Below are 57,434 nucleotides of genomic sequence, written 5' to 3'. Positions count from 1 at the left end.
GGGCGCGCTGCACCGCTTCGGCCGGGTCGATGGCCTCCAGCAGCACGTTGAACTCGTCGCCGCTCATGCGCGCCACCAGGTCCACCGTGCGCACGCAGTCCTCCAGCCGGCGCGCCACCTGCTGCAGCAGCTGGTCGCCCGCGTGGTGGCCCAGGGTGTCGTTGACCGCCTTGAAGCGATTGAGGTCCAGCAGCAGCACCGCGAATGCCGTGGTGCCCCATCGCGCCGGAATGCCGGCATCGCCGCTGGCCTCGTGGCGGTGCAGCGCGATAGCGTGGGCCAGGCGCTCGCGGAACAGCGGCCGGCCCGGCAGGTTGGTGAGCGCGTCGTAGGAGCTGCCACGCTCGGCCAGGTCGCTCAGCGAACCGGCCATGCGCACGGCCACGCCGTCCTCGAACTCGGCCACGCCGCGCCAGTTCACCCACACCAGCCGCCCCGCCCCGTGGAAGGCGCGGAAATCCACCGAGAAGTTGGGGCTGTCGCCCGCCAGGTGCCGGCAATACGCGGACTGCACGCGGGCGCGGTCGTCAGGGTCGATGTGCTGCTGCAGGAAGCGCCAACCGCCGTCGTGCACCGGCGGCTGGTCCGCCAGTCCCAGGATCTCGTGGAAGCGCTCGGACACATGCAGCACGTCCGTGCGCAGATCCCAATCCCAGATACCGTCGTTGGAGCCGCGGGTGGCCAGCGCGTAGCGGTTGTCGGAACGCAGCAGCTCCAACTCGGTGTTCTTCTGCCGGGTCACGTCGATCATCAGGCCGATCATGCGGTTGGGCCGGCCCGGCTCCACCACCGCGCGGCACAGGTCGCGCACCCAGACAACCTCGCCGGACTTGGCGATCAGCCGGTAGCTCATTTCGTACGCGTAGCTGTGCGTCGCGTTGTACGCCGCCTCGTCGATGGCCAGGGCGTCGGGCAGGTCGTCGGGGTGCACGTGCGCACGCCAGAACCCCGGGTCCGCGCGCCACTCCTCCACCGAATAGCCGAACAAACGTTCGACCTGCGGGCTGAGGAAGGTGTTGCCCACGCCCCGCTCGGCCTCCCACACCACGCCATCGATGGTTTCCAGCAGGCGCAGGAAGCGCTGGCGCACTTCCACCAGCACCTGTTCGGTGACGTCGGTGATCTCGATCAGCACGCCCTGGCGGCTGATCACCCGCCCCGCTGCGTCCGATTCCGGGTGCAGCTGCAACCGCACCCAACGGAACTCGCCGTCGGCGAAGCGCAGCCGGAAAACCGGCATGCCCGCCCGCACTGGGCCTACGTCATCCGGGTGCACGTACTCCAGCAGCGAGCGCCCCAGCGCGGCCTCGACGGGATGGCCGGTGCGCGCCAACCACGCCGGGTTCAGGTAGGTGATTCCCCAATGCGCGTCCGTCTGCACCACCGCCTCGGGCAGCAGCTGCAGCAGGTGGCCGGACGGCGTGGTCGGGGCGGACATAGATCGCCATCGTCCCTGAGCGCCCGCGCCGCGTCCAGCACCGCCATGGCAGCCGCCGCTCGCACCGTTCACGTTCGTGCGCGTGCAAGGCGCCGCTGCACCTCTCTCACCCGCCTGCTGCCCCTAGTTGTTCCCCGCCGGCTCCTAGCCGATGGTCGACGCCGGCCTCGGCTTCACCTTGAGATCGCTGGGGCTGACCCCCGTCAGGGTGGCCTTGGCGGGCGTGCCGGCCGGCGGGTTGGCCTGCACCGTCTTCGGCGCCGCAGCGCGGGAGGCGGGCTTGTTGCTGTTCATGCTCTTGTAGGCCGGCTCCTTGGCGGTGGTCTGCCCCGGCGGCGGGCACGGCTTGTTGCTGTTCATGCCGCAATCGCCGGCAGCCGCGTCGACGCCATGGAACCCGACTACGAGCAGCGCCGCCGTGGCAGCGCGGATGAGGGACGCCTTCATGCCGTATCTCCGTCGTCGTGGCCGGACGGATGCCCGGCTGCACCCTACGTCCAACGGCGGGGTTCCCGCGAAGCGGTCATCCGCCGCTGGCCACGGTTCAGGCCCACGCACCGGCGTGCGCCGGGCAACCCCGCGGGCAGCCCCACAAGGCAACGGGGCCGGCGCCCACGACAGGCGCCGACCCCGTTACGGATACCGCAGGCGCGAGGCGTCTTCCCGACCGCCAGGCCAGCGCAGGCCCTGTCAGCCCGCCCGGTACAGCGCGCAGAGCTTGTTGCCGTCCGGGTCGCGGACGTAGGCCAGGTGCATGGCGCCCAGCGCGCCTTGGCGCGGGCCCGGCTTGTCCTCGATGGACGTGCCGCCGTGGGCTACCGCCACGTCGTGGAACTGCTGCACCTGCTCCGGCGAGGCGCACTTGAAGCCCACCGTGCCGCCGTTGGCATGGCAAGCCGGCTCGCCGTTGATGGGCTGGGTGACGCAGAACATGCTGCCGTCGTGTGGGTAGAACAGCCGCACGTGCCCGCTGCCCGACACGTTGCGGAGGGGCTCGCCGGCGCCCAGCAGGCCCAGCACCGCGTCGTAGAAGCGCTTGGAGCGCTCGATATCGTTGGACCCCACCATCACGTGACTGAACATACTATTGCTCCTGAGGAAAGCCGGCAGGATGCCGGGCGCGGCTGGAAAGTGTGGCAGTAACGCGGGCGGCGGGGCGATTGGATGCAACGGGCGTGCGGCGGACCGCTTCCCCGTTCCCGCTCACCCTGTGCAGGAAAATAATGCCGGGCGCCGCGCGGCGGGGCCGGCGGATGGAACCGGCCTGCCCAGCTCCTCAATCGGGCAAGGTGGGCGCAACGCGCAGGGAGCGCCCCCAGCGGATGTAGTGGTTCCGATATTCGCTTCGCCTGCCCCGCAACGTATCCTGCCCCGCCCTCCACCACACCGCTGCCATGGCCCTCCGCACGCTCCGCCTGATCGCCACGCTGTCTATCCTGCTGCTCACCGCCTGCCGCCAAGCGCCGCCGTACACCGGGGGCGATGTCGCGGAACTGCAGCGCATCGATATCGCCACGGGCCAGGGCGCCGTCGCGCAGGCCGGCGACGAAGTCAGCGTGCACTACACCGGCTGGCTCTACGACCAGCACGCGCCCGACAAGCGCGGCCGGAAATTCGACAGCTCCCGCGACCGCGGCCAGCCGTTCGTGTTCCTGCTGGGCGCAGGGCGCGTCATCCGCGGCTGGGACGACGGCGTGGCCGGCATGCGGGTGGGCGGCAAGCGCGAACTCCGCATCCCCGCCAACCTGGGCTACGGCAAGGACGGCGCGGGCGACGTCATCCCGCCGGGCGCGTCGCTGGTGTTCGAGGTGGAGCTGCTGGGCGTGCGCAGGTGAGGTGACCTCGCCGAGGTCAGATGCACTTCCCACACAGAAGTGGCGCACCCCCTGACCCGCCACGCCTGCCTTGACCGATGGGCCACCGGCGCAACGTCTCTGCAGGGCACCTAAACTTCGTCGCGATCAACCCGATCGTTGCCCATTCTGAACCTTACTCGGCTTGGTGATCCAGCACCATCTGCACCGCCCGCTCCCGTACCGCGGGTTAGTGCCGGTTCTCTGTGTTCATACTCCAATCTTCTCAAAGTTTGGAGCCTCCGAGAAAGCCGGGGCGGTTCAGTTCACTTCCCGACTCTCAACTGGCCGAGAGATCAGCGACTCCCACCGCCCGCAAGTAGTCATACACCGGGTCGTAGAACGCCGGCGCGCGGGTGGGGTCAGTCTCGTCGCCCTGCGGCACCACAATCACCGTGCCCTGCCGGGAACGAGTTAGCAGCACGCGGTAGGCGTTGACGAGATAGGCTCGGCGGTCGTCTTTATGGATGTTGGTCCAACGGTCACCGATGAAGCTGTGGCAGGTCCACGCGTTTCCAGCATGGCGCAGGTCGCCATCCCACACCACGCAAGTCCAGTCGAGTTCCAAGCCCTGTACCTGAAACTCGGTGGCGACGTCTTCGAGGTAGTAAGAGGAACGTGTGTCCTCCTTGCCGGCCAAAAACCAGTGCACGGGATCGACCTTCACACGCACGTCGATAGCGTGAGGGCGCAGCCGCTGCGCTCCGGACGACACCACAATGCCGTAGCGCTCACTACCGCGGGCCCGTGCACGCAGCCACGCCTTGGCTGCCGCAAGGTCGCGTGTGACGCGAAGCGGGAAGCGGGCCGTGGCCTTTGGCAGCAGTGACTTGGCGCCGTCAACGTCGAGGTCGAGCAGTCGGTTCACGAACTCAGAGTAGCGTTCCGAGCGGAACGAGCGCACAGAGGCAGCCAGATGCAGGGATGACGACTCGTGCAGCTTCTTGCGGGACTGCACGTGCGTCTTGAGCACGGCTACGGTGGCGTCGTCCTGCCCCAGCTCGGGCGAGACATACACCTCCCACTCAGGGAAGCGACGCTCGACCGAGCTCAACCATTCGGCAATGCCAGCCTCGCCGGTGTTGATCTCCTGCCCATTACCGACCAAGCACACCACCACCGCCCACGTAGGGTGGCGGTCGAGGCAGGAGATCAGAAACTCCGGCTCCGAAAGGTCGAAACCCGCCTGCCCGCGCTTGCGCTGCATGAATCGGGCCGTCTGTTCGCGGTTCCACGCGCGCTGGGCCTCGTCGAAGATCGCGACATGATCGATGGGTGGCGCGGTGTCGGCTAACCCGTCGTCACGGAAATGATGGACGCTCTGGATGAAGCTCTTGACCTGCCGGCGCGCCTCGCCGATGCCAAGCGCCCGCCCCTGCTCTTTTTCGCGGCGTACGCGGTCGCGCGCCAAGGCCTCTTGCAGCACTTGCACCAAAGGCCCATTGCCCGTGAGGTAGACGGCGTGAAGCTCGGCCTCGGCATTGGTGCTCTGCGTGGCGACGTCGAGCCCCACCAGCGTCTTGCCCGCGCCGGGCACCCCGGTCACAAAGCAAATCGCCTTGCGGCCCTGCTCGCGGGCCTGCGTGATCACTTGGCTGATAAAGCCCGAAGTCTGGGCGAGGTTGGCCGCATCGCTGCGCGAGATGTCGGCCACGTCATGCCGGGCATAGAGCGCTATCGCAGCCTCGACGATGGTGGGCGTAGGCTTGTAACGACCGCGCACCCACGCATCAGCATCGATGGCCGGCCCATCGGCTAGTTCCAGTGCCAAAGCGATGCCATGCCCCAAGGTCTTGGGCGTGCAGCGCATCGGCAGAAACAAGTTCGGCGCGGCAGCGTCCATCGCCGCCTGTACGGAAACGGAGCGAGCCTCCGTGGCGACTAGGATCGGCACCACCGGCAGGTCGTGGCTGGTCTCGTGGAAGTGCTTGAGGTCGAGCGCGTAGTCGACCACCTGGTCGAGATCAGCGGCACAAAAAGCATTGGCGCCGACCTTGAACTCGATGACGAACACAGCATGGTGAAGAATCAGAACCGCGTCGATACGCCGACCAAGGCGGGGCACATCGAACTCAAGAAACAGATACCCCTCGAAATCGATTGGCGCCAAAGCTTCTCGAAGGCATTCGATGCTTCCCTCCCATGCGGAGACTTGTGTTTGATCAATGCTGAATGCCGAGCGCCGAGTCAGCTCTCCAAGCACGGTCCGCGAGTCAGCGACCAAAAATTCGGCGAGCGGCCGTCCATAACCGTAGCGGCGATAGCCGCTCGAAGAAGTCTGCGCGGGTTCCATAGCGCCTCCTGAGTCTGACGCCAGGATAGCGGAAGCGACACGACTCGGAGCCGCGTCATATCAGGCCTTGAGACGCCCCCCTGAGAGAATCCTTGCCCGCCTAGACATGGAGCAGCCAATGAGCAACTGCATTTTCGAGTACAGATACAGAGACGCCGGCAACTGGAAGACGGAAGCTGCAGTCATCCTGTTTGGCCAGATAGACACGACGATCGTTGACGGAATCCGAAAAACGCTTGAGGCGGGCGAGCTGTTTATTCCCGAGCAGGTCGGGCTAAAGCCCCTGCAAAATCAGCATTTTCTAGCACATAAAACCGACCCTGACGATGACATGGATCACGCCTTCCATGAGTTCATTGGCGTTCGTGCAATCGAAAGTAAAAACGACATGCAGCACCCAAAGCTCGCCATCACGCTCGAATATCTTGCCGCTCAATTCGAAGCCGCAGGGAAACAGGGATGGAACGTTTCAATTTCGCCATTTAGCGAATGTTAGTTCGGCAACCGCGAAGCGGAGATTCACATATTCCTCCTGTACTCCCCACCCACCTCATACAACGCATGGCTGATCTGCCCCAGCGAATGCGTCTTCACCGCTTCCATCAGCGATGCAAACACATTCCGCCGCTCCCGCGCCGTCACCTGTAGTGACTTCAACCCCTCGGCCGCATACCCGTTGCGGTTGCGCTGGTACGCCGCCACGTTGGCAATCTGCTGCCCCTTCTCCGCTTCCGTGGAGCGGATCAGCTCGATTTCGGTGACGATATCACCGCCGTGTTCCTTGGGCAGGAAGGTGTTGACGCCCACCAGCGGCAGGCTGCCGTCGTGCTTCTTGTGCTCGTAGTACAGGCTTTCTTCCTGGATCTTGCCGCGCTGGTACATGGTGTCCATGGCGCCCAGCACGCCGCCGCGCTCGCTGATGGCCTCGAACTCCTTGTAGACGGCCTCTTCCACGATGTCGGTGAGCTTGTCCACGATGAAGCTGCCCTGCCATGGGTTCTCGCAGAAGTTCAGCCCCAGCTCCTTGTTGATGATCATCTGGATGGCTACCGCGCGGCGAACGCTTTCCTCGGTGGGCGTGGTGATGGCTTCGTCGTAGGCGTTGGTGTGCAGGCTGTTGCAGTTGTCGAACAGCGCGTACAGGGCCTGCAGCGTGGTGCGGATGTCGTTGAACTGGATCTCCTGCGCGTGCAGGGAGCGGCCGCTGGTCTGGATGTGGTACTTCATCATCTGGCTGCGGCTGGACGCGCCGTAGCGCTCGCGCATGGCGCGGGCCCAGATGCGGCGGGCCACGCGGCCGATGACGGTGTACTCCGGGTCCATGCCGTTGCTGAAGAAGAAGCTCAGGTTGGGCGCGAAGTCGTCGATCTTCATCCCGCGCGCCAGGTAGTACTCCACGATGGTGAAGCCGTTGCTCAGGGTGAAGGCCAGCTGGCTGATCGGGTTCGCCCCGGCTTCGGCAATGTGGTAGCCGGAGATGGAGACCGAGTAGAAGTTGCGCACCTGGTGATCGACGAAGTACTGCTGGATGTCGCCCATCATCCGCAGCGCAAACTCGGTGCTGAAGATGCAGGTGTTCTGCGCCTGGTCTTCCTTCAGGATGTCGGCCTGTACGGTGCCGCGCACGGTTTTCAGGGTCTCGGCCTTGATCCGCGCGTAGGTCTCGGCGTCCACCAGCTGGTCGCCGGTCACGCCCAACAGGGCCAGGCCCAGGCCGTTGTTGCCCTGCGGCAGCTCGCCTTCGTAGCGCGGGCGTTGCTTGCCTTCGAAGAGAGCGTCGATTTTTTTCTGCGCCTGCGCCCAGCGATCCGGGTCAGCCTTGAGGTATTTCTCCACCTGCTGGTCAATGGCGGTGTTCATGAACATCGCCAGGATGATCGGCGCCGGGCCGTTGATGGTCATCGACACGCTGGTGGTGGGCGCGCACAGGTCAAAGCCGGAGTACAGCTTCTTCATGTCGTCCAGCGTGGGCACGTTGACGCCGGAGTTGCCGATCTTGCCGTAGATGTCCGGGCGCGGTGCCGGGTCTTCGCCGTACAGGGTCACGCTGTCGAAGGCGGTGGACAGGCGCGCGGCCGGCTGGCCCAGGCTGAGGTAGTGGAAGCGGCGGTTGGTGCGCTCCGGGGTGCCCTCGCCCGCGAACATGCGGATGGGGTCCTCGCCGGTGCGGCGGTACGGGTACACGCCGCCGGTGTAGGGGTAATAGCCCGGCAGGTTTTCCTTCTGCAGGAAGGTCAGCAGCTCGCCCCAGGCCTTGTAGGTGGGCGCGGCGATCTTGGGGATCTGCTGGTGGCTGAGCGACTCGCGGTAGTTCTCCACCCGGATGGTCTTGTCGCGCACCTGGTATTCGTTCACCGGCTCGGTGATGGATTTCAGGCGCGCCGGCCAGTCGCGCAGCAGCTTCAGCGCCTCGGCATCCAGCGACTGGATGGCATCGTTGTAGCGCTGGCGCAAGGTCTTCAGGCTGCGGTCGTCGCCTTCGGTGAGGGCTTCGGTGGGATACAGGTCCAGCGGCTTCGGCAGCGCGGCGTCGCCCAGTTCCTTCAGTGCGTCCCACAGCGACTGCGCGCGGTCGGCGATCTCCGCCTGCGATTCGATGCGGGCGTTGATCTGGCGGCCCTGCTCGGCGATCTCCGCCAGGTAGCGGACGCGGTTGCCGGGGATGAGGACGGTGGCGCGGGGTTCCTTGAGGGTGGTGTCGATGGCCGGCTGCAGGGCGTCGGCCGGCAGGGACAGCTTCTCGCGCAGCAGGCGGCACAAATTGACGAACATCCAGTTCAGGCCGGGGTCGTTGAACTGGCTGGCGATGGTGGGATAGACCGGGACATCCTCGTCCTTCAGGTCGAACTTCACGCGGTTGCGCTTCCACTGCTTGCGCACGTCGCGCAGGGCGTCTTCGGCGCCGCGCTTGTCGAACTTGTTCAGCACGACCAGTTCCGCATAGTCCAGCATGTCGATCTTCTCGAGCTGGCTGGGCGCGCCGAAGTCGCTGGTCATCACGTACATCGGAAAATCGACCAGGTCCACGATCTCCGAGTCGCTCTGGCCGATGCCGGCGGTCTCCACGATCACCAGGTCGAACGCCAGCGAGCGCAGATAGGCGATGCAGTCCTTCAGCACTGCATTGGTGGCGGCATGCTGGCGGCGGGTGGCCATGGAGCGCATGAACACGCGCGGGCTGCGCAGGCTGTTCATGCGGATGCGGTCGCCCAGCAGCGCGCCGCCGGTGCGGCGGCGGGTGGGATCGACGCTGATCACCGCGATGCGCATGTCCGGGAAGCTGGACAGGAAGCGGTTCAGCAGTTCGTCGGTCACCGACGACTTGCCGGCGCCGCCGGTGCCGGTGATACCCACCACCGGGGTCTTGCCGCCGGCCAGCTGCCACTGCTTGCGCAGGTGGGCCAGCTCGGACTCGGCCAGCGCGGACGCCTCGATGGCGGACAGCATGCGGCCCACGTGGATCTCGGAGGCGGCATCGGTCAGGGCAGCGTCGTTGGCCGGCGCGCGCAGCTGGCCGTCCTGCGCCGCCTTGGCCTTGCGGGCGGCACCCGCGCGGCGGATGACGTCCTCGATCATCGCCACCAGCCCCATGTGCATGCCGTCGTTGGGGTGGTAGATGCGCTCGACGCCGTAGGCTTCCAGCTCGCGGATTTCCTCGGGCGTGATGGTGCCGCCGCCGCCGGCAAACACGCGGATGTGCGCGGCGTTGCGCTCCTTCAGCATGTCCACCATGTACTTCAGGTATTCCACGTGGCCGCCCTGGTAGGACGACAGCGCGATGGCATCGGCGTCTTCCTGCAGGGCCGCGCGCACCACGTCCTCCACGCTGCGGTTGTGGCCCAGATGGATCACTTCCGCGCCCTGCGCCTGGATCAGCCGGCGCATGATGTTGATGGCGGCGTCGTGGCCATCGAACAGGCTGGCGGCGGTGACGAAGCGCAGCGGGGTGGCCTCGGGCAGCGGCTGGGTCGCGTGGGTGTCGGGGGACGTTGCGGCGGGGGTGCTCATGGGGCGCATCCACACAATCAAAGGACAATTCCCGATTGTAGCGCGCGGGTTAGGATGGGCTCGACGCCCAAAGGACCTGCCGCCATGCCCCGCTTCCGCCTGCTGTCGCTCTGCCTGGGACTGACCCTCGCCGCCACCACGTTCGCCGGCGCCGCGCAGGCGCCGCGCGTCCTGCTGCTGGGCGAGGTGCACGACAGCGCCGCCGGCCACGCCGCCCGCGTCGCGCTGCTGCGCAAGGAACTGGAGGCGGGCTGGCGGCCGGCGATTGCGATGGAGCAGTTCGACACCGCCCAGCAGCCCGCGCTGGACGCGGCCATGCGCGACTGCGTGGATGCCGCCTGCGTGGTGGCGCGCGTGGCACCGCCGAAGGCCGGCTGGACGTGGCCCTACTACCAGCCGGTGATCGCACTGGCGCTGGAATTCAAGCTGCCGCTGCTGACCGCCAACCTGTCGCGCGGCGACGCCTCGAAGGTGGTGCAGGACGGCTTCGCGGCCGCGCTGCCGGCTGAACTGATCGCCCGCTACCGGCTGGACGCCCTGCCCGCCGAGGTGCTGGCCGCGCAGGAAACCGAAGTCCGCGACAGCCATTGCGGCGGGCTGCCGGAGAGTCTGGTGGCGCCGATGGCGAAGGCGCAGATCGCCCGCGACGTGGTGATGGCCGACACCCTGCGCACCCACGCCGACCGCGGCGTGGTGCTGATCGCCGGCAACGGCCACGTGCGCCGCGACATCGCGGTGCCGTACTGGCTGCGCCGCGACGGGCTGGCGCCGCGCGCGGTGGGCTTCCTGGAGCCGACCTCGGACGCAGTCGCCTTCGACGCCGTGGAGCGCATCCCGGCGACCACCCGGCCCGACCCGTGCGCGGGCTTCAAGGCGCCGAAGACCTCCGGCTGAATGGGAGACGCGGGGGCCATACCCCTGCGTACGCAGGCCCCGCCCTGCGGAATGGCCTAAAATGGGTGGCTGCGGCGGGCCTGGCCGGCCGCAGTCCAATCCCGTTCCCTTCCCAATGCCACTGGTTCCGCTGCGTGCGGCGGCGCTGGCCGGAGTTTTTTCCAATGATCTTCGAAACGCTCGACATCTACGGCCACGAGCAGGTCGTGTTCTGCCACAACAAGGACGCTGGCCTGAAGGCGATCATCGCCATCCACAACACCGTGCTGGGCCCCGCGCTGGGCGGCACCCGCATGTGGCCGTACAGGAGCGAGGCCGAAGCGTTGAACGACGTGCTGCGCCTGTCGCGCGGCATGACCTACAAGAACGCCGTGGCCGGCCTGAATATCGGCGGCGGCAAGGCGGTGATCATCGGCAACCCGGCCACCGACAAGTCCGAGGCGCTGTTCCGCGCGTTCGGCCAGTTCGTGGAGTCGCTGGGCGGCCGCTACATCACCGCCGAGGACGTTGGCATCGACGTCAACGACATGGAATACGTGTACCGCGAGACCGAGTACGTGACCGGCGTGCACCAGGTGCACGGCGGCTCGGGCGACCCCTCGCCGTTCACCGCCTACGGCACCCTGCAGGGCCTGATGGCCACGCTGAACCGCAAGTTCGGCGACGAGGACGTGGGCAAGTATTCCTACGCCGTGCAGGGCCTTGGCCACGTGGGCATGGAGTACGTGAAGCTGCTGAAGGAACGCGGCGCCAAGATCTTCGTGACCGACATCAACCCGGCGCTGGTGGAGAAGGCCGTGACCGAATACGGCGCCGAAGCCGTGGGCCTGGACGAGATCTACGACGTGCCGGCCGATGTGTACTCGCCGTGCGCGCTGGGCGGCACCGTCAACGAGCAGACCCTGCCCCGCCTGAAGTGCAAGGTGATCTGCGGCGCGGCCAACAACCAGCTGGCCAACAACGAGATCGGCGAGGAAGTGGTCAAGCGCGGCATCCTGTACGCGCCGGACTATGCGGTGAACGCCGGCGGCGTGATGAACGTGGCGCTGGAGCTGGACGGCTACAACCGCGAACGCGCCATGCGGATGATGCGCACCATCTACCACAACCTCACCCGCATCTACGAGATCGCCGACCGCGAGGGCATCCCGACCTACCGCGCCGCCGACCGCCTGGCCGAAGAGCGCATCGAGAAGATCGGCAAGCTGAAGCTGCCGCTGGGCCGCGGCCGCACCCGCTTCCAGGGCCGCATCCGCGGGAACTGATTCCGACGGAGCCGGAATCAGTGCTTCCGTAGCCTCCACATCCCCCGCCGCTGTTGCGGCACCCCCCTTGACTCAAGGGGGGCTTTGCATCCGGATCGGAGGAAGAAAACGCCCGGCAATCCGGGCGTTTTCGTTGTGGGACAAGGCCGTGCGGCGACCCGATTACAATTGACCCATCAGGCCCGCCGCCAGCGGGTCCTCCAGACCTTCGAGGAATCCCATGCGTCCGTTCCCCCTTGGTGAAGACATCGATGCCCTGCGCGAGGCGGTCCGCCGGTTTGCGGACACTGAAATCGCGCCTCGCGCCGCCCAGGTGGATGCAGAGAACTGGTTCCCGCAGGACCTGTGGCCGAAGCTGGGCGAAATGGGGCTGTTGGGCCTGACGGTTCCAACCGAATATGGCGGCAGCGGCATGGGCTATCTGGCCCATCTGGTGGCCATGGAGGAAATCAGCCGCGCTTCCGGGTCGATCGGCCTGAGCTACGGCGCCCACTCCAACCTGTGCGTCAGCAACCTGTATGCCAACGGCAACGCGGCGCAGCGCGCCAAGTACTTGCCCAAGCTGTGCACCGGCGAGTGGAAGGGCGCACTGGCGATGAGCGAACCCGGCGCCGGTTCCGACGTGGTGGGCTCGATGGCCTGCCGCGCCGAGCTGCGGGACGGCGTGTGGGTGGCCAACGGCAACAAGATGTGGATCACCAACGGCCCCGAGGCCGACGTGCTGATCGTCTACATGCGCACCGCCGGCAAGGAGGCGGGCAGCAAGTGCATGACCGCCTTCCTTGTCGAAAAGGGCATGCAGGGCTTTTCCACCGCGCAGAAGTTGGACAAGCTGGGCATGCGCGGCAGCAACACCTGCGAACTGGTGTTCGAGAACTGCGAGATCCCGCAGGAAAACGTGCTGGGCGAGGTCAACAACGGCGTCAAAGTGCTGATGAGCGGCCTGAACACCGAGCGCCTGGTGCTGTCGGGCGGGCCCATCGGGCTGATGCAGGCGGCACTGGACATCGCCCTGCCCTACGTGCGCGAGCGCCGCCAGTTCGGCGAGGCCATCGGCACCTTCGGCATCATGCAGGCCAAGATCGCCGACATGTACACCGCGCTGCAGTCCAGTCGCGCCTTCGCCTACCAGGTGGCGCGCGACTACGACGCCGGCCATAAAAGCCGCGTCGATGCCGCCGCCTGCCTGCTGCATGCCAGCGAGGCGGCGGTGCAGGTGGCGCTGGAAGCCATCCAGTCGCTGGGCGGCAACGGCTACATCAACGAATACCCGACCGGGCGGATCCTGCGCGATGCCAAGCTGTACGCCATCGGCGCCGGCACCAACGAGATCCGCCGCATGCTGATCGGCCGCGAGTTGTTCGCCGGCGCCCACTGAGCCCGGCCCCGGGGCGGCCTGAGCGGCCGCCCGCTGCTGCAGGCGGCTTGCCGCTCCGGAAGGCGCCCCGCCCCGTGCGGAAACCGCCGCCCGCAGGGGCCTCAAGATTCTCCGGTCCGTGCCGATGCCGTGTGTGTCCCCTTGCACCCGGTTCCCACATGAGCACCCCTGCCGCCCCCGCCACGTCCGCCAGCCAAGCCACTTCCGGTGAGTTCCTGACCTTCACTCTGGGCCAGGAGGAATACGGGGTGGACATCCTCAAGGTGCAGGAAATCCGCGGCTACGATGCCGTCACCCGCCTGCCGGACGCACCGGACTACATCAAGGGCGTCATCAACCTGCGCGGCACCATCGTGCCGGTCATCGACATGCGGGTGAAGTTCCGGCTGGAAGCGAAGGTGGACGCGCTGACCGTGATGATCGTGCTCAACGTGGCCAACCGCGTGGTGGGCATGGTGGTGGACAGCGTGTCCGACGTGGTCCAGCTGACCGCCGAGCAGATCCGCGCGATGCCGGAAGTGGGCACCGGGATTGACCGCCGCTTCCTGACCGGCATCGGCGCGCTGGACGAGCGCATGCTCATCCTGCTGGACATCGAAGGCCTGATGACCAGCACCGAGATGGGGCTGGTAGTGGACGACGCCGCGCAGGCCGCCTGAACACGCCGCCGCAGGTCCGCCGCAACGGTCCTCGCCCCGGGCCGTTCCGGCAACTGCTGCCGGCCCCCCGCGGGACGGGCAAGCACAAAGAAACGCACGCGCCAAGCATTGGCGCGCGCGCGGTCTTCCTTGAGCGGAAAGGCTTTGAGTGGAAAGGCTGGGCGTCAAGGGTCGCCGGACGCGGGCGCCGCGCGCCCGCCCCGGCGCCAGGTCAGAGCTTGAATTCCAGCTTGACCTTGCCGTGGCTCTCACCCGGCGCGAATTCCCACTGCTTGACCGCCTTCACCGCGGCAGCAACAAAGACGCGGCCCGGCTTGGCATCCACTACCGACACCTCGGTGACCTTGCCGTCCGGGCCCACGCTGTATTCCACCTCGACATAGCCGGTGGTGCCGGCACGGGCCGCATCGGCCGGATAGACGGGATCGACACGCTTGATCGGGTTGCCGGCCAGCGCCGGCAGGGACAGGGCCATCGCGCCGGCCAGGAACGCCGCACTCAGGAAACGATGGGGGTGTCGAAACATGACGAAAAGCTCCATGGAGGGGGTACGCGCACGGATGTGCTCACCGCTCACATCGGCCGCTTGCGGCGGGACTTGAGGGCGACGCCCGCCCCCATCGCGCGGATTGCGAGCCCGGTCACGTTTACGCGATCACTTCCCCGTGTGCGTGCGCCCGGCCATTAAAGATTCCCCCCGGCCGGCCGTTGCCGGCGGTGACCCGCCATTTCTTTTCACCGCGCCGCCACAGGGGCCTTCCATGCAGCCAAACCACTCCCTTGCCGACCGACTGCTCGCACCCGCCACCCGTCTGATGGGGCGTTTGCGCTTCAGCCAGAAAGCCATGCTGATCGGCGCAGCGTTCACCCTGACCTGCGCCGTCCTGGCCGGCATGGTGGTGACCCGCTCGCTGGGCGAAATCGCGGATGCCCGCCGTGCACGCGAGGCCACCGTGGGCATCGGCGCCCTGGACGACGCCCAGATCGCCATGCAGCAGCACCGCCAGCTGCGCGCCCGCCAGCTGGCCAAGGACACCACCGCCACCGAGGCGGAAGTGGCCGACGCTGCCACCCGCGCCGACCAGGCACTGGCGGCCTTCGATACCTGGTATGCCCAGTCCGGCCTCCACGACGAAGACCTGGATACAGCGAAGCAGGCGGCACGCGCCGCCTGGAAAAAGGCCGTCGCCACCGAAGGCGAAGCCGCGCCGGAGGCCGACACGGCCGCACTCGCCGCCCTGCGCACTGCCATCAACCGCCTGACCTTCACCGCCATCACCGCGGTGGCCAGCGACACCGCCATGTTGCGCGGCGGCGAGATGGGCGGCGTTCTGCTGCCCGAGCTGGCGGCCGCCAGCGCCGCTCAATCACTGGTGGGCATCCGCGTGCTGGGCGAAGGCGCGATCTGGGTGTCCGACCGCACCGAACTGGCCGTGCGCAAGAGCATGCAGGACTATCTGGTCGGCCAGATCGCCGAGAGCCGCAAGTACATCGAGAAGGAGCTCCCCAACGGCGCCGCGCTGTTCGGCAAGCCCATGGCCGAAGCCCTGGCGGCCCTGGAAGCGCAGAACAAGCTGATCCAGGCGCGCATCCTGGACGCCGAAACCCCGGATTCGCCGGTAGCCGACCTGGCCCGCCAGGACAGCGCCACCCTGATGGCGATGCACAAGGCCATGAAGGCCGCCCAGGACGTCGTCCGCGCCGCCGGCGACCGCGCCATCGCCAGCCTGCAGCGCCGTGCGTTCGGCACGCTGGGCTTCGCCGCCCTGGCCCTGCTGCTGGCCGCCTATCTGTTCATTGGCTTCACCCGCGGCACGCGCATCGCGCTGGGCCGCATCGAATCGGGTGCCCGCGCCCTGGCCGCCGGCCAGTTCAACGACCAGATCCGGGTGGACACCCAGGACGAGCTGTACAACATCGGCCGCAGCATGGAAAGCGTGGCCGACAGCCTGCGCCGCTTCTCCGAAGCCCAGCAGACCATGTTCGACCAGCACGAAGCCGGGCAGATCGACGAGCGCATCGAAGCCGAGGCCTTCCCCGGCGCATTCGGGGTCATGGCCGACCAGGTCAATACCCTGGTGGCATCACATATCGCCCTCAAATTGGAAGCTATCGGCCTTGTTGCGGAGTATGCCCGCGGCGATCTCTCGCGCGACATCGCCCGCTACCCGGGCCAGAAAGCGCGCATCACCGAGGCGGTGGATGCGGTGAAGCGCAACATGCTGGCGGTCAATGCCGAGATCAAGGCACTGGTGGAGGCGGCAGTGGCCGGCGACTTCAGCAAGCGCGGCGACGCCCAGCGCTTCGAGTTCGTGTACCGCGAACTGCTGGACGACCTGAACCGGCTGATGGCGGTGGGCGACGAGGGCCTGCACGAGGTCGGCAACCTGCTGGCCGCGGTGGCCGAAGGCGACCTGACCCGGCACATCGAGATCCAGCTGCCGGGGCAGTTCGGCCAGCTGGCTGCCGACGCCAACCGCACGGTGGACGCGCTGACCCGGATCATCGGCGAGATCCGCGCCGCCTCCGACAGCATCGGCGCGGCGGCGGGCGAAATCGCCGCCGGCAACGCCGACCTGTCGGCGCGCACCGAACAGCAGGCGGCGGCGCTGGAAGAAACCGCCTCGTCGATGGAAGAGCTGACCTCCACCGTCAAGCAGAACGCCGACAACGCCCGCCAGGCCAACCAGCTGGCGCAGGGCGCGGCCGGCGTGGCCGCCCAGGGCGGCGACGTGGTGCAGCAGGTGGTGGCCACGATGAGCGCCATCGAGGCCTCGTCGAAGAAGATCGCCGACATCATCTCGGTGATCGACGGCATCGCCTTCCAGACCAATATCCTGGCGCTGAACGCGGCGGTGGAAGCGGCGCGCGCCGGCGAGCAGGGCCGCGGGTTTGCGGTGGTGGCCGGTGAAGTGCGCGCACTGGCGCAGCGCAGTGCCGGCGCGGCCAAGGAGATCAAGCAGCTGATCGAGGAATCGGTGGGCAAGGTCAGCGACGGCTCGACCCTGGTCCGCCAGGCCGGCAGCACCATGCACGAGATCGTGACCTCGGTGCAGCGGGTCACCGACATCATGGCCGACATCAGTGCCGCCTCGCAGGAGCAGAGCAGCGGCATCGAGCAGGTCAACCAGGCCATCACCCAGATGGACGAAGGCACCCAGCAGAACGCGGCGCTGGTGGAGCAGGCGGCCGCCTCGGCGGAGAGCATGCGCCAGCAGGCCGAGGCCCTGGCCGAGGCGGTGGCGGCGTTCCGGCTGGCCGCGCAGCAGCAGGCCAGCGCCCGCGCCGCCGCCCGTGCGCCCGCGCCCGCGCCCGCCCACACCCATGCACACAGCGGGGCGGCCGGCCACGCGCAGGATGGGGCCATTGCCTCGTTCGAGGACATGATCGAAAAGCACGCGCAGTGGAAGCTGCGGCTGAAGACCTACCTGCGTGGCGGCGGCGAGCCGCTGGATCCGGATACCGTCCAGAAAGACAGCGTCTGCGCTCTGGGCCAGTGGCTGTACGGTAAGGGGGAACAGGTACAGCACCTGCCGGAATACCAGAAACTGAAAGAGCATCACCGGCAGTTCCATACCCTCGCCGGCAAGGTGATCCAGGAACACCAGCGCGGCCGGACGGCCCAGGCCCAGGCCCTGCTGGACGGCGAGTTCACCCGCAAGACCCAGGAGACGGTGACCGCCATCCGCGCCCTGCGCGATGCGGCGGAAGGCCGGCGCAGCAAGCCGGCTGCCGCCCCCGCGCCACGCCCGGCACCGGTGGCGGCCAAACCGGCGCGTCAGAGCGTGGCTGCTGGCGGCGACCAGCACTGGCAAGAGTTCTGACCTCGGGCAAGGCGGGCCGCGCGGCAAACCGCCGTCGGCCCGCGGCCCTCAACCTTTCCCTGGTTCGCCCCCGCGCAGATGACCTTCGAGCCGCCATCCGCCCGCACCCCGCACGATGCCTCGCCCGCCGGCCCGGGATCGGCCAGTGCCGAGCTTGAGGAGCGCCTTGCCGACGTGGCCCTGCTGGCCGCAGCGGCACTGGACATGCCGATGGCGGTGGTGGCCGCCTGCGAGGACGAGCGCATCACGCTGGCAGCCAGCCACGGGCTGGCCCGCACGCACGGCCCGCTTTCCCGCGACCACCTGATCGTGCGCAGCTGGCAGCAGCACACGCCCATGCTGGTGCTGCCGGACATCCCTGCCGACCCGCGCTGCCGCGCCCGCTGTTATGCCGGCGTCGCCCTGCACTCGCGCACCGGCCAACGGCTGGGGACGCTGGCGGTGCTGGACGGCGCCCCCCGGCCAGCCCCCACCGCGGCGCAGTGCGACGCGCTCGCCCGGCTGGGGCGGCTTGCCGCGGCCCTGCTGGAGCAGCGTGACATCGAACGCCGCGCACTGATCGTGACGCTGGCCGGCGAACAGGCGCGCGAAGCGGTACTGGTGGGCGATCGCCACGGCCGCGTGCGCTGGCACAACCGCGCCGCCGAACGGCTGTTCGGCGCGCAGCTGATCGGCCAACCTCTGGCGCAGTTGTTCCCGCTGCGGCTGCAGGCCGACCAGGAAGCCACCCGGGCCTGGCTGGCCGGCCAGCTGGAGGGCAGCCGGTCGCTGCGGATCATCGCGCCCAACGGCAGCCTTCGCCTGCTGGACGCCAACCGGTCGGCCTGGCGCCACGGCCGCGATGGCGGCGTCACCCTGATCCTGCACGACGTCACCGACGCCGCCCACCAGCGCGCCCAGCTGGACCGCCTGGCCCACTTCGACTCCCTCACCGGCCTGCCCAACCGCAACGCCCTGGTGGGGGCACTGGAGGCACACCCCGACTGGGGCGTGGTGCTGATCGCCATCGACCGCTTCAAATGGATCAACGACGGCCTGGGCCACGCCGTTGGCGACCTGGTTTTGCAAGCCTTCGCCGACCGCCTGCAGGCCCGATCCGACGCCGACATGTGCCTGGCCCGGGTGGGCGGCGACGTGTTCGCGCTGGCCTGCCGCGACGATCGCTTCGATGCCATCGACGGGGATGGCCTGGACCTGGTGTCATCGCTGGTGCGCCAGCTGGAGCAGCCCATGCGCGTGCGTGGGCACGAGATCCACCCCGAGGTCAGCACCGGGCTGGCGTTGCGCCGGGATGTGCGGGGCGACGGCGACCTGCTGGCCTCCGCCGACCTGGCGCTGTACCGCGCGAAATCCACCGGCGGCCGCCAGCATTGCCGCTACCACCCCGAAATGCGTGTCGATGCGCTGGCGCGGCGCGCGCTGGATCTGGACCTGCGGCGCGCCTTCGCGCAGGGCGAATTCGAAGTGCACTACCAGCCGCAGGTGGAGCTGGCCAGCGGCCGCATCTGCGGGGCCGAAGCGCTGCTGCGCTGGCGCCACCCCACCCGTGGCATGGTGCCCGCCGGCGAGTTCATCGACCTGCTGACCCGCAGCCCGCTGGCTGCCGAGGTGGGCGCGTGGGTGCTGCGGCAGGCCTGCATGGATGCCGCGCACTGGCCGGACCCCGACACCTCGGTGAGCATCAACCTGTTCCCCGCGCAGCTCGGCAACCAGCTGATCCGCGAGGTCGAGGCGGCCCTGACCGCCGCCGCCCTGCCGGCGGAGCGGTTGGAACTGGAGATCACCGAAACCATCGCCCTCACCCAGAACAGTGCCGGTGCCGCCGCGCTGGCCGCGCTGCGTGCGCGCGGGGTCAACCTAGCCTTCGACGACTTCGGCACCGGCTATGCCTCGCTGTCCATGCTGCAGCGCTTCCGCATCGACCGGGTCAAGATCGACCGCAGCTTCGTCAACGGCCTGCTGCACAAGGGCGAGGATGCCTCGATCGTGCGCTGGATCCTGATGCTGGCGCGCGCGCTGGGCCTGCGCGTGGTGGCCGAGGGCGTGGAAGACCAGGCGCAGGCCGCCTGGCTGCACCAGCACGGCTGCGAGGAGGCGCAAGGCTATCTGTACGCACCCGCGCTGGACAACGGCACCTTGCGGGAACGGCTGCAGACACAACAGGCGGAGCCTCTGGATGGCTGACTCAGGCGAGCGCGAAGGCATCAGCTTCGAATTCAACGACCGCGACTTCCGGCGTGCCTGCCGGATGATCTACGCGCGCGCCGGCATCCATCTGGCCGACCACAAGCGCGACATGGTCTACAGCCGACTGTCGCGACGCCTGCGCGCACGCGGGATATCCTCGTTCACCGAGTATTTGGACCTGGTGGAAGCCGATCCCGCCAGCGAGGAGCAGGCGTTCATCAACGCCCTGACCACCAACCTGACCTCGTTCTTCCGGGAAGCCCACCACTTCGACGCGCTGCGCGAGCAGCTGCGCGAGCTGCCGCGCGGCGAGCCGGTGGACCTGTGGTGCTGCGCCGCCTCCACCGGCGAGGAGCCGTGGTCGCTGGCCATCACCGCCTGCGAGGCGTTCGGCTCGGACACGCCGCCGGTGCGCATCCTGGCCACTGACATCGACACCAACGCGCTGACCACGGCGGCCGCTGGCACGTACGGTATCGACCGCATTGCGGATCTGTCGCCCGAGCGCAAACGCCGCTTTTTCCTGCGCGGCACCGGCCCCAACGAGGGCCTGGTGCGCGTGAAGCCGCATCTGCGCAAGCTGGTCGAGTTCCGCCAGCTCAACCTGCTGGCACCCGACTACGGCCTGCGCCAGCGCTTTGTCGCGGTGTTCTGCCGCAACGTCATGATCTACTTCGACAAACCCACCCAGTACGACGTGCTGCGCAAGGTGGTGCCGCTGCTGGCACCGGGCGGGCGGTTCTACGCCGGCCATTCGGAGAGCTTCGCGCACGCCCTTGACCTGGTGCAGCCCTGCGGCCGCACCATCTACCGCGCCGCCCGGGACAGCCAATGACGGGACTGCCGGCCAGCGTCGCGCCCGCGCGCACTCCGCCAGCGGGCACCTATTACGACCCGGCGCTGGATGCCGACGTCATCAAGCTGTTGCCTGCCGAATGGCGGGTGTCCTCCGAGCCGGTCGCGCTGGCCACCGTGCTGGGCTCCTGCGTGGCGGCCTGCCTCTACGACCCCACCGCCTGCATCGGCGGCATGAACCATTTCATGCTGCCTGACGCAGCGCCCGGTGACGGCAGCGCGCGCTACGGTGCGCATGCGATGGAACTGCTGATCAACGCCCTGCTGAAAGCCGGCGCCCTGCGCCAGCGCCTGCAGGCCAAGGTCTTTGGCGGCGGCAACGTGCTGCCGGGCATGACCCTGGACCCGATCGGTACCCGCAACGGCAATTTCGTGCTCGATTACCTCAACGCCGAGCGCATCCCGATCGTCGCCCAGGACCTGTTCGGAGTACAGCCGCGCAAAGTGTGTTTCTTCGTGCGCACCGGCCGCACGCTGGTCAAGCGGTTGCCCGCCGCGGGCGAGATCGCCCGCGTCGAACGCGCCTACCGCAGCCAGCTGGCGCAGAAGCCGGTGGCCGGTTCCGTGGAGCTGTTCTGATGGCCAATCCCCAATTCCAGCGCCCAGGCAAGGTGCGCGTCCTGATCGTCGACGACTCGGCGCTGGTGCGCCAGGTGCTGAGCGAGATCCTGTCCGGGGACCCGGGCATCGAGGTGGTGGGCACCGCGCCGGATCCGCTGATTGCCCGCGAGAAGATCAAGCAGCTCGACCCCGACGTGCTGACCCTGGACGTCGAAATGCCGCGTATGGATGGGCTGACCTTCCTGCAGAACCTGATGCGGCTGCGCCCGATGCCGGTGGTGATGGTGTCGTCGCTGACCGAAGCCGGCGCCCAGATCACCCTGGACGCGCTGGCGCTGGGCGCGGTGGATTTCGTCACCAAGCCCAAGCTCGACGTGCAGCGCGGCCTGACCCGCTATGGCACCGACCTGTGCGAAAAGGTCAAGACTGCAGCGCGCGCACGGGTGGCGCGGCTGCAAACGGTCACGGCCCCCGTATCGACGGACACCATCAAGTACCGCACTACCGACCGCCTGATCGCCATCGGCGCCTCCACCGGCGGCACCGAGGCGATCCGCGCGATCCTGGAGCAGATGCCGGCCGATGCCCCCGCCACCGTCATCACCCAGCACATCCCGCCCGCCTTCAGCAAACCGTTTGCCGAGCGCCTGAACAAACACAGCCGGATGACCGTGGTGCATGCCGAGGACGACATGCCGCTGCTGGCAGGCCATGCCTACGTGGCGCCCGGTGGGCTGCACCTGCGGGTGCAACGCAGCGGCGCGCGCTGGCGCTGCCGGCTGGGCGAGGACGAACCGATCCGCCGCCACCGCCCCAGCGTGGACGCCCTGTTCGACTCCGTGGCCCAGGCCGCAGGCGCCAATGCCAGCGCCGCCCTGCTGACCGGCATGGGCGATGACGGCGCCCGCGGCTTGCTGGCCCTGCGCAAGGCCGGTGCCGCCACCATGGTGCAGGACGAAGCCAGCAGCGTGGTGTGGGGCATGCCCGGGGCCGCCTACACGCTGGGCGCCGCGCAGCAGGTGCTGCCGCTGGCGGAGATCGCCGGCGCCCTGCTGGCCAGCACCAACGCCGGCACCTGAGGCCGGGCGGGCGTTTCCCCCCAAGGAAGGCCTGAACAACGCCATCCTGGCGTTGTCAGCCCACGCCGGGCCCGGCACATGTCCGGGCCCGGTTCACACGCAGCCTTCGCTTGCGCGATCGCTGCGGGGTCGGCCATCCATGCCGACGGGAATTTCCGAAGCTGTTCGAAGACTCCCTAAAGACAGCCCCCCGTCCGGCCGTTATTCCAAGCGAGTCCCCGACGAGATTGACGATGGAACCCCGCGCCCTGCTCCGCATCGCTGCCCCGATGGTGCTGATGCTGCTGTTGCTCATTGCCGAGACTCTCGCCTGGCCGCTGGCCGTCCGCCTGGCCCTGGTGGTCACCGCCACCTTGGCCTGGGGCGTGGTTGTCTGGCGTGCGCTGCCCAACAAGGCGGAAGCCAAGGTCCTGCAGGACCATGCGCGCCTGCTGGGGGAGCTGCGTGGTTTCGTAGGCAATGAAATCAACGGATCGCACTCGGAGATCGAGCGCACCCGCAGCCTGATCCGCGAGTCGGTCGCCAAGCTGGGCGCCAGTTTCGACGCGGTCAACCGCAAGTCGCGCGAGCAGAGCAACGTGGTCGCCCGCCTGGTGGAACGCACCGGCGATGAAAGCGGCTCCATCGACATCTCCCGCTTCGCCCAGCAGGCCACCCAGCAGATGGAACAGCTGGTGGAGGCGCTGGAGCAGGCCAGCGGCCAGAGCAGCGTCACCGTTAACCACATCGACGCCATGGCCGGCCATCTGGACGGCATCTTCGCCCTGCTGGAGGACGTGAAGTCGATCGCCGACCAGACCAACCTGCTTGCGCTGAACGCCGCGATCGAAGCCGCCCGTGCCGGCGAGGCGGGCCGCGGTTTCGCGGTGGTGGCCGACGAAGTGCGCAACCTGTCCGAGCGCAGCACCGCGTTCAACGAACAGATCCGCAAGCTGGCGCACAACGCCAAGGAGTCGATCGCCAAGGTCCGCGAGACGGTCTCGCACATGGCGTCCCGCGACCTCGACCGCGCCCGCGTCGCGCGCAACGAATCGGCCTCGATGATGGACCGTGTGGAGAGCATCCACCGCACCCTGGGCAACGGCATGCGCGACATCGCCGACTGCGGCCGGGCGATCGACGCCTCGGTGGCCGAGGCGGTGCGCTCGCTGCAGTTCGAAGACATCGCCACCCAGGCCCTGACCGCAGCGGCGGTGCACCTGCAGCGCCTGGAACAGATCAATAACGAAGCCACCACCCTGCACGACCTGCTGCGCGGCAGCCACAACTTCCAGGACCCGGAAATGCGCAGGGCGCTGGCCAATATCGGCAACCGCATCGCCCAGATGCGCGGCGAATGGGAGCGCCCGCCGCACAAGCCGGTGCTCCAGCAGAGCATGGATGCCGGCAGCGTGGAACTGTTCTGACCGGTAGCGCCGGGCCTTCACGCCCGACCGATGCGCCCTCCCCCAATCCCGGCCCCGGCCGGGATTTTTTTCGCTCGCATGCCTGCGGCAACCGCAGGCCTGTGCGCTGCCACCGCCAAGCCGCGCAGGTTCAGGGGCCGGGAAACGGCACGCGCAGCGTGGCGGCAGCGCGCGTACCCAGCCACACCAGCAGCAACCCGGTGACCAGGGTGCTGGCCAGGTAGGCCAAGGCCATCGCGCTGCGCGGCGAGCGCGCCATGAGCAGGCATTCAAGCATCAGTGAGGAATAGGTGGTCAGCCCGCCCAGCAGACCCACGATGAGGAAGGCCCGCCAGTACAGGGCATGCGGGCCACGGCCCTCCAGCCAGACGGCAAGGAAGCCGATCGCGAACGACCCGATCAGGTTGGCCGCCAGCGTGCCCCAGGGAAACCCCTCGCCCAGGATGCGCGGCAATGCGCCGCCCAGCCAGAACCGTCCGGCCGCGCCCAGCGCGCCGCCGCACATCACCAGGACCAGTTGCTGCCACCAGATCATCGCCATCGCTTGCTCCTTCGTGCAACCGGAGCGCGCGCCTGCCGCCCGGTCATGGGGTTGGCAGGCATCATCAGCCGTAACGGCGGTCTGGGGAGGATGCCATCTCCCATCGCAGCAGTATGCCTAGCTGCCGGCCTCGCCGCGAGCCCGGGCACGCGCCTCGCGCAGGGCATCAAGCTTTTCCTTGAGCCTGATCTCCAGGCCACGGGCGACGGGCTGGTAATAGACGCGCTCGCCCATGGCGTCCGGGAAAGCGGTCTGGTCGAGGGCGATGCCACCCTCGACGTCGTGGTCGTACTGGTAGCCGGTGCCGTGGCCCAGCGATTTCATCAGCCGGGTCGGCGCATTGCGCAGGTGCATCGGCACCGGCTGCGAGCCCAGCGCGGCGATGTCCGCGCGTGCGGCCTTCAGCGCCATGTAACTGGCGTTGGACTTGGCGGTGCTGGCCAGGTAGATGGCGAGATTGGACAGCGCGATGTCGCCCTCCGGTGGGCCGATGCGGTCGTAGGCGTTCCACACGTTCAGCGCCATCTCCAGCGCACGCGGATCGGCCAGGCCGATGTCCTCCACCGCCATGATGGTCAGCCGGCGCAGCAGATAGGCCGGGTCGCAGCCGCCGTCCAGCATGCGCGCCAGCCAGTAGATCGCGCCGTCCGGGTTGGAGCTGCGCACCGATTTGTGCAGCGCCGAGATCTGGTCATAGAACTGGTCGCCGCCCTTGTCGAAACGGCGGGTGCGGTCGGCCAGGACCTGGTGCAGCGTGGCCTCGTTGATTGCGCCACCCTCGCCCTCCGCGATGTCCGCGGCGATTTCCAGCAAGGTCAGCGCGCGGCGCACGTCGCCGTCGGCGGCCTGGGCAATGGCCTCCAGCGCGGCGTCCTCGATGCGCAGGCCGCGCCCGCCCAGGCCGCGCACACCGTCTTCCAGCGCCTGCCGCAGCGCGGCGGCGATGTCGGCCGGGGCCACGGCCTCCAGCACATGCACGCGGCACCGCGAGAGCAGCGCGGAGTTGAGTTCGAACGAGGGGTTCTCGGTGGTCGCGCCGACGAACAGGATGGTGCCGCGCTCGATGTGCGGCAGGAACGCGTCCTGCTGCACCTTGTTGAAGCGGTGCACCTCATCGACAAACAGCAGCGTGCGACGGCCGGCATCGAAGCGGGCCTGCGCCTGCGCCAGCACCTCGCGGACCTGCGGCAGGCCGGACAGCACCGCCGAGATCGCGGCGAACTCGGCATCCGCGTGCTGGGCCAGCAGCAACGCCAGCGTGGTCTTGCCGCAGCCGGGCGGCCCCCACAGGATCATCGAATGCAGCCGGCCCGCCTGGATCGCGCGGCGCAGCGCCGAGCCCGGCGCCAGCAGGCGACGCTGGCCCACCATCTCGTCCAGCGTGCGCGGCCGCATGCGCTCGGCCAGCGGGCGCAGCGCCTCGTGCTGGGTGGCCAGCAGGTCGTGCGGGGATGCAGGTGGGCGCAAGCGCGACATCACGCGATTCTACCCGCCGCGGCCACGCCTCAATTGCCGATCACATCCACGCCCTTGGCCGGGACGTAGGTGAAGGTGCCGGCGGCGAACGCGGGGTTGCGCTTCCAGCCGGAAAAGGCGATGACGGTGCGCTGGCCCAGCGCGTCAACGTACTCCAGCCGTGCCAGCTGGCCCGCGGCAAAGCCCAACCGCGCCGTCTTGAAGCCGGCGTCGGCGCTGCGCGGGGCGATCTCCAGCCAGTTCAGACCGTCGCGGGCGCCGCCGTCCTTCACCACGAAATCGCGGTCCAGCCGCGCCGGCTCCAACAGGATCGCCAGCGGGCTGTTCGCCTCCTCGGGGCCCTGTGGCCGGCGGGTAGCCTGCGCCAGGTCCGGATCGACCACCCATACCGTCTTGCCGTCGGCAACGACCAGCTGGACGTAGGGCCGGGTGTATTCCCAGCGGAACAGGCGCGGCGCCGATACCGCCACACGCCCGCTTGACGCCTCCTTCTGCTTGCCGCGTCCGTCGAATACCTGCTGGCTGAACTGCCCGTCCAGGCCCTGCAGGCCCCGGGTGAACGTGGCAAGGTCCTCGCGCGCGCCGGCGGTAGCAATATGGCTGGCCAGCAGCAGCGTGGCAGCAAGGGCAGCGGGAACGAAGCGCATCGGGAAGTCTCCGGACGGGGATGCCGCGCAGTGTCGCGCGGGCTGGCTGAATGGGGTGCGAGGATGCGCCGGTTGCCCGGCGGATCAACAGCGCCGGGTTGGCGCGGGTTCAGGGCCGGGGCGGCGGCGGCGCCAGCACCGTGCGGTCGCCGTTGTGCTCGGGCGTGCTGACGATGCCGGCCGCTTCCATCGCCTCGATCAGACGCGCGGCGCGGTTGTAGCCGATCTTCAGCCGGCGCTGCACGCCGGAGATCGAGGCGCGGCGGGTCTCCGTGACGATCTGCACCGCCTGGTCGTACAGCGGGTCGGCCTCGGGGTCATCACTGCCGGCCGCCTCGGGCAGGCCGTTGGCACCGACGCTGCTGCCGTCGTACAGGGTCTGCACCTCCTCCAGCACGCCGTCGATGTAGTCCGGCCCGCTGCCCTGCTTGAGGAACTCCACCACCCGGTGCACTTCCTCGTCCGAGACGAACGCACCGTGCACGCGCTCCGGCATCGCCGTGCCCGGCGGCAGGTACAGCATGTCGCCGTGGCCCAGCAGGGTTTCCGCGCCGCTCTGGTCGAGGATGGTGCGGGAGTCGATCTTGCTGGACACTTGGAAGGCGATGCGGGTGGGGATGTTGGCCTTGATCAGGCCGGTGATCACATCGACGGACGGCCGCTGGGTGGCCAGGATCAGGTGGATGCCGGCGGCGCGCGCCTTCTGCGCCAGGCGGGCGATGAGTTCTTCCACCTTCTTGCCGACGATCATCATCATGTCGGCGAATTCGTCGATGAACACGACGATGAAGGGCAGCGGCTCCAGCGTCGGCGGCGCCTCGTCCATGCCCGGCGTGGGCTTGAACAGCGGGTCCAGCAGCGGCTGGCCGGCGTCGGCGGCGTCCTTCACCTTCTTGTTGAAACCGGCCAGGTTGCGCACGCCCACCGCGCTCATCAGCTTGTAGCGGCGCTCCATCTCCGCCACGCACCAGCGCAGGCCGTTGGCGGCCTCCTTCATGTCGGTGACCACCGGCGCCAGCAGGTGCGGGATGCCCTGGTAGACCGACAGCTCCAGCATCTTCGGGTCGATCATCAGCATCCGCACGTCCTTGGCGGAGGCCTTGTAGAGCAGCGACAGCACCATCGCGTTGACCGCCACCGACTTGCCGGAGCCGGTGGTGCCGGCCACCAGCAGGTGCGGCATGCGCGCCAGGTCGGCCACGATGGGCTTGCCCGCGATGTCCTTGCCCAGCGCCAGGGTCAGCGGGCTGCCGGCCTTGTCGTATTCCTTCGACCGCAGCAGCTCGCTGAGGTAGATCATCTCGCGGTGGGTGTTCGGCGTTTCCAGGCCAATGACCGACTTGCCCGGGATCACGTCCACCACGCGCACCGACTTCACCGACAGGCCGCGGGCGATGTCCTTGTCCAGCGAGGAAATCTGGCTGACCTTCACGCCCGGCGCCGGCTGCACCTCGAAGCGGGTGATCACTGGGCCCGGATAGGCGCCGACGACTTCGGCATCGATGCGGAAGTCCTTGAGCTTGAATTCGATCTGCCGCGACAGCGTTTCCAGCGTCTGCGCGTCGTAGCCCTTGGGCTGCGGCTTGGGGTCGTCCAGCAGGGCCAGCGGCGGGATACCGGACCCGTCATCGGCATGGAACAGCGGGATCTGCTGCTCGCGCTTGGCGCGCTCGCTCTTCTCCACCGTCGGCGCGGCGGGCGGCTCGATCTTGACCTTCTCCCGGCGCAGGCGGATCTCGCTGTCGGCTTTGCGGGCGACCTCGCGCTCCTCGCGCAGCGCGCGCGCCTCGCTCCATTCGCTGGCCTGCTTCACGCCCTGGCGGGCGCCGCGGTCCAGCAGGCCCGGCAAAGCCAGCACCCAGGCGCCGATGCGGTCCATCACCGCCAGCCACGACAGCCCGGTGGCCAGCGTGACCGAGACCAGCAGCAGCGTGATCAGGAACAGGTTGCCGCCGAGCGGGCCGAAGCCGCGCAGCAAGGAGCGGCCGGTGAGCTGGCCGAGGATGCCGCCGCTGCCGGCGGAGAAATCGTTGCCGCCGCCCACCCGCAGGTACAGCAGGCCGCAGGCGGCGACCAGGAAGCCGACGATGCCGACCAGCCGCAGCGCTGGCCCCAGGTCGGCCTCGCCATCGCCATCGCTGTCCATGCCGAACAGCGCGATCCACGCGATCGCGCCCAGCACCAGCGGCAGCAGGAAGGCCACATAGCCGCACAGGAACAGCAGGAAGCTGGCGATCCATGCGCCGACCGCGCCGCCCACGTTGTGCAGCGGCGCCAGCAGGCTGGAATCGCGGTCGAAGCCGGGGTCGGCTGGCGAATAGGTGACCAGGCAGGCCAACAGGTACAGCAGCAGCGGCGCGATCACGATCAGGGCGAGATCGCGCCACAGGCGTTGCCGGCGCGGGTTGGCGTCCGTGCGGCCGCCACCCGTCTTCGCTGCCGCTTTGCGGCCGGCTTTGCCGACCTCGGACCCCGCTCTCGCCACCTGCGATCAGACCTCAGGAAATCCCCATAGGCCTTTGATAATACGTCAAAGATCCATGTCCCGCAGCGCCGGGTGCACGATCTTCCCGCCGTCCACGTTGATGCCCTTCGCCAGCGCCGCGTCGTTGCGCCAGCCGGCGTCCGAGGCCAGCCGGTTCACCCACGGCAGGATCGCCGCGCAGATCGCCTGCGAGCTGGTCTGCGGGACCGCGCCCGGCATGTTGGTGACGCAGAAGTGGGTCACGCCCTCTTCGACGTAGGTCGGCTCCTTCCAGGTAGTCGGGCGCGAGGTCTCGAAGCAGCCGCCCTGGTCGATGGCGATGTCCACCACCACGCTGCCCGGCTCCATGCCCTTCAGCATGTCGCGGGTCATCACGTGCGGGGCCTTGGCACCGGTGACCAGCACCGCGCCGATCACCAGGTCGGCCGAGGCCACCTCGCGCGCCACCACGTCGTGGTACGGGTACAGCGCGGTGACGTTGTTGCCCAGGCGCATCATCTCGTCCTGGCGGTCGGCGCGCATCTCGAACACGGTGACGTTGGCACCCGAGGCCGCGGCCAGCGCAGCGGACGCACCGCCGGCCTTGCCCGCGCCGAACACCACCACCTTGCCGCGCTCGGTCGCCGCCAGCCCGCCCAGCAGCTTGCCCTTGCCGCCCATCGGCTGGTGCAGCAGGTGGGTGCCCACCTGCACGCCGATCTTGCCGGCGATCACCGACATCGGCGCCAGCAGCGGCAGTTCGCCGTTGGCCAGCTCCACCGTCTCGAACGCCACGCCGGTCAGGCCGATGTCCAGCAGGCGACGGGTCAGCGCCGGCTCGGCGGCCAGATGCAGGTAGCAGAACAGCAGGTGATCCTTGCGCAGGTGCTGCAGGTCACCCTCGATCGGCTCCTTGACCTTCACGATCAGCTCGCCCTTTTCATAGAGGGCAGCCGCATCGGGGGCGATCTTCACGCCCAGGCGGGTGTACTGCTCATCGGAAAAGCCGCTCTTGACGCCGGCGTCCTTCTCCAGCCAGACCTCGTGGCCACGCTTGACCAGGTCGCCCGCGGCGGCGGGGACGAGCGCAACGCGCCCTTCCAGGGTCTTGGTTTCCTTGGGTACACCGATGCGCATTGCGTCGCTCCTGGCGATGTTGTCGTGATGGGCGACAGCGTTCCGACTGTCGCGGCTTGTATCGAAGCGCTGCCGCCGCCAAGCTAGCGACCAACGGCACCCAGCGCGGGCATCCGCCAATTATAGGGAAATTGCTCTAAACCATGACCATGACCAACCACACGCGCCACCAGAAACTCGTCATCCTCGGCTCCGGTCCCGCCGGCTGGACCGCCGCGGTCTATGCCGCCCGCGCCAACCTCAAGCCGGTCGTCATCACCGGGTTGCAGATGGGCGGCCAGCTGATGACCACCACCGAGGTGGACAACTGGCCGGGCGATGCCCACGGCCTGATGGGCCCGGATCTGATGGCGCGCCTGCAGGCGCATGCCGAGCGCTTCGACACCGAAGTGATTTTCGACCATATCCACACCGCCGACCTGTCCAAGCGGCCGTTCCGGCTGGTGGGCGACTCCGGCGAGTACACCTGCGATGCGCTGATCATCGCGACCGGCGCCACCGCCAAGTACCTGGGCCTGCCGTCGGAAGAGGCCTACAAGGGCCGTGGCGTCTCCGCCTGCGCCACTTGCGACGGGTTCTTCTACAAGGACCAGGACGTGGCGGTGATCGGCGGTGGCAATACCGCCGTGGAAGAGGCGCTGTACCTGTCCAACATCGCCCGCAAGGTCTACCTGGTGCACCGTCGCGACACCCTGCGCGCCGAGAAGATCATGCAGGACAAGCTGTTCGCCAAGGTGGCCGCCGGCAAGATCGAAACCGTGTGGCACCACACCGTGGACGAAGTGCTGGGCAACGACGCCGGCGTGACCGGCCTGCGCCTGAAGTCCGTGCAGGACGGCAGCACCCGCGAGATCGCCGTCCAAGGCGTGTTCATCGCCATCGGCCACAGCCCCAACACCGCGCTGTTTGAAGGCCAGCTGGAGATGAAGAACGGCTATCTGAAGATCCAGACCGGCCTGGACGGCAACGCCACCCAGACCAGCATTCCCGGCGTGTTCGCGGCTGGCGACGTGGCCGACCAGGTCTATCGCCAGGCCATCACCTCGGCCGGCTTCGGCTGCATGGCCGCGCTGGACGCCGAGCGTTTCCTCGACAGCGAGTAAGCCTGCCAGCGGGTCGCCCGGATGGGCGATCCGCGTCCGCGCGGGCCGCGCCCCGCCACCGCCGATGCCCGAGATCCGCCTCCACCGCCAGTTGTCCGAGATCCCCGCAGCGGCCTGGGACGCCCTGCACGACGGCACCCATCCGTTCATCGCGCATGCGTTCCTGCACGGCCTGGAAGCCACCGGCTGCCTGCGGCCCGACTGGGGCTGGACACCCTGCCATCTGGGGCTTTGGGAAGGCGACCGCCTGATCGCGGCGGCGCCCGGCTACCTGAAGGACAACACCCACGGCGAGTTCGTGTTCGACCACGCCTGGGCCCAGGCCTACGCCCGCCACGGCCTGGACTATTACCCCAAATGGCTGTGCGCGGTGCCCTACTCGCCGGTGACCGGCCCGCGCCTGCTGGCGCGCGACGCCGCAGCGCGCACGGCCCTGCTGGAGGCGATGCAGGCGCTGGTGGTGCAGGCCGGCCTGTCTTCGGCCCACGTCAATTTCCATGCCGCCACCGACGACGCAGCGTTCGGCGACGCCTGGCTGCTGCGCGAGGACACCCAGTTCCACTGGACCAACCCCCGGGGATGGCAGGACTTCGATGGGTTCCTCGCAGCGTTCGACCACAAGCACCGCAAGAACATCCGCCAGGAGCGGCGCAAGGTCGCCGACGCGGGCATCACGTCCCGCATCGTCCACGGCAATGAGGCCAGCGACGACGACCTGGCGGCGATGCACGGGTTCTACCTGCGCACCTTCGCCGACTATGGCAACGCGCCCGCGCTGACGCTGGATTTCCTGCACCACCTCGCCCGCACGATGCCGCGCCAGCTCGTCCTGGTGCTGGCGGAGCGCGCGGGTGCGACGATCGCTGGCGCCCTGTGCCTGCGCGGCGGCGACACCCTGTACGGACGCTACTGGGGGGCGACGGAACTGCACCCGGGCCTGCATTTCGAGACCTGCTACTACCAAGGCATCGCGTACTGCCTGCGCGAGGGGCTGGCCCGCTTCGAGCCCGGCGCGCAGGGCCAGCACAAGCTGGCCCGCGGCTTTCTGCCCACGCCGGTGCGCAGCCGCCACTGGATCGCCGACGCCCGCTTCGCCGACGCCCTGCGCGGCTGGTGCCGCGAAGAGCGCGCGCACGTCCGCGCCCGTCGGCAGGCGCTGTGGGCGCACGCGCCCTTCCGCCCGGAGCCCGCGGCATGAGCGTGCCGATCCCCGAATTGGCGGCCGATCCGGAAGCCCCCTTCCCGATGCCAGAAAGCGCACTGGCGGAACCGGATGGCCTGCTGGCCTGGGGCGGCGACCTCTCGCCCGTCCGCTTTCTCAATGCTTACCGCAGCGGCATCTTCCCGTGGTTCACCGAGGGCGACCCGATCCTGTGGTGGAGCCCGTCGCAGCGCGCGGTGTTCCGCACCGACGGCGTGCACCTGCCCAGCCGCCTGCGGCGACGGCTGCGCAACAGCGGCTGGACCGTGCGCGCCGACACCGCCTTTGCCGACGTGGTGGCCGGCTGCGCTGCGCCCCGCGCCGGGCAGCCCGGCACATGGATCACCGCCGGCATGCAGGCCGCTTACCTTGCCCTGCACCGGCAGGGGCATGCCCACAGCATCGAGGTGTTCGACGGCGATGGCCGGCTGGTGGGCGGGCTGTTCGGGCTGGCATTCGGCCGGATGTTCTGCGGGGACAGCATGTATTCCGCCGAGTCCGGCGCGTCCTCGCTGGCGCTGGCGATGCTGGCGCGACGGCTGCAGGGCTGGGATTGGCCGCTGATCGATGCCCAGGTCCCCAACGCCCACACCCGACGGCTGGGCGTGCAGGCCTGGCCGCGCGCCGCCTATCTGGCCGCGCTTACCGAACTGCGCGACGCCCCCGGCATGCCCGGAACGTGGCGGGACGCCTTCGGGGAATGGCCGGCCTACTCGCTGGCCGAAGCCGTTGCGGATTAACGGGATTTTTGCAAGACCCGGCTTGACGTGGCACAATGTCGGACTTTAGAGCCTGTTTCCCGGCTCTCCGCCCCACCAGACAGGACACGCCCCGGCAGACACATGGCGAAAGACGACGTCATCGAATTCGAAGGCACGATCTCCGAAACCCTCCCGAACACCATGTTCCGGGTGAAGCTGGAGAACGGCCACGAGATCATCGCCCACATCTCCGGCCGCATGCGCAAGAACTACATCCGCATCCTGACCGGCGACCGGGTCAAGGTCGAAATGACCCCGTACGACCTCACCAAGGGCCGCATCACCTACCGCCACCGCTGAGCCGACGCCCCACCGCGCCACTCGCGCCAGGCCCGCCCAACGCCCCGCAAGGGGCGTTTTGCGTTTTCAATGCCCATCGAAAACGGCGCAGCAATCGGCCCCTTCCTGTTGCGAAACCGCGCGCCATCCCGTATCAAGGATGGCGGCATCAGGCCGTTCAGCAAGCTAGAACCGGCGTTCCACGCCTCCCAGAGGATTCCCTGTGCCGCATCCCCGGCCACGCGCTTCGCTGACCTATCGGCTTTCGCTCAGCATCTGGGGCATGTTCCTGGCGCTGCTGTTGCTGCTGTCGGTGCTTGGCTATCTGGCGATGCGCACGGCGATGGACCGGATGGTGCCGGCCATCGCCCAGCAGATGGTCGAACTGCGCGCCAGAGCCAGCGAAACCCTGTTCCTGCAGGCCGAACAAAGCGTGACACGCCTGCAGCGCGAGCTGCTGCAGCGTCTGGACAGCGCCGACCGTGAGGCGACCCTGGCCCGGTTCGACCTGCTGTTCGCCCGCAGCGCCGACGGCCTGTGGCGCCTGCGCCCCCAATGGGTGGACCCCGAGCATGCCCCAACCCTGTACCTGCACCAACCACCGGCCGGCTTGAGCGACTCGACGCGGCTGCGCGCGGTGGTGGCCTATGACCTGCTGCGGGAACAGGGGCCAGCCCTGGTGCCGCCGTTTTTTTCCGTCTACATGGATTTCATCGAAGACGGCTTGATGGTGTATGCCCGCGGCATCGACTGGGGCAGCGGGGCCGACGCCACCGCCACCAACACCGGCTATCCGACGATGCAGGGCTCCGAGCCCCACAGAAACCCGGGCCGCAAACGCTTCTGGACACCCGTGTACTTCGACCGCCAGGCGGCCACCTGGATGGTCTCGGTGATCCAACCGCTGGACTGGCAGGGCCAGTGGGTCGGCACGCTGGGACACGATGTATCCATCCAGACCCTGATCGACCGCACCGCTGCAACCGGCAGGGACGATGGCACCCTGCTGGTCATGAGTGCCGATGGCGAGCTGATCGCGCATCCGCAGCTGCGCCAGCGCATTGCCGCCGCCAACGGGCAACTCCGGGTCGCCAGCCTGGGGGACCCCTTGCTGGCGGAAGTGCACCGGTTGATTGTCCGCAGCGGCCAAGACAGTGGCGCCGGCCTTGCGTCCAGCGGCGGCCAGTGGGTGGCCTGGTCGAAAATCCATGGCCCGGGCTGGTACCAGGTCTACCTGCTGCCGCAGTCGCGACTGAACCACCTGCTGGCCTGGGGCCTGGGGGCGCTGCTCGTCGTCGGCATCGCCGGCCTGCTTCCCGCCACCTGGCTGCTGCGCAGGCAGGTGCGGCGGCTGATCGATACCCCCCTCAAGCGGCTCACCCAGGCCGTGGACGAACTCAGCCAAGGACGCGAGCCGGGCCGGATCGACCTGCCGGGTAACGACGAACTGGGCCGGCTGGCGGGCGCCTTTGACGACATGGTCGAAGAACTGGCCCAGCAGCGCGCCCTGCAGCTGGCCCATGCGCAGGCACTGCAGACCGAAGTGGAGGAGCGTCGCCTGTTCATGACCCGGCTGGAGCAGGAACGCGCGCGCCTGCTGGCGCTGCTGGGCGCCATGGACGTGGGCACCGTATTCGTGGGCCTGGAGAATCAGGTGATCTACTGCAATGCCGCCTTCCGCGCCATCTGGGCGCTGCCGGCCGGCACCGCCGTGGTGGGCCGCACGGTACAGGAAGGGGTGGCCGCAGTGCAGCCCCTGATCGCCAACGCCGACACAGTGCTGGCCCATCTGCGCGATGCCAACGCCGCACCCGACCATCCGCGCCATTTCGAGATCGAACTGCGCGACGGCCGCATCCTGCTCCACAACTCCTACCCCGTGCGCGATGCCCATGGCCAGCTCATCGGCCGGCTGTGGGTGCAGGAAGATGTCACCCGCCAGCGCCAGACTGCCGCCCAACTGGTGGAACTGGCGCAACACGACCCGCTCACCGGGCTGTACAACAGGCGCCGTTTCGAAGACCAGCTGGCGGACTTCTTCCACGCCGCCGAACGCGTCGCGGACCAGGCCGCACTGCTGTTCTTCGACCTCGACGAATTCAAGTACATCAACGATACCGCGGGCCACCGCGCTGGCGATGCGGTGCTCAACCGGGTAGCGGCCGAGCTGCGCACGCTGATCCGCGAGGACGACACCCTGTTCCGCCTTGGCGGCGATGAATTCGCGGTGCTGATGCCGCATGCCAGCCAGAGCGATGCCGAACACCTTGCCGAACGGATCGTGCGGCGGATCTCGCAGACACCGCTGCCACTGGAAGGACAGACCGTGCGCCTGACCACCAGCCTTGGCATCGCCCACTTCCCCACCCATGCGGACAACCCAGGCGACCTGGTTGCCCATGCGGACGCCGCCATGTACCAGGCCAAGCGCAGCGGCAAGAACCGCTGGATGGTCTACCGGCCGGACCGCGACACCTCCTACGAGATGGCATCGCGCCTGACGTGGAACGATCGCATCGAACGGGCGCTGGAGCATGACCTCTTGCGCCTGCACTTCCAGGGCGTGTACCGCACCCAAAACGGCCAGCTGGCCCACCTGGAGGCGCTGATCCGCATGGAAGACGAAGCCAACCCGGGCCAGCTCATCATGCCCGCGCAGTTCATCAACCACGCGGAGAAGAGCGGCAAGATCCTGGAGGTGGACCGCTGGGTGGTGCGCGAGAGCGTGCGTCTGCTGGCCCTCCACCCGCACCTGCCCGCCATCGCCATCAATATCTCCGGGCGCTCCTTCGACGACCCGGACCTGCCCGCCTACATCGAGGCGCAGCTGCGGGAACAACACGTCTTGCCCCAGCGCCTTCTGGTGGAACTCACGGAGACAGCGACCGTGTCCGACATGGGCGACGCCGCACGCTTCATCGCCGCCCTGCGCCGCACCGGCTGCCCGATCTGCCTGGACGACTTCGGCACCGGTTTCGCCTCATTCGCCTACCTCAAACACCTGCAGGCGGATGTGCTGAAAATCGACGGCATGTTCATCCGCGACCTGCCGCTGGAGCGCGACAACCAGGTCTTCGTCCGCGCCATCATCGAAGTGGCGCACGGCATGGGCAAACAGGCCGTCGCGGAGTTCGTGGAGGACGGCAAGACCCTGCTGATGCTGCGCGAGATGGGCGTGGACATGGTCCAGGGCTACCACCTCGACCGGCCAAAGGCCGACCACCCCGCCCTGCGCGCAGGCGGCGTGGGCCAGCGGCACTGAGCCACCGACCGGCGGCGCAAAAAGAGAAGCACCCTGCAAAGCAGGGTGCTTCGGGTATGCAGCCGGATGGCCTGGAGTCAGACGAACGCGGCCTGGCACCACGCCATCAGCGGGTTCCAGAACATGCCGAACACCAGCAGGCCCAGGGCATTGACGCCGAACACGACGCGCAGCAGGCGGTCGTCGCGCGGGACCACGGCCTCGCCCACCGGCTCGTCGAAGTACATGACCTTGATGACCCGCAGGTAATAGAACGCGCCGATCACCGCGAACACAACGCCGACGATGGCCAGCCACAGCATGCCGCCGTTGATGGCCGCACGCAGCACCGCCAGCTTGGCCCAGAAGCCCAGGAACGGCGGGATGCCAGCCAGCGACGCCATCACGCAGAGCACCATGCCGGCGCTCCACGGATCGCGGGCATTCAGGCCCTTGAAGTCCTCGATCCTGTCCGCCTCGAACCCGCGACGCGCCAGCAGCACGATCGCACCGAACGCGGCGGTGGCCATCACGGCGTAGCTGATGGCGTAGAACATCGCGGCCGAGTAGCCCTCGGCGCCACCGCCGGCCAAACCCAGGAACAGGAAGCCGACGTGGGAGATGGTCGAATACGCCAGCATGCGCTTCAGGTTGGCCTGCATCAGGGCGATGATGTTGCCCACCACCAGCGACAGCGCCGCCAGCACGGCCAGCATCGGCTGCCACTGCGCGGCCAGCGGCGAGGCGCCGAAGCCCAACAGGCGCACCACCATGGCGAAGGCCGCCAGCTTGGGCGCCGAACCGATGAACAGGGTGATCGGGGTCGGCGCGCCCTGGTAGACATCCGGCAGCCACATATGGAACGGCGCGGCGCCGAACTTGAACGAGATGCCCGCCACCATGAACACCACGCCGGTGAGCAGCAGCATCGGCTGCGCCACGCCCGGGGCGGCATCGCGGATCGTGGCCAGATCCAGGCTGCCGGTAGCGCCATAGACCAGCGACATGCCGTACAGCAGCAGGCCGGAGGCCAGCGCGCCCAGCACGAAGTACTTCATCGCCGCTTCGGAGGCCAGCTTGCTGTCGCGGTCGATCGCCACCAGCGCATAGGAGCTCAGCGCCAGCAGTTCCAGACCGAGGTAGACCATGATCAGGCTGCCGGCCGAGGTCAGCAGCATCATGCCCAGTACCGCGAACAGCACCAGTACCGACACCTCGCCCTTGTACAGCCCGCGCTCACGCAGGTAAGGCCAGATGAACAGCAGGGCGACCGCCGAGATGCCGCAGGTCACGACCTTCAGCACGTCGGCCATGGTGTCGCGCACGAACATGCCGTTCAGCACGGCGGTGCCGTCGCCCGCGCCGATGCCGGCGGCGACCAGCCAACCCACCACCAGCAGCGTGGCGACGGAGAGCACGTGGGTCACCACGCGCTGGCTGTCCTTCAGGAACAGATCCAGCATGAGCAGCGCGAACGCGGCGCCGACCAGCACCAGTTCGGGGATCAGCGGCAGCAGTTCGGTGGCTGCCGGCATGGCGAGGGTGGCCTGCATCATCGTCATGTCCTTAAAGCTTGGTCGCGGCGAGCTGGCCCGCCAGTTGCGCGATGGAGGGCTCCATCAGGTCTGTCAGGGGCTTGGGATTGATGCCCAGCGCCAGGGTGAAGGCGGCGAACACGCCCAGCACGATCCACTCGCGCGCATTGATGTCCTTCAGCTCGGCCACGTGCGCGTTACCCACGTCGCCCCAGATGATCCGCTTGGTCAGCCACAGCGAATATGCCGCGCCGATGATCAGGGTCAATGCGGCAACGAAGGCGATCAGCGGATTTTGCTGGAACGCGGCCAGGATGACCACGAACTCGCCGACGAAGCCGCTGGTGCCCGGCAGGCCGGAATTGGCCATCGCGAACAGCACCCAGAACAGCGCGAACCAGGGCATCACCTTCGCCACGCCGCCGTAGTCCTTGATCATGCGGGTGTGCATGCGGTCGTACAGCACGCCGACGCAGGAGAACATCGCGCCGGAGATGAAGCCGTGCGAGATCATCTGCACCATCGCACCCTGCAGGCCCAGGCGCGCGGCATCGCCCAGCGCCTGGTCACGAACCAGCGAGAACGCGATGAAGGTGCCCAGCACCACGAAGCCCATGTGCGCCACGGACGAATAGGCGATCAGCTTCTTCATGTCCTCCTGCACCAGCGCCACCAGACCCACGTAGACGATGGCAGCCAGACTCAAGGCGATCATCAGCCAGGCGAACTCGTGGCCGGCGTCCGGCACGATGGGCAGGGTGAAGCGCAGGAAGCCGTAGCCACCGATCTTCAACATGATCGCCGCCAGCACCACGGAGCCACCAGTGGGCGCCTCGACGTGCGCGTCCGGCAACCAGGTGTGCACCGGGAACATCGGCACCTTGATCGCGAACGCGGCGAAGAAGGCGAAGAACAGCCAGGTCTGCTCCTGCATGGTCAGCGGCAGCGCGGCCATGTCGGCGATCTGCCAGCTGCCGCCCTTCAGGTACAGGTAGACCAGCCCGACCAGCATGAACACCGAGCCGAGGAAGGTGTACAGGAAGAACTTCAGCGAGGCGTAGATGCGACGCGGACCGCCCCACACGCCGATCACGATGAACATCGGGATCAGCATGGCTTCGAAGAACACGTAGAACAGCATCGCATCGAGCGCGCAGAACACGCCCACCATCGCGCCCTCGAGGAACATCAGGCAGGCGAAGTACTGGGCGACCCGCTTCTCCACCGAGCCCCACGCACCCACCAGCACCAGCACGCCAACCAGCGTGGTCAGGCCAATCAGCGGGACGGACAGGCCGTCGGCGCCGAGGTGGTACTGGATATCGTAGGCCGGGATCCAGGCGCGTTGCTCGACGAACTGCATCGCCGCGCTGCCGGCGTCGAAGCCGGTGAACAGCGGGATGCTGAGCGCGAACGACAGCAATGCGAAGCCGAGCGCCGTCCAGCGCGCCAGCTGCGGCCGCGCGTTGCCGGCCATCAGGGTGAACACGCCGCCCAGGATCGGCAGCCAGATCAGAAGACTAAGCAGGGGCCAGTGGGTCACGCTTGCGGTATCCATCTCGTCGGTTGCCGGCTTACTGCCAGTAGTACCGGGCCATCGCGAGCAGCGCGACCAGGCCCAGGATCATTGCGAACGCATAGTGGTAGAGGTAGCCGGTCTGCACGCGGCGGACCAAGGCCGCCGTGGTGCCAACCAGGCGCGCGGCGCCGTTCACGATGCCGTCCACCACCTTGCTGTCGAAGACGCTGGACAGCTTGCCCAGCTTGACGCCGCCGCCGGCGAAGCCGCCGATCCAGAGGTCGTCCATGTAGTACTTGCGCTCCAGCAGGCGGATCGGCGCGGCCAGCGTGCGGGTGATGCCCGTGCGCAGCTCCGGCTTCACCAGGTACAGCAGCGTGGCCAGGCCGAAGCCCGCCAGCGCCAGCCAGAACGCCGGCGCCATGAAGCCGTGCAGCGCGAACGCCACCGGACCATGGAACTCCTCGGCCAGCGCCGCGATCACGTCGTTCTGCTCCAGCACGCGGATCGCACCGGCGAAGTACGGCAGCTGCCTGGTGTGGCCCAGCACGTCGGTGCCGAACAGCATCGGGCCGACGGTGAAGAAGCCGACCAGCAGCGACGGGATCGCCAGCAGCACCAGCGGCAGGGTCACCACCCACGGCGACTCGTGCGGCGCGTGCGCACCGTGGTGATCGCCATGGTGGCCGTGGTCGTCGTGGTGCGCGTCGTGGCCGTGGCCATCGGCATGCGCATCACGGAAGCGCTCGGGCCCGAAGAAGGTCAGGTACAGCAGGCGGAAGCTGTAGAAGCTGGTCACGAAAGCGCCCAGCAGCACCGCCCAGTTGGCGTACTGCGCCACCCAGCCACCCGCCTCGTGCGCGTGGTGCGCGGCAGCCTCGATGATGGTGTCCTTCGAATAGAAGCCGCTGAAGAACGGCGTACCGACCAGCGCCAGCGTGCCGATCCACATGGTCAGGTGGGTCACCGGCATGTACTTGCGCAAGCCGCCCATCTTCCGCATGTCCTGCTCGTGGTGCATGCCGATGATGACCGAGCCGGCACCGAGGAACAGCAGCGCCTTGAAGAAGGCGTGGGTCATCAGGTGGTACACGGCCGCCGAGTAGGCGGACACGCCCAGCGCCACGGTCATGTAGCCGAGCTGCGACAGGGTGGAATAGGCGACCACGCGCTTGATGTCGTTCTGCACCATGCCGATCAGGCCGGTCCAGAACGCGGTGGTCGCGCCGATGAACAGGATGAAATTGAGCGCCGTCTGCGACAGATCGAACAGCGGCGACATGCGCGCCACCATGAAGATGCCCGCGGTCACCATGGTCGCGGCATGGATCAGCGCCGAAATCGGGGTTGGGCCTTCCATCGAGTCCGGCAGCCACACGTGCAACGGCACCTGCGCGGACTTGCCCATGGCACCGATGAACAGGCAGATGCAGATCACGGTGGCAATCGACCAGACATGCCCAGGCAGGATCTCGACCGTCGCACCTCGGATCTGATCGACATTGGCAAACGCGTGCGCGTAATCGAGTGTCCCCAGCCACAGCAGCACACCAGCGATGCCGAGCAGGAAACCGAAGTCACCCACACGGTTGACCAGAAACGCCTTGAGATTGGCAAACACCGCGGTCGGCCGCTTGTACCAGAAGCCGATCAGCAGATACGACACCAGGCCCACCGCTTCCCAGCCGAAGAACAGCTGCATGAAGTTGTTGCTCATCACCAGCATCAGCATGCTGAAGGTGAACAGCGAGATGTAGCTGAAGAAGCGCTGGTAGCCGTCGTCGTCGGCCATGTAGCCGATGGTGTAGACGTGCACCAGCAGCGACACGAAGGTCACCACCACCATCATCATCGCGGTCAGCTTGTCGACCAGGAAGCCGACGTTGACCGAGATGTCGCCCACCTGCATCCAGGTGTAGAGGTTCTCGTTGAACACGGCGGCGCCGTGCATCAGCTGCCACAGGACGTGCACCGACAGCGCGCAGCTGGCCGCCACGCCGAGGATGGTGACGGTATGCGCGCCGGCGCGACCGATCTGGCGGCCGAACAGACCGGCCAGGATGCTGCCGACCAGCGGCAGCAGCACCACCAGCACCAGCTGGGTCTTGGAAAGCAGGATTGCCGAATCCATCAGGTCAGCCCTTCAAACTGTCGATGTCCGCCACATCGATGCTGCGGCGGTTGCGGAACAGGGTCACCAGGATCGCCAGGCCGATCGCGGCCTCGGCGGCCGCCACGGTCAGGATGAAAAACACGAACACCTGGCCTGCCGCATCACCCAGCGCGCGCGAGAACGCGACGAAGTTGATGTTCACCGAGAGCAGCATCAGCTCCAGCGACACCAGCAGCATGATCACGTTCTTGCGGTTGAGGAACAGGCCGGCAACGCTGATGCAGAACAGCACCGCGCCCAGCGCGAGGTAGTGGCCCAGGCTCAGGCCGGTCATGAAATGACTCATCACGCGCCCTCCTCCTTCGCCGGCGCCGGGGTCGGCGTCTCCGCAGCCATCCGCACCAGGCGCACGCGGTCGGCGGCGCGCACGCGCACCTGCTCGGACGGGTTCTGGTGGCGCGCACCCTCGCGACGGCGCAGGGTCAGCATCACCGCTGCAATTACCGCGACGGTCAGGATCACGGCCGCCACTTCGAAAGGCAGCACGAAGTCGGTGAACAGCGCCCGCGCCAGCCAAGTGGTATTGGGCACGTCGGCGGAGACGGCGGCGTTGTCCGCCAGCGGCGTCGCGGTGGCGCTGCGCACGCCGATCAGGGCCAGCATCTCGACCAGCATCGCCACCGCGACCAACAGGCCCACCGGCAGGTAGCGCACGTAGCCCTGGCGCAGTGGGGCCTTGTCCATGTCCAGCATCATCACCACGAACAGGAACAGCACCATCACCGCGCCGACGTAGACCAGCACCAGCGCGATGCCGAGGAACTCGATGCCGCCCACGATCCAGGTGCAGGCCACCGAGAAGAAGGTCAGCACCAGCCACAGCACGGCATGCACCGGGTTGCGCGCGGTGATCACGGCCAGCGCGGCGATCGCGGCGACTGCCGCGAAGCCGAGGAAGGCAAGGGTTTGGAAGTCGAAGTCCATGCTCGGTCTTGCCTCAACGGTACGGGGCGTCGGCCGCGCGGCGCTCGGCAATCTCCGCCTCCAGGCGGTCGCCGATGGCCAGCAGCTTTGGCTTGGTCAGGATGTTCTGGCCGCGCTGGTCGAAGTGGTACTCGTGCACATGCGTCTCCACGATGGAATCGGTGGGACAGGACTCCTCGCAGAAGCCACAGAAGATGCACTTGAACAGGTCGATTTCGTAGCGGGTCGTGCGGCGGCTGCCGTCGTCCGCGCGCGGGCCGGCCTCGATGGTGATCGCCAGCGCCGGGCACACCGCCTCGCACAGCTTGCAGGCGATGCACCGCTCTTCGCCATTCGCATAGCGGCGCAGCGCATGCACGCCACGGAAGCGCGGCGACTGCGGGGTCTTTTCCATCGGGTACATCAGCGTGTACTTCGGACGGAACAGGTACTTCAGGGTCAGCCACAGCCCGCCCAGCAGTTCCAGCAGCAGCAGGCTCTTGAAGTAGGACACCACCTTGCTCATGCCGCAGCCCCCATCGCATTGCCGCCGATCACGCCGAAATACACCAGCATCGCGGTCACGAAGATCCAGGCGATGGTGATCGGGATAAAGACCTTCCAGCCCAGCCGCATGATCTGGTCATAGCGGTAGCGCGGGAACGCGGCGCGGAACCAGATGAAGCAGGTGGCGAAGAAGAACACCTTGGCCAGCAGCCACCACCAGCCGTCCACCGACAGCAGCGGGATGCCCCAACCGTGGAACGGGCTCAGCCAGCCGCCAAGGAAGAAGATGGAGGTCAGGAAGCTGACCAGCAGCATGTTGGCGTATTCGGCCAGGAAGAACAGCGCGAACTGCGAGCCGGAGTACTCCACCATGTGGCCGGCGACGATTTCCGACTCGCCCTCCACCACGTCGAACGGTGCGCGGTTGGTCTCGGCCACGCCGGAGATGAAATACACCACGAACAGCGGCAGCAGCGGCAGCCAGAACCAGCCGAGGAAGCCGTTGCCGGCCTGCGCCATCACGATCTCGGACAGGTTCAGGCTGCCGGCGGCAATCAGCACGCCGACCAGCGAAAAGCCCATCGCGATTTCGTAGCTGATCATCTGCGCCGAGGCGCGCATGGCACCCAGGAAGGCGTACTTCGAGTTCGAGGCCCAGCCGGCGATGATCACGCCATAGATGCCCAGCGAGGTCATCGCCAGCAGGTACAGCAGGCCGGCGTTGGCGTTGGAGAGCACCACCTGCGCGTCGAACGGCACCACCGCCCAGGCCGCGAACGCCGGCACCAGCGCCAGCAGCGGGGCCAGCCGGTACAGCAGCGGATGCGCCACGCTGGGCTGCACCACTTCCTTGAACAGCAGCTTGAAGACGTCGGCGAAGGCCTGCAGCACGCCCCAACCCACGTACATGGGCCCGTGGCGGACGTGCATCCAGCCGATCAGCTTGCGCTCCCACACCACGTAGAAGGCCACCGCCAGGATCACCGGCACGGCGATGGCCAGGATCTTGACGAGGATCCACGCCAGCATGCCGATGGTGCCGAAGGACAGCAGCGCTTCGCGCAGCGGATCGACAGCCAGTTGCATCAGGGGATTGGTCGCGATGTTCATGCGCGTGCGACCTCCAGGGTGGCAGCGGCGACCAGCGGCGCGGTGGCGCCGTGGCCGGACTCCACCCACACGCTGCCCTGCGCCACGCGGGCATCCACGCGGACGGGCAGCGTGGCGGTGCCGGCGGCGGTGGCACACTTGGCCATCGCGCCCTCCGTCAGGCCAAGCCGGGCGGCGTCGGCCGGATGCAGCGCCGCGAACGGCCCCACGTTCAAGGGATGCGCCTGCAGCGCATCGCAGCGGCGGATCATGCCGTCCACGCGATAGATCGCGGCGGAGGCTGCAACTTCCAGACCGGTGCCGGAGGCCGTCACCGCGGCCCCCTTGGCCACCGCGACCGCCTTCGGCGCCAGCCCGGCGCGCAGGCCGGCCAGATCGGTAAAGGTGAAGCCCGGCAGCGCCAGCGCGCCAGCCAGTGCACGCAGCACGCGCCAACCCGGACGGGCCTGGCCGGGCAGCTTGGCTGCGGCGACGGCCTCCTGGTCGAAGCCATCCAGGTTGGTCAGGGTGGCGTCGACTTCCGGCAGCGCGCCGATCGGCAGGATCACGTCGGCAACCGCACGGGTGGACTGGCAGGCGAACTGGCTGAACGCCACCACCTGCGCACCGCCCAAGGCCTTCAGCGCGGCCTGCTGGTCGGCGAAGTCGAGGCCCGGTTCGATGCCATACAGCACGTAGGCCTTGCGCGGTTCGCGCAGCATGGCCTGGGCGTCGCGTCCGGCCGGCAGCACGCCGTGGCGCGACAGGCCCAGCGCGTTGGCGCCCTGCGGGATGCGGCACAGCCTGGCGTTCTTCGACGCGGCGAAGTCGGCAGCGGCTTTGCGGATGGCGGCGGCATACGGGCCGTTTTCGGCCACGCCGCCCACGATCACCGCGACGTTAGCGGCATCCCCCAACTCCACACCGGCCAGCGCCGCCGCAAGCTGCGACGGCGGCACGATGTGCTTGCCGGCGATAGCGAAGGTGAAGTCGAAGTCCACCGGATTGACCACGTGGACTTTCGCACCGCGCTTGGTCGCCTTGCGCACGCGCTGGTGCAGCAGCGGCACTTCATGGCGGATGTTGGAGCCGACGATGACGATGGCATCGGCCTGCTCGATTTCGGCGACCGGCATGCCGAACGCCTCGGCATGGGCGCCGTCGGACAGGTCGAGTTGGCCGATGCGGTGGTCAATGTTGCCGCTGCCAAGCCCCTCGGCCAGGCGGGCCAGCTGCACGCCCTCCTCGTTCGAGGTAGCCGGATGCACCAGTACGCCCAGTGCGTCGCCCGCGTTGTCCTTGAGGATCTGCGCGGCCTTCGCCAAGGCCTCATTCCAAGACGCCTCGCGGAAGCCTTCGCCGTCGCGGACCAGCGGCACGGTGGCGCGGTCGGAGGCGGACAGGCCCTGGTGCGCATAGCGGTCGCGGTCCGACAGCCAGCATTCGTTCACTGCCTCGTTGTCGCGCGGCACGCTGCGCATCAGTTCGCCGCGGCGGACGTGGTGGAACAGGTTGCTGCCCAGCGCGTCGTGGTAGCCCAGCGACGGCTTGGCAGTGAGCTCCCACGGGCGCGCCTTGAACCGGAACACCTTGTTGGTCAGCGCGCCCACCGGGCAGACGTCGATGACGTTGCCGGACAATTCGGTGGTCAGCGGCTTGCCGTCATAGGTGCCGATCTGCAGGTTCTCGCCGCGGTACATGCCACCCAGCTCGTAGGTGCCGGCGATCTCGGCGGTCACGCGGACGCAGCGGGTGCACTGGATGCAGCGCGTCATCTCGGTGGCCACCAGCGGCCCCAGATCTTCGTCCGGCACCACCCGCTTGCGCTCGACAAACCGGCTGACCGAGCGACCGTAACCCAGCGACTGGTCCTGCAGCTCGCACTCGCCGCCCTGGTCGCAGATCGGGCAATCCAGCGGGTGGTTGATCAGCAGGAACTCCATCACATTGCGCTGCGCCTTGAGCGCCTTTTCATTCCGGGTGAAGACCTTCATGCCGTCCATCACCGGCGTGGCGCAGGCAGGCGACGGCTTGGGGGCAGCGCGGCCGCCCACTTCGGTATCCACCAGGCACATGCGGCAGTTGGCGGCGATCGGCAGCTTCTCGTGATAGCAGAAGCGCGGAATCGGGATGCCGGCCTTGTCGGCCGCCTGGATGATCATGGAGCCCTTCGGCGCGGCCATTTCGACGCCGTCGATGAAGACGGTGACGTGGTCGGGCGGCAGGTTGGGATTGACGGGCTGTGCGCTCACGCGACCACCTTCTCGGACGTGGCCAGCGTGCCGGCGCGCTCGTCGTCGACATAGAAGCGCTTGTGCACGATGACGTATTCGAATTCATGCCAGAAATGGCGCAGGAAGCCCTGCACCGGCCACGCCGCGGCCTCGCCGAAGGCGCAGATGGTGTGGCCTTCAATCTGTCCCGCTGCGGCGCGCAGCATGTGCAGATCGTCCATGGTCGCCTCCAGCCTGGCGATGCGGTCCAGCATGCGGTACATCCAGCCGGTGCCTTCGCGGCACGGCGTGCACTGGCCGCAGCTTTCGGCCTTGTAGAACTGGGCGATGCGGCGGCAAGCGCGCACCATGCAGGTGGTGTCGTCCATCACGATGACCGCACCGGAGCCGAGGCCGGAGCCGGCCTTCTGGATCGCGTCGTAGTCCATCGTCAGACCCATCATCACCTCGCCCGGCAGTACCGGCATGGAGGAGCCGCCCGGGATCACCGCCTTGATGCGGCGCCCCTCGCGCATGCCGCCACAGAGTTCCAGCAGCTCGGCGAACGGGGTGCCGAGGCGGATCTCGTGGTTGCCCGGCCTGGCCACATGACCGGAGACCGAGAAGATCTTGCAGCCGCCGTTGTTGGGCTTGCCCAGCGCCATGAACCACTCGGCACCGTTGCGCACGATGGCCGGCACCGAGGCGTAGGTCTCGGTGTTGTTGATCGTGGTCGGCTTGCCGTACAGGCCGAAGTTGGCCGGGAACGGCGGCTTGTAGCGCGGCTGGCCCTTCTTGCCTTCCAGCGATTCCATCAGGGCGGTTTCCTCGCCACAGATGTAGGCGCCCGCGCCGAGCACATTGTAGATATCGATATCAATGCCGGAGCCCAGGATGTCCTTGCCCAGCCAGCCGTGCTGGTAGGCCTCGGCCAAGGCTTCCTCGATGTGCTCGAACGGCTCGTGGTGGAACTCGCCGCGCATGTAGTTGTAGGCCACCTTGGTGTTGGTGGCGTAGCAGGCGATGGCCAGCCCTTCGATCACCGCGTGCGGGTTGTAGCGCAGGATGTCGCGGTCCTTGCAGGTGCCCGGCTCGGACTCGTCCGAGTTGCACAGGATGTACTTCTCGCCGTCGTGCTTCGGCATGAAGCTCCACTTCAGGCCGGTCGGGAAGCCCGCGCCGCCGCGGCCACGCAGGCCCGACGCCTTGACCATCTCGATCACGTCAGCCGGCGGGATTTTCTCGGTCAGCAGCTTGCGCAGCGCCTGGTAGCCACCGGTCTTCAGGTAGTTCTCGTACGACCACGGCTTGTCGAAGTGCAGCGTCGTGTAGACCGCCTGGTGCTCCTTCGGCGCCGGGCCCACCGGGCCGTAGCCCTCTGAAATGTGTCCGTGTCCGCCCATTACTTCAGCCCGTCCAGCAACTCGTCGACCTTCGCGGCGTCGAGCTTTTCGTGGTAATGCCCGTTGATGACGACCACCGGGGCGCCGCAGCAGGCAGCCACGCACTCCTCCTCGCGCTTGAGGTAGATGCGGCCGTCAGCGGTCGATTCGCCCAGCTTGCAACCCAGCTTCTTCTCGGCATGGGCGACGAGGTCTTCGGCGCCGTTGAGCCAGCAGCTGATGTTGGTACAGAAAGCCACGTTGTTGCGGCCCACCGGCCTGGTCTCGAACATCGAGTAGAAGGTGGCTACCTCGTAGGCCCACACCGGGGGAATATCCAGATAGCGGGCCACCGCGGCGATCAGCTCGTCGGTCAGCCAACCGCCGTTCTGCTCCTGTGCGGCGAACAGCCCCTGCAGCACGGCGGAACGCTTGCGGTCCGGCGGGAACTTGGTCAGCCAGTGGTCGATATGGGCGCGGGTAGCATCCGACAGCATCTGCATCGGATCCACGTTGCGGCACGCCTCGAAATTGCCGGTTGCTTTCATCGGTCGATCTCACCAAAGACGATGTCGTAGGTACCGATCATCGCCACCACGTCGGACAGCATGTGCCCTTTCGTGATCTCGTCCATCGAGGACAGGTGGGCGAAGCCCGGCGCCCGCAGGTGCACGCGGAACGGCTTGTTGGCACCATCGCTGACCAGGTAGCAGCCGAACTCGCCCTTCGGAGCTTCCACCGCGGCGTAAGTCTCACCGGCCGGCACGCAATAGCCTTCGGTGAACAGCTTGAAGTGGTGGATCAGCGCTTCCATGCTCTGCTTCATGTCGGCGCGCGACGGCGGTGCAACTTTGTAGTTGTCCAGCATCACCGGGCCCGGGTTGGCCTTCAGCCATTTCACGCACTGGGCGATGATGCGGTTGGACTGGCGCATCTCCGCCATGCGCACCAGGTAGCGGTCGTAGCAATCGCCGTTGACGCCCACCGGGATGTCGAAATCAACCTCCGCGTACTTGGCGTAGGGCTGCTTCTTGCGCAGGTCCCACTCGATGCCCGAGCCGCGCAGCATCGGGCCGCTCATGCCCCAGGCCTTGGCCTGCTCGGGCGTGACCACGCCGATGCCGACGGTGCGCTGTTTCCAGATGCGGTTGTCGGTGAGCAACGTCTCGTACTCGTCCATCCGCTTCGGGAAGTCCTGGGTGAAGTGCTCCAGGTAGTCCAGCAGCGAGCCTTCGCGCCATTCGTTGAAGCGCTTGAGCTTGTTGCCCTTGCGCCAGGGGGATTCCTTGTACTTCGGCATCCGGTCCGGCAGGTCGCGGTAGACGCCGCCCGGGCGGTAGTAGGCCGCGTGCATGCGCGCGCCGCTGACCGCCTCGTAGCAGTCCATCAGCTCCTCGCGCTCGCGGAAGGCGTACAGGAAGATGGCCATTGCGCCAAGGTCGAGCCCGTTCGAACCCACCCACATCAGGTGGTTCAGGATGCGGGTGATCTCGTCGAACATGGTGCGGATCCACTGCGCCCGCTCGGGCGCCTCGATCCCCATCAGCGTCTCGATGGCGCGCACGTAAGCGTGCTCGTTGCACATCATCGACACGTAGTCCAACCGGTCCATGTAGCCGATCGACTGGTTGAACGGCTTGGATTCAGCCAGTTTCTCGGTACCGCGGTGCAGCAGGCCCACGTGCGGGTCCGCGCGGCGCACCACCTCGCCGTCCATTTCCAGGATCAGGCGCAGTACGCCGTGCGCAGCGGGATGCTGCGGGCCGAAGTTCAGGGTGTAGTTGCGGATTTCCTGCATGGCTTCCGCGGGGTTGCTGGCGAAGGCCTCGTGGCTGGGATTGGCGTGGACGCTCATCGACGCGCCTCCCGCTCCAGCAGGCGGCTGCCGCGCTCGGCCTCGGCAGTCGCAAAGCGGGCGTCGTTGCGAATCACGCGGGCCACGCCCACGCGCGGCTCGACGCTGGTGACGGGCTCATACACCACGCGCTGCTTCTCCTCGTCGTAGCGCACTTCGACATTGCCGATCAGCGGGAAATCCTTGCGGAACGGATGGCCCACGAAGCCGTAGTCGGTCAGGATGCGACGCAGGTCCGGGTGGCCTTCGAAGATGATGCCGAACAGGTCGAACGCCTCGCGCTCGAACCAGTTGGCGCCCGGCCACACCGAGGTGACCGACGCCACCACCGGCAGGGCGTCGTCCGGCGCGAAGCAGCGCACCCGCAGGCGCTGGTTGCGACCCAGCGACAGCAGGTGCAGCACCACGCCGAAGCGGCGGGTGGCACGCTCGTCGGGCACCGGGGAAACCGGCTCGCGCCCCTGATGGCTGGGCCACTCGCCCCAGCCGAAGCGGCCCGGGCCCTGCCCTTCCACGCCACGGCTGAAACCCTCGGAGGACACGCTGTCGGTATCCCACTCGTCGCTGCCGTAGCCGAGGTAGTCGACGCCGCACAAGTCAACGAAGGTATCGAAGCCGAACGCATCGCGCAGTTCGATGCAGGTGGCCTGCCAGTCGGCGGCCGACACCTCCAGGGTGACTTCGCCGCGCGGCTGGGCCACCTGCACGGCTGCTTCGCCAAAGCGGGCCACCAACGCATTGACCAGGGTGGCACTCATGCGCGCGCCCCTTCCGGACGGGGCGTCCGCGAGAACGGGTTCTGTTCCATGCGGCGAATCTTCTTCTGCAGCTGCAGGATGCCGTAGACCAGCGCCTCGGCGGTCGGCGGGCAGCCCGGGACATAGACGTCCACCGGCACCACGCGGTCGCAGCCGCGGACCACGGAATAGGAATAGTGGTAATAACCGCCGCCGTTGGCGCAGCTGCCCATCGAGATGACCCACTTCGGGTCGGGCATCTGGTCGTAGACCTTGCGCAGCGCCGGCGCCATCTTGTTGACCAGCGTACCGGCCACGATCATCACGTCGGACTGGCGTGGCGACGGCCGGAACACCACGCCGTAACGGTCGAGGTCGAGGCGCGCGGCGCCGGCGTGCATCATCTCCACCGCGCAGCAGGCCAGGCCGAAGGTCATCGGCCACATCGAACCGGTGCGCGCCCAGTTCCACAGCGCATCCATGCTGGTGGTGACGAAGCCGTTCTGGAGCAGCGGGTTGTCGCCGTCCGGCCTCAGGATGTCATCCAGCCGCCCCTCAGGCAGGGGATTGCTGGCGGCTTCCAACACATTCTGGACGATGTTGCTCATTCCCACTCCAGCGCGCCGCGCTTCCACACGTACACGAAGCCGATGACGAGGAGCGCGAGGAACACGCCCATCTCGACCAGGCCGAACACCCCCAGCTCGCGGAACACCACGGCCCAGGGGAAAACGAAGGCGATTTCCAGGTCGAACACGATGAACAGGATCGCGACCAGGTAGTAGCGCACATCGAACGGCATGCGCGCGTTCTCGAAGGCGCCGAAGCCGCACTCGTAGGGCGACAGCTTCTCGTCCGAGGGGCGCTTGGGCCCCAGCACGTTGCCAACGATGATCAGGGCGATGCCGATCCCGGTGGCGACGATCAAAAACAGCAGGGTGGGCAGATATTCGGCCAGCACGCTTGCCTCTTCTTCGTTGTTCGTGGGCTTGCCGGCCACGATGGCCGCTCGCAAGTAGCCGCGCATTGTAACCGCCGCAGCGCGACGGGGGCCATACCTTGCGGGGTGAAACTGCTTGCGCAGTCCCCATCCGGCGGCCTTGCGCGCGGATTTCCGAGAATGGCTCGCATCTGTGGAGAGCAAGACCGCGCCAAACACCCGGATTAAACCCGTTACCGCGCCACTCGAGCCTGAGCCGGGTCCCACCGCCAAGCGGGATTGGAATCTCTGCTCCACGGGTGGCGCGTACACTATGCGCCCAGTTTATTCCGGCGACCCCGCCCCAAGGCACCATGAGCGCCGACAACGCCTCCCTGCTGTTCTCCGACCTCAAGCTCCCCGAAACCCTGCTGGCCGCCCTGCGCGACGTCGGCTACGAGTCGCCCTCGCCCATCCAGGCCGCCACCATCCCGCCGCTGCTGGAAGGCCGCGACGTGCTGGGCCAGGCGCAAACCGGCACCGGCAAGACCGCCGCGTTCGCCCTGCCCGCGCTGGCGCGGCTGGACGCGAAGGCCGGCAAGCCGCAGGTGCTGGTGCTGGCGCCGACCCGCGAACTGGCCATCCAGGTGGCGGAGGCGTTCCAGACCTACGCCAAGCACATTCCCGGCTTCCACATCCTGCCGATCTACGGCGGCCAGGGCTACGGCCCGCAGCTGCACGCGCTCAAGCGCGGCGTGCACGTGATAGTGGGCACCCCGGGCCGCGTCATCGACCACCTGGAGCGCGGCACGCTGGACCTGTCCGAACTGCGCATGCTGGTACTGGACGAAGCCGATGAAATGCTGCGCATGGGCTTCATCGACGACGTCGAGGCCGTCCTCAAGAAGACCCCGGACACCCGCCAGGTGGCGCTGTTCTCGGCCACCATGCCCGCCCAGATCAAGCGCATCGCGCAGACCTACCTGAAGGACCCGGTGGAAATCGCCATCAAGGCGCAGACCACCACCGCGGCCAGCATCCGCCAGCGCTTCTGGATGGTCAGCGGCATCAACAAGCTGGACGCACTGACCCGGATCATGGAGGCCGAACCGTTCGAGGCCATGATCATCTTCGCCCGCACCAAGATGGCCACCGAGGAACTGGCCGAGAAGCTGGCGGCGCGCGGCTTCAGTGCGGCGGCGATCAATGGCGACGTGGAGCAGAAAACCCGCGAGCGCACCATCCAGCGCCTGAAGGACGGCCAGATCGACGTGCTGGTGGCCACCGACGTGGCCGCCCGCGGCCTGGACGTGGAACGCATCAGCCACGTGCTGAACTACGACATTCCCTACGACACCGAGAGCTACGTCCACCGCATCGGCCGCACCGGCCGCGCCGGCCGCAGCGGCGAGGCGATCCTGTTCGTGGCGCCGCGCGAGCGCGGCATGCTGGGCGCGATCGAGCGCGCCACCCGGCAGAAGATCGAGCAGATGAACCTGCCCAGCGTGGACGCCGTGAACGAGCGCCGCATGGCCAAGTTCCTCGACAGGATCGACGGCGCCCTGGCCAGCGACGACCTGTCGGTGTTCCGCGACCTGGTGGAACGCTACGAGCGCGAGAAGAACGTGCCGGCGGTGGAAATCGCCGCCGCGCTGGCCAAGCTGGTGCAGGGCAAGACGCCGCTGCTGCTGCCCAAGCCCGTGGCGCCGGAAAAGACCTTTGTCCCGCGCGACGAGCGCCCGCAGCGGACCGAGCGTCCCGTCCGCGAGCCGCGCGAGCGCACCCCGCGTGAACCGCTGCCGGCCGACGTCGGCATGCAGACCTTCCGCATCGACGTGGGCTACCAGCACGGCGTGCAGCCGGGCAACATCGTCGGCGCCATCGCCAACGAAGCCGACCTGGAAAGCCGCTTCATCGGCCGCATCGACATCCGCGACGACTACACGTTGGTGGATCTGCCGGAAGGCATGCCCGAGGATCTGCTGCAGCACATGCAGACGGTGCGCGTGGCCAGCCGTCCGCTGCGGATGCGGCCGGCAACGCCGGAAGACCAGGACGCGCCGAAGCGCAAGCGCAGCTTCGGCCCGCCGCGCGGCGGCCGGCCGGGTCCAGGCGGCCACGGCGGCCCGCGCAAGCCAGGCGGCTTCAAGCCGCGCGGCCCGCGCTGATCGCGCCATCCACGCCAGCACATCGCCCTGACGGGCCTCCGGGCCCGGACCGGCAGACCGCCGGCGGACGCCATGTCCGCCACTTCGCGGCGACAATGACGCATCCCGTCCCTGCCCCGATCCTGCGCGGATGACCGCCACCGCCCCTGCTTCCTTCGATGCCATCGTCATCGGCGCCGGTGCCGCCGGGCTGCTGTGCGCGCTGACCGCCGGCCGGCGCGGCCTGCGGGTGCTGGTGGTTGACCATGCCAACAAGGTCGGCAAGAAGATCCTGATGTCCGGCGGCGGGCGCTGCAATTTCACCAACACCGGCACCACGCCCGCGAACTACCTGTCGGCCAACCCGCATTTCTGCAAGTCGGCGCTGGCGCGCTACACCCCGTGGCACTTCATCGAGCTGGTGGAGCGGCACGGCATCGCCTACCACGAGAAGGAGCTGGGCCAGCTGTTCTGCGACGAGTCCTCCAAGCAGATCGTGGCGATGCTGCTGGCCGAATGCGCGGCCGCCGGGGTGGAGATCCGCACCCACTGCGCGATCGAGCGGGTCGAGCACACCGACGCCGGACGGTTCCGACTGCACACTGTGCAAGGACGGCTGGAAGCGGCCGCGCTGGTGGTGGCCACCGGCGGCCTGTCGATCCCCAGCATGGGCGCCAGTGGGTTCGGCTACGAACTGGCCCGGCAATTCGGTCACGCCGTGCTGCCCACCCGCGCCGGGCTGGTGCCACTCACCCTGACCGGCAAGCATGCCGAGCGCCTGCACGACCTGGCGGGCGTGGCGCTGCCGGTGGAGGCCCGCTGCAACGGCATGGCGTTCCGCAACTTCCTGCTGGTGACCCACCGCGGCATCAGCGGTCCGGCGATCCTGCAGATCTCCAACTACTGGCAACCCGGCGACGACCTGCGCCTGGATCTGCTGCCCGGGCAAGACGCCGATGCGTTGCTGCGCGAGTGGCAGCAGACGCGGCGCGACGCCGAACTGAAGACGCTGCTGGCCGAAGTGCTGCCCAAGCGCTTTGCCCAGCGGCTTTGCGAGCACTGGCTGGCCAGCAAGCCGCTGCGCCAGTACACCCCGCGTGAGCTGGACGGAATCGCCGCGCTGCTGCGCGACTGGCCGCTGGTGGCCAGCGGCACCGAGGGCTACCGCACCGCCGAGGTGACCCTGGGCGGCGTGGACACGGACGGCCTGTCGTCCAGCACGATGATGTCGCGCCACGTGCCGGGCCTGCATTTCATCGGCGAGGTGGTGGACGTCACCGGCTGGCTGGGCGGCTACAACTTCCAGTGGGCCTGGGCCAGCGGCCACGCCGCCGGCAACGCGCTGGGCGCCTGAACGGACGGCCCGGTCAGACCGGCAGCAGTGGCAACCCCAGGTAAGGGTGGATGAACCACCACAAGGCCGCGATGGCCGCCGCCCACAGCAACAGCTTGACCAGAACGCCGGCGACTTTGATCGCCAGCCACACGCCCAACACCACCAGGACGATCGCGACCCAGTTCATGCGGCCACCAAGCCGTGGGTGGCAGAGGACGACATAGGGCGCAGCTGCGGATCCAGCGCCACCCGCTCGTCGAACACGAAACACCCGCCCGCATAGCCCATATCGCCCACCTGTTCGAAATAGCCCAAGATCCCGTCATCCAGCTGCAGCACGTTGTCCATGCCGTCGGCGCGCAGCCACAGCGCGGCCTTTTCGCAGCGGATGCCGCCGGTGCAGAAGCTGACCACCGTCGCGTCGCGCAGTGCCTCGCGGTGCGGCGCCAGCGCAGCGGGCAGGTCGGTGAAGCGGTCGATGGGCAGGGTCAACGCGCCCTCGAACGTGCCATAGGCGACCTCCTGCCGGTTCCGCGTATCCAGCAACACCAGCCGGCGGCCGGCATCGTCGTGACCCTGCGCGATCCAGCGCGCCAGCGTGGCGGGCGCCACCGTCGGCGCGCGCGCGCCGGCCTGCAGCGGGGAGGCCGCTTCGCGCCGGAAGGTGATGATCTCGGCCTTGCGCTTGACCTTCAGGCGCGCGAACGGCACCGATTCGCTCCAGCTTTCCTTGGCATGCAGCGCGGCGAATCGGCCGTCGGCGCGCAGCCAGGCCAGGAAGTCGCGCAGCGGCGCCTCGGCGCCGGCCAGGAACAGGTTCAGGCCTTCCGGCGTGACCAGCATCGTGCCGCGCAGCGCCGCGGTCTCGGCATGCTGGCGCAGGCGCAGGGCCAACGCGTCAGCATCGTCGATGGCCACGAACAGATAGGCGGCAATGTTGAGGACCATGCGGAACACCTGCGACGCAAACCACGCATTGTAGTCGCCCTATGACGCCGCCCGCGGCATCATGTGCGGATGCCCGATACCCCCACCCCGCCTCGCCTCGCCGTGATCGGCGGTGGCCCCGCCGGCCTGATGGCGGCCGAGGCCGCACGCGCGGCCGGCGTGGACGTACACCTGTTCGAGGCCAAGGGCTCGGTGGGGCGCAAGTTCCTGATCGCCGGCAAGGGCGGACTGAACCTGACCCACGGCGAGCCGCGCCCCGGCTTCGATGCGCGCTACCGCGAGCGCGCGGCAGCGGTGGGCCGCTGGCTGGATGCCTTCGATGCCCAGGCCCTGCGCGCCTGGGCGCGCGGACTGGGCGTGGAGACCTATGTGGGCAGTTCCGGGCGGGTGTTTCCGCTGGACCGCAAGGCGGCCCCGCTACTGCGCAGCTGGGTGCGCCGGTTGAAGGACACGGGCGTGCAAGTGCACGTGCACCACCGCTGGCAGGGTTGGGATGCATCGGGCGCGCTGCGCTTCGACACGCCCGGGGGCGAGACCACGTTCGCCGCCGACGCCGTGGTGCTGGCGCTGGGCGGCGGCAGCTGGCCGCAGCTGGGCTCGGACGGCGCATGGATCACTCCACTGGCGGCGCGCGGCGTGGACATCGCGCCGCTGCAACCGGCCAACTGCGGCTTCGACATCGGCTGGAGCGCACTGCTGGCGGAGAAGTTCGCCGGCGCGCCACTCAAGCCCGTGGTGGCCCACTGGCAGGCCGCAGATGGCCGCGACCACGCGCTGCAGGGCGAGTGCGTGCTCACCGCCACCGGCATCGAGGGCAGCCTGATCTACGCGATCGGTGCCGACCTGCGCGCCACCATCCACCGCGAGGGCAGCGCGCTGCTGCACCTGGACCTGGCGCCTGGCCGCGACCTCGCCCGCCTGGCTGCCAACCTGTCGAAACCGCGCAAGGGCCGCAGCCTGGGGGAACACCTGCGCCGCCAGGCCGGGCTGGACGCCGCCAAATGCGCGCTGCTGTTCGAAGTCCTGGACAAGCCCGCCCAGCAGGACATGGCGCGCGTCGCCGCCACCCTGAAGCGCCTGCCGCTGCGGCTACTGCGCCCGCGCCCCATCGCCGAGGCCATCTCGACCGCGGGCGGCGTGCGGCTGGAAGCGCTGGACGACGCCCTGATGGCGCGCAACTGCCCGGGGCTGTTCTGCGCGGGCGAGATGCTGGACTGGGACGCGCCGACCGGCGGCTACCTGCTCACCGCCTGCTTCGCCAGCGGCCTGCGCGCCGGGCGCGCAGCGGCGGCGTGGCTGATGGAGCGTGCAGTCGATATGCCGCATCTGCGCTCCCGCCCTGCCGGATCGACAATTGGCCTTGCGCGGCATCGATCTCAGACTGCGTAGTAGTCCCGGTACCAGCGCACGAAGTTGGCGACGCCCTGCTCCACCGGCACCACCGGCCGATAGCCCACATTGGCGATGAGGTCGGAGACATCCGCCTCGGTGTCGGGCACGTCTCCTGCTTGGAGCGGCAGCAACTCCATCTGCGCCTTGCGGCCAAGACACTGTTCCAGCACTTCGATATAGCGCAGCAGTTCTACCGGTTGTTCGTTACCGATGTTGTAGAGGCGGTAGG

At 68.1% G+C, this 57,434-nt stretch carries 48 protein-coding genes and 1 riboswitch (2 of these 49 only partly in view); of the genes, 20 read left to right on the top strand and 28 right to left on the bottom strand.

What is annotated here, in order from left to right; genetic code table 11:
• From ACK4SG_RS05765 to ACK4SG_RS05755, 3 genes are all read right to left on the bottom strand, one after another.
• A protein-coding gene (locus ACK4SG_RS05765) for a PAS domain-containing protein (RefSeq protein WP_409600589.1) crosses the window boundary here: on the bottom strand, positions 1-1,438 show its 5' portion. 197 nt of this gene lie to the left of the window's left edge; 1,438 of the gene's 1,635 nt are visible here — the first part of the coding sequence; the start codon lies at positions 1,436-1,438; its stop codon lies off the left edge, out of view.
• A 144-nt stretch (positions 1,439-1,582) separates the two neighbouring features.
• Positions 1,583-1,885, bottom strand: a complete 303-nt coding sequence (locus ACK4SG_RS05760) for a hypothetical protein (RefSeq protein ID WP_409600587.1) — start codon at positions 1,883-1,885, stop codon at positions 1,583-1,585.
• Between the two features lie 243 nt (positions 1,886-2,128).
• Positions 2,129-2,521 carry a VOC family protein gene (locus ACK4SG_RS05755; protein ID WP_409600585.1) on the bottom strand — a complete coding sequence of 131 codons (393 nt, stop codon included), beginning with the start codon at positions 2,519-2,521 and terminating at the stop codon, positions 2,129-2,131.
• Positions 2,522-2,832: 311 nt separating this feature from the next.
• Between ACK4SG_RS05755 and ACK4SG_RS05750 the strand changes: the two genes are divergently transcribed.
• A complete protein-coding gene (locus ACK4SG_RS05750; RefSeq protein ID WP_409600583.1) occupies positions 2,833-3,273 on the top strand; it encodes an FKBP-type peptidyl-prolyl cis-trans isomerase in 441 nt (146 codons plus the stop codon).
• A gap of 298 nt (positions 3,274-3,571) precedes the next feature.
• On the opposite strand, the gene ACK4SG_RS05745 is transcribed toward ACK4SG_RS05750, so the two are convergent.
• Entirely contained in the window at positions 3,572-5,584 is a 2,013-nt protein-coding gene (locus ACK4SG_RS05745; protein WP_409600581.1) for a DUF2075 domain-containing protein, read from the bottom strand.
• 118 nt (positions 5,585-5,702) lie between these two features.
• Between ACK4SG_RS05745 and ACK4SG_RS05740 the strand changes: the two genes are divergently transcribed.
• Positions 5,703-6,080 (top strand): hypothetical protein, encoded by a 378-nt coding sequence (locus ACK4SG_RS05740; RefSeq protein WP_409600579.1) that lies wholly within the window; start codon positions 5,703-5,705, stop codon positions 6,078-6,080.
• 23 nt (positions 6,081-6,103) lie between these two features.
• Here the strand turns inward: ACK4SG_RS05740 and ACK4SG_RS05735 are convergent, their stop codons facing one another.
• The gene (locus ACK4SG_RS05735; RefSeq protein ID WP_409600577.1) at positions 6,104-9,592 is read right to left on the bottom strand and encodes a methylmalonyl-CoA mutase family protein; all 3,489 of its coding nucleotides are present in this window, start codon (positions 9,590-9,592) and stop codon (positions 6,104-6,106) included.
• A gap of 84 nt (positions 9,593-9,676) precedes the next feature.
• On the opposite strand from ACK4SG_RS05735, the gene ACK4SG_RS05730 reads away from it, so the two are divergent.
• From ACK4SG_RS05730 to ACK4SG_RS05715, 4 genes are all read left to right on the top strand, one after another.
• Complete coding sequence (locus tag ACK4SG_RS05730) at positions 9,677-10,486, top strand: ChaN family lipoprotein (RefSeq protein ID WP_409600575.1); 810 nt, start codon at positions 9,677-9,679, stop codon at positions 10,484-10,486.
• A gap of 164 nt (positions 10,487-10,650) precedes the next feature.
• A complete protein-coding gene (locus ACK4SG_RS05725; RefSeq protein WP_409600573.1) occupies positions 10,651-11,751 on the top strand; it encodes a Glu/Leu/Phe/Val dehydrogenase dimerization domain-containing protein in 1,101 nt (366 codons plus the stop codon).
• Positions 11,752-11,971: 220 nt separating this feature from the next.
• A complete protein-coding gene (locus ACK4SG_RS05720; RefSeq protein WP_409600571.1) occupies positions 11,972-13,129 on the top strand; it encodes an isovaleryl-CoA dehydrogenase in 1,158 nt (385 codons plus the stop codon).
• A 158-nt stretch (positions 13,130-13,287) separates the two neighbouring features.
• Complete coding sequence (locus ACK4SG_RS05715) at positions 13,288-13,788, top strand: chemotaxis protein CheW (RefSeq protein WP_409600569.1); 501 nt, start codon at positions 13,288-13,290, stop codon at positions 13,786-13,788.
• A gap of 211 nt (positions 13,789-13,999) precedes the next feature.
• Here the strand turns inward: ACK4SG_RS05715 and ACK4SG_RS05710 are convergent, their stop codons facing one another.
• Complete coding sequence (locus tag ACK4SG_RS05710) at positions 14,000-14,314, bottom strand: energy transducer TonB (protein WP_409600567.1); 315 nt, start codon at positions 14,312-14,314, stop codon at positions 14,000-14,002.
• A gap of 235 nt (positions 14,315-14,549) precedes the next feature.
• On the opposite strand from ACK4SG_RS05710, the gene ACK4SG_RS05705 reads away from it, so the two are divergent.
• The 6 genes from ACK4SG_RS05705 to ACK4SG_RS05680 all read left to right on the top strand — a co-directional run bounded on the left by ACK4SG_RS05705 (position 14,550) and on the right by ACK4SG_RS05680 (position 23,700).
• A complete protein-coding gene (locus tag ACK4SG_RS05705; protein WP_409600565.1) occupies positions 14,550-17,612 on the top strand; it encodes a methyl-accepting chemotaxis protein in 3,063 nt (1,020 codons plus the stop codon).
• 78 nt (positions 17,613-17,690) lie between these two features.
• Entirely contained in the window at positions 17,691-19,796 is a 2,106-nt protein-coding gene (locus ACK4SG_RS05700) for a putative bifunctional diguanylate cyclase/phosphodiesterase (RefSeq protein WP_409600563.1), read from the top strand.
• The gene (locus ACK4SG_RS05695; protein WP_409600561.1) at positions 19,789-20,634 is read left to right on the top strand and encodes a CheR family methyltransferase; all 846 of its coding nucleotides are present in this window, start codon (positions 19,789-19,791) and stop codon (positions 20,632-20,634) included. Before ACK4SG_RS05700 ends, ACK4SG_RS05695 begins: the two co-directional genes overlap by 8 nt.
• Entirely contained in the window at positions 20,631-21,233 is a 603-nt protein-coding gene (gene cheD, locus ACK4SG_RS05690; RefSeq protein ID WP_409600559.1) for a chemoreceptor glutamine deamidase CheD, read from the top strand. Before ACK4SG_RS05695 ends, cheD begins: the two co-directional genes overlap by 4 nt.
• Positions 21,233-22,294: a chemotaxis response regulator protein-glutamate methylesterase gene (locus ACK4SG_RS05685; RefSeq protein WP_409600557.1), complete on the top strand. Its 1,062-nt coding sequence runs from the start codon at positions 21,233-21,235 to the stop codon at positions 22,292-22,294. The genes cheD and ACK4SG_RS05685 overlap by 1 nt, the downstream gene beginning before the upstream one ends.
• A 233-nt stretch (positions 22,295-22,527) precedes the next feature.
• The gene (locus tag ACK4SG_RS05680; protein ID WP_409600555.1) at positions 22,528-23,700 is read left to right on the top strand and encodes a methyl-accepting chemotaxis protein; all 1,173 of its coding nucleotides are present in this window, start codon (positions 22,528-22,530) and stop codon (positions 23,698-23,700) included.
• A 130-nt stretch (positions 23,701-23,830) separates the two neighbouring features.
• Here ACK4SG_RS05680 and crcB read toward each other — a convergent pair whose 3' ends face one another.
• The 5 genes from crcB to ald form a co-directional block, all read right to left on the bottom strand.
• Complete coding sequence (gene crcB / locus ACK4SG_RS05675) at positions 23,831-24,241, bottom strand: fluoride efflux transporter CrcB (RefSeq protein ID WP_409600553.1); 411 nt, start codon at positions 24,239-24,241, stop codon at positions 23,831-23,833.
• Between the two features lie 48 nt (positions 24,242-24,289).
• Positions 24,290-24,351, bottom strand: a riboswitch (Fluoride riboswitch).
• Positions 24,352-24,358: 7 nt separating this feature from the next.
• Positions 24,359-25,717, bottom strand: a complete 1,359-nt coding sequence (locus ACK4SG_RS05670; protein WP_409600551.1) for a replication-associated recombination protein A — start codon at positions 25,715-25,717, stop codon at positions 24,359-24,361.
• A gap of 29 nt (positions 25,718-25,746) precedes the next feature.
• On the bottom strand, positions 25,747-26,364 hold the full coding sequence (lolA, locus tag ACK4SG_RS05665; protein WP_409600549.1) for an outer membrane lipoprotein chaperone LolA: 618 nt from the start codon (positions 26,362-26,364) through the stop codon (positions 25,747-25,749).
• Between the two features lie 109 nt (positions 26,365-26,473).
• A complete protein-coding gene (locus ACK4SG_RS05660; protein WP_409600547.1) occupies positions 26,474-28,849 on the bottom strand; it encodes a DNA translocase FtsK in 2,376 nt (791 codons plus the stop codon).
• A 45-nt stretch (positions 28,850-28,894) separates the two neighbouring features.
• Positions 28,895-29,965 carry an alanine dehydrogenase gene (gene ald / locus ACK4SG_RS05655; RefSeq protein WP_409600545.1) on the bottom strand — a complete coding sequence of 357 codons (1,071 nt, stop codon included), beginning with the start codon at positions 29,963-29,965 and terminating at the stop codon, positions 28,895-28,897.
• A 149-nt stretch (positions 29,966-30,114) separates the two neighbouring features.
• Here ald and trxB point away from each other — a divergent pair, with 149 nt between their 5' ends.
• The 5 genes from trxB (at position 30,115) to ACK4SG_RS05630 (ending at position 36,571) form a co-directional block, all read left to right on the top strand.
• Entirely contained in the window at positions 30,115-31,068 is a 954-nt protein-coding gene (gene trxB, locus ACK4SG_RS05650) for a thioredoxin-disulfide reductase (protein ID WP_409600543.1), read from the top strand.
• A 64-nt stretch (positions 31,069-31,132) separates the two neighbouring features.
• Positions 31,133-32,266: a GNAT family N-acetyltransferase gene (locus ACK4SG_RS05645; RefSeq protein WP_409600541.1), complete on the top strand. Its 1,134-nt coding sequence runs from the start codon at positions 31,133-31,135 to the stop codon at positions 32,264-32,266.
• Complete coding sequence (gene aat / locus ACK4SG_RS05640) at positions 32,263-33,009, top strand: leucyl/phenylalanyl-tRNA--protein transferase (protein ID WP_409600539.1); 747 nt, start codon at positions 32,263-32,265, stop codon at positions 33,007-33,009. Before ACK4SG_RS05645 ends, aat begins: the two co-directional genes overlap by 4 nt.
• A gap of 102 nt (positions 33,010-33,111) precedes the next feature.
• Complete coding sequence (infA, locus tag ACK4SG_RS05635; RefSeq protein WP_028839405.1) at positions 33,112-33,330, top strand: translation initiation factor IF-1; 219 nt, start codon at positions 33,112-33,114, stop codon at positions 33,328-33,330.
• 202 nt (positions 33,331-33,532) lie between these two features.
• Entirely contained in the window at positions 33,533-36,571 is a 3,039-nt protein-coding gene (locus tag ACK4SG_RS05630; protein ID WP_409600536.1) for an EAL domain-containing protein, read from the top strand.
• 77 nt (positions 36,572-36,648) lie between these two features.
• On the opposite strand, the gene nuoN is transcribed toward ACK4SG_RS05630, so the two are convergent.
• From nuoN to ACK4SG_RS05560, 14 genes are read right to left on the bottom strand one after another with little or no spacing between them, the layout of a single operon-like run.
• Complete coding sequence (gene nuoN / locus ACK4SG_RS05625) at positions 36,649-38,106, bottom strand: NADH-quinone oxidoreductase subunit NuoN (RefSeq protein WP_409600735.1); 1,458 nt, start codon at positions 38,104-38,106, stop codon at positions 36,649-36,651.
• A gap of 10 nt (positions 38,107-38,116) precedes the next feature.
• A complete protein-coding gene (locus tag ACK4SG_RS05620) occupies positions 38,117-39,628 on the bottom strand; it encodes an NADH-quinone oxidoreductase subunit M (protein WP_409600534.1) in 1,512 nt (503 codons plus the stop codon).
• Positions 39,629-39,659: 31 nt separating this feature from the next.
• Complete coding sequence (nuoL, locus tag ACK4SG_RS05615; RefSeq protein ID WP_409600532.1) at positions 39,660-41,735, bottom strand: NADH-quinone oxidoreductase subunit L; 2,076 nt, start codon at positions 41,733-41,735, stop codon at positions 39,660-39,662.
• A 4-nt stretch (positions 41,736-41,739) separates the two neighbouring features.
• Entirely contained in the window at positions 41,740-42,051 is a 312-nt protein-coding gene (gene nuoK / locus ACK4SG_RS05610; RefSeq protein ID WP_409600733.1) for an NADH-quinone oxidoreductase subunit NuoK, read from the bottom strand.
• Positions 42,052-42,062: 11 nt separating this feature from the next.
• Positions 42,063-42,701, bottom strand: coding sequence for an NADH-quinone oxidoreductase subunit J (locus tag ACK4SG_RS05605; RefSeq protein ID WP_409600530.1), 639 nt, complete (start codon positions 42,699-42,701; stop codon positions 42,063-42,065).
• A gap of 13 nt (positions 42,702-42,714) precedes the next feature.
• Positions 42,715-43,206 (bottom strand): NADH-quinone oxidoreductase subunit NuoI, encoded by a 492-nt coding sequence (gene nuoI, locus ACK4SG_RS05600; RefSeq protein WP_409600528.1) that lies wholly within the window; start codon positions 43,204-43,206, stop codon positions 42,715-42,717.
• The gene (nuoH, locus tag ACK4SG_RS05595; protein WP_409600526.1) at positions 43,203-44,297 is read right to left on the bottom strand and encodes an NADH-quinone oxidoreductase subunit NuoH; all 1,095 of its coding nucleotides are present in this window, start codon (positions 44,295-44,297) and stop codon (positions 43,203-43,205) included. Before nuoH ends, nuoI begins: the two co-directional genes overlap by 4 nt.
• Positions 44,294-46,528, bottom strand: a complete 2,235-nt coding sequence (nuoG, locus tag ACK4SG_RS05590) for an NADH-quinone oxidoreductase subunit NuoG (protein ID WP_409600524.1) — start codon at positions 46,526-46,528, stop codon at positions 44,294-44,296. The genes nuoH and nuoG overlap by 4 nt, the downstream gene beginning before the upstream one ends.
• On the bottom strand, positions 46,525-47,892 hold the full coding sequence (gene nuoF / locus ACK4SG_RS05585) for an NADH-quinone oxidoreductase subunit NuoF (RefSeq protein ID WP_409600522.1): 1,368 nt from the start codon (positions 47,890-47,892) through the stop codon (positions 46,525-46,527). The genes nuoG and nuoF overlap by 4 nt, the downstream gene beginning before the upstream one ends.
• Positions 47,892-48,419, bottom strand: coding sequence for an NADH-quinone oxidoreductase subunit NuoE (gene nuoE, locus ACK4SG_RS05580; protein WP_409600520.1), 528 nt, complete (start codon positions 48,417-48,419; stop codon positions 47,892-47,894). The genes nuoF and nuoE overlap by 1 nt, the downstream gene beginning before the upstream one ends.
• Positions 48,416-49,726, bottom strand: coding sequence for an NADH-quinone oxidoreductase subunit D (locus ACK4SG_RS05575; RefSeq protein WP_409600518.1), 1,311 nt, complete (start codon positions 49,724-49,726; stop codon positions 48,416-48,418). Before ACK4SG_RS05575 ends, nuoE begins: the two co-directional genes overlap by 4 nt.
• Positions 49,723-50,484, bottom strand: a complete 762-nt coding sequence (locus ACK4SG_RS05570) for an NADH-quinone oxidoreductase subunit C (RefSeq protein ID WP_409600516.1) — start codon at positions 50,482-50,484, stop codon at positions 49,723-49,725. Before ACK4SG_RS05570 ends, ACK4SG_RS05575 begins: the two co-directional genes overlap by 4 nt.
• A complete protein-coding gene (locus ACK4SG_RS05565; protein WP_409600514.1) occupies positions 50,481-51,071 on the bottom strand; it encodes a NuoB/complex I 20 kDa subunit family protein in 591 nt (196 codons plus the stop codon). Before ACK4SG_RS05565 ends, ACK4SG_RS05570 begins: the two co-directional genes overlap by 4 nt.
• Positions 51,068-51,424 (bottom strand): NADH-quinone oxidoreductase subunit A, encoded by a 357-nt coding sequence (locus ACK4SG_RS05560; protein WP_374555954.1) that lies wholly within the window; start codon positions 51,422-51,424, stop codon positions 51,068-51,070. Before ACK4SG_RS05560 ends, ACK4SG_RS05565 begins: the two co-directional genes overlap by 4 nt.
• 332 nt (positions 51,425-51,756) lie before the next feature.
• Here ACK4SG_RS05560 and ACK4SG_RS05555 point away from each other — a divergent pair, with 332 nt between their 5' ends.
• Both ACK4SG_RS05555 and ACK4SG_RS05550 read left to right on the top strand, forming a co-directional pair.
• Complete coding sequence (locus ACK4SG_RS05555) at positions 51,757-53,550, top strand: DEAD/DEAH box helicase (RefSeq protein ID WP_409600512.1); 1,794 nt, start codon at positions 51,757-51,759, stop codon at positions 53,548-53,550.
• A 130-nt stretch (positions 53,551-53,680) separates the two neighbouring features.
• On the top strand, positions 53,681-54,883 hold the full coding sequence (locus ACK4SG_RS05550) for an NAD(P)/FAD-dependent oxidoreductase (RefSeq protein WP_409600510.1): 1,203 nt from the start codon (positions 53,681-53,683) through the stop codon (positions 54,881-54,883).
• A 13-nt stretch (positions 54,884-54,896) separates the two neighbouring features.
• On the opposite strand, the gene ACK4SG_RS05545 is transcribed toward ACK4SG_RS05550, so the two are convergent.
• Positions 54,897-55,052, bottom strand: coding sequence for a hypothetical protein (locus ACK4SG_RS05545; protein WP_409600508.1), 156 nt, complete (start codon positions 55,050-55,052; stop codon positions 54,897-54,899).
• Positions 55,049-55,813 (bottom strand): sulfurtransferase, encoded by a 765-nt coding sequence (locus ACK4SG_RS05540; RefSeq protein ID WP_409600506.1) that lies wholly within the window; start codon positions 55,811-55,813, stop codon positions 55,049-55,051. Before ACK4SG_RS05540 ends, ACK4SG_RS05545 begins: the two co-directional genes overlap by 4 nt.
• A gap of 69 nt (positions 55,814-55,882) precedes the next feature.
• On the opposite strand from ACK4SG_RS05540, the gene ACK4SG_RS05535 reads away from it, so the two are divergent.
• A complete protein-coding gene (locus tag ACK4SG_RS05535; protein WP_409600504.1) occupies positions 55,883-57,202 on the top strand; it encodes a TIGR03862 family flavoprotein in 1,320 nt (439 codons plus the stop codon).
• On the opposite strand, the gene ACK4SG_RS05530 is transcribed toward ACK4SG_RS05535, so the two are convergent.
• On the bottom strand, positions 57,190-57,434 hold the final stretch of the coding sequence (locus ACK4SG_RS05530; RefSeq protein WP_409600502.1) for an NAD-dependent epimerase. The gene runs 766 nt beyond the window's last position; only the last 245 of its 1,011 coding nucleotides appear in the window; its start codon lies off the right edge, out of view; the stop codon is at positions 57,190-57,192. The two genes, ACK4SG_RS05535 and ACK4SG_RS05530, sit on opposite strands and share 13 nt — an antisense overlap.

It is taken from the genome of Thermomonas sp. (genome assembly GCF_046293095.1).
Taxonomy (GTDB): Bacteria; Pseudomonadota; Gammaproteobacteria; order Xanthomonadales; family Xanthomonadaceae; genus Thermomonas.
This window is presented reverse-complemented; position numbering and strand designations above follow the sequence as displayed.

Coding starts and splice junctions, on each gene's coding strand:
- ACK4SG_RS05680 (WP_409600555.1), top strand. CDS start 22,528: ATGGAACCCCGCGCCCTGCTCCGCATCGCTGCCCCGATGGTGCTGATG.
- ACK4SG_RS05575 (WP_409600518.1), bottom strand. CDS start 49,726: ATGAGCGTCCACGCCAATCCCAGCCACGAGGCCTTCGCCAGCAACCCC.
- nuoF (WP_409600522.1), bottom strand. CDS start 47,892: ATGGGCGGACACGGACACATTTCAGAGGGCTACGGCCCGGTGGGCCCG.
- ACK4SG_RS05710 (WP_409600567.1), bottom strand. CDS start 14,314: ATGTTTCGACACCCCCATCGTTTCCTGAGTGCGGCGTTCCTGGCCGGC.
- ACK4SG_RS05750 (WP_409600583.1), top strand. CDS start 2,833: ATGGCCCTCCGCACGCTCCGCCTGATCGCCACGCTGTCTATCCTGCTG.
- ACK4SG_RS05565 (WP_409600514.1), bottom strand. CDS start 51,071: ATGAGCAACATCGTCCAGAATGTGTTGGAAGCCGCCAGCAATCCCCTG.
- nuoN (WP_409600735.1), bottom strand. CDS start 38,106: ATGATGCAGGCCACCCTCGCCATGCCGGCAGCCACCGAACTGCTGCCG.
- trxB (WP_409600543.1), top strand. CDS start 30,115: ATGACCAACCACACGCGCCACCAGAAACTCGTCATCCTCGGCTCCGGT.
- ald (WP_409600545.1), bottom strand. CDS start 29,965: ATGCGCATCGGTGTACCCAAGGAAACCAAGACCCTGGAAGGGCGCGTT.
- ACK4SG_RS05670 (WP_409600551.1), bottom strand. CDS start 25,717: ATGTCGCGCTTGCGCCCACCTGCATCCCCGCACGACCTGCTGGCCACC.
- ACK4SG_RS05725 (WP_409600573.1), top strand. CDS start 10,651: ATGATCTTCGAAACGCTCGACATCTACGGCCACGAGCAGGTCGTGTTC.
- ACK4SG_RS05550 (WP_409600510.1), top strand. CDS start 53,681: ATGACCGCCACCGCCCCTGCTTCCTTCGATGCCATCGTCATCGGCGCC.
- ACK4SG_RS05730 (WP_409600575.1), top strand. CDS start 9,677: ATGCCCCGCTTCCGCCTGCTGTCGCTCTGCCTGGGACTGACCCTCGCC.
- ACK4SG_RS05645 (WP_409600541.1), top strand. CDS start 31,133: ATGCCCGAGATCCGCCTCCACCGCCAGTTGTCCGAGATCCCCGCAGCG.
- ACK4SG_RS05740 (WP_409600579.1), top strand. CDS start 5,703: ATGAGCAACTGCATTTTCGAGTACAGATACAGAGACGCCGGCAACTGG.
- ACK4SG_RS05755 (WP_409600585.1), bottom strand. CDS start 2,521: ATGTTCAGTCACGTGATGGTGGGGTCCAACGATATCGAGCGCTCCAAG.
- ACK4SG_RS05545 (WP_409600508.1), bottom strand. CDS start 55,052: ATGAACTGGGTCGCGATCGTCCTGGTGGTGTTGGGCGTGTGGCTGGCG.
- lolA (WP_409600549.1), bottom strand. CDS start 26,364: ATGCGCTTCGTTCCCGCTGCCCTTGCTGCCACGCTGCTGCTGGCCAGC.
- nuoK (WP_409600733.1), bottom strand. CDS start 42,051: ATGACCGGCCTGAGCCTGGGCCACTACCTCGCGCTGGGCGCGGTGCTG.
- ACK4SG_RS05760 (WP_409600587.1), bottom strand. CDS start 1,885: ATGAAGGCGTCCCTCATCCGCGCTGCCACGGCGGCGCTGCTCGTAGTC.
- ACK4SG_RS05605 (WP_409600530.1), bottom strand. CDS start 42,701: ATGGACTTCGACTTCCAAACCCTTGCCTTCCTCGGCTTCGCGGCAGTC.
- nuoI (WP_409600528.1), bottom strand. CDS start 43,206: ATGAGCAAGGTGGTGTCCTACTTCAAGAGCCTGCTGCTGCTGGAACTG.
- ACK4SG_RS05715 (WP_409600569.1), top strand. CDS start 13,288: ATGAGCACCCCTGCCGCCCCCGCCACGTCCGCCAGCCAAGCCACTTCC.
- ACK4SG_RS05570 (WP_409600516.1), bottom strand. CDS start 50,484: ATGAGTGCCACCCTGGTCAATGCGTTGGTGGCCCGCTTTGGCGAAGCA.
- crcB (WP_409600553.1), bottom strand. CDS start 24,241: ATGGCGATGATCTGGTGGCAGCAACTGGTCCTGGTGATGTGCGGCGGC.
- nuoE (WP_409600520.1), bottom strand. CDS start 48,419: ATGAAAGCAACCGGCAATTTCGAGGCGTGCCGCAACGTGGATCCGATG.
- infA (WP_028839405.1), top strand. CDS start 33,112: ATGGCGAAAGACGACGTCATCGAATTCGAAGGCACGATCTCCGAAACC.
- ACK4SG_RS05685 (WP_409600557.1), top strand. CDS start 21,233: ATGGCCAATCCCCAATTCCAGCGCCCAGGCAAGGTGCGCGTCCTGATC.
- aat (WP_409600539.1), top strand. CDS start 32,263: ATGAGCGTGCCGATCCCCGAATTGGCGGCCGATCCGGAAGCCCCCTTC.
- ACK4SG_RS05555 (WP_409600512.1), top strand. CDS start 51,757: ATGAGCGCCGACAACGCCTCCCTGCTGTTCTCCGACCTCAAGCTCCCC.
- ACK4SG_RS05540 (WP_409600506.1), bottom strand. CDS start 55,813: ATGGTCCTCAACATTGCCGCCTATCTGTTCGTGGCCATCGACGATGCT.
- ACK4SG_RS05705 (WP_409600565.1), top strand. CDS start 14,550: ATGCAGCCAAACCACTCCCTTGCCGACCGACTGCTCGCACCCGCCACC.
- nuoL (WP_409600532.1), bottom strand. CDS start 41,735: ATGGATTCGGCAATCCTGCTTTCCAAGACCCAGCTGGTGCTGGTGGTG.
- ACK4SG_RS05720 (WP_409600571.1), top strand. CDS start 11,972: ATGCGTCCGTTCCCCCTTGGTGAAGACATCGATGCCCTGCGCGAGGCG.
- ACK4SG_RS05745 (WP_409600581.1), bottom strand. CDS start 5,584: ATGGAACCCGCGCAGACTTCTTCGAGCGGCTATCGCCGCTACGGTTAT.
- cheD (WP_409600559.1), top strand. CDS start 20,631: ATGACGGGACTGCCGGCCAGCGTCGCGCCCGCGCGCACTCCGCCAGCG.
- ACK4SG_RS05700 (WP_409600563.1), top strand. CDS start 17,691: ATGACCTTCGAGCCGCCATCCGCCCGCACCCCGCACGATGCCTCGCCC.
- ACK4SG_RS05535 (WP_409600504.1), top strand. CDS start 55,883: ATGCCCGATACCCCCACCCCGCCTCGCCTCGCCGTGATCGGCGGTGGC.
- nuoH (WP_409600526.1), bottom strand. CDS start 44,297: ATGAACATCGCGACCAATCCCCTGATGCAACTGGCTGTCGATCCGCTG.
- ACK4SG_RS05735 (WP_409600577.1), bottom strand. CDS start 9,592: ATGAGCACCCCCGCCGCAACGTCCCCCGACACCCACGCGACCCAGCCG.
- ACK4SG_RS05695 (WP_409600561.1), top strand. CDS start 19,789: ATGGCTGACTCAGGCGAGCGCGAAGGCATCAGCTTCGAATTCAACGAC.